The organism is Enterobacter sp. JUb54 (assembly GCF_014298075.1).
Lineage (GTDB): Bacteria > Pseudomonadota > Gammaproteobacteria > Enterobacterales > Enterobacteriaceae > Klebsiella > Klebsiella lignicola.
This window is the reverse complement of the sequence record NZ_CP060418.1, coordinates 576,716-632,203: the sequence shown is the minus strand read 5'-3', so window position 1 is coordinate 632,203 and position 55,488 is coordinate 576,716. Positions and strand designations below refer to the sequence as shown.

Annotated in this window: 59 protein-coding genes, 3 tRNA genes and 1 pseudogene (2 of these 63 only partly in view); 22 read left to right on the top strand and 41 right to left on the bottom strand. The window is 54.4% G+C overall.

The features are described from left to right. Positions 1–164 carry the 5' end (the start) of a zinc ABC transporter substrate-binding protein ZnuA gene (gene znuA / locus HF679_RS02825; protein WP_123755506.1) on the bottom strand. It extends 781 nt beyond the left edge of the window, so only the first 164 of its 945 coding nucleotides appear in the window; the start codon lies at positions 162–164; its stop codon lies off the left edge, out of view. Positions 165–242: 78 nt separating this feature from the next. Here znuA and znuC point away from each other — a divergent pair, with 78 nt between their 5' ends. Both znuC and znuB read left to right on the top strand, forming a co-directional pair. After that, positions 243–995 carry a zinc ABC transporter ATP-binding protein ZnuC gene (gene znuC, locus HF679_RS02820; protein ID WP_123754911.1) on the top strand — a complete coding sequence of 251 codons (753 nt, stop codon included), beginning with the start codon at positions 243–245 and terminating at the stop codon, positions 993–995. Next, positions 995–1,780 carry a zinc ABC transporter permease subunit ZnuB gene (znuB, locus tag HF679_RS02815; RefSeq protein ID WP_123754912.1) on the top strand — a complete coding sequence of 262 codons (786 nt, stop codon included), beginning with the start codon at positions 995–997 and terminating at the stop codon, positions 1,778–1,780. Before znuC ends, znuB begins: the two co-directional genes overlap by 1 nt. A gap of 62 nt (positions 1,781–1,842) precedes the next feature. On the opposite strand, the gene ruvB is transcribed toward znuB, so the two are convergent. The 6 genes from ruvB to aspS form a co-directional block, all read right to left on the bottom strand. After that, positions 1,843–2,853 carry a Holliday junction branch migration DNA helicase RuvB gene (ruvB, locus tag HF679_RS02810; protein WP_123754913.1) on the bottom strand — a complete coding sequence of 337 codons (1,011 nt, stop codon included), beginning with the start codon at positions 2,851–2,853 and terminating at the stop codon, positions 1,843–1,845. Between the two features lie 8 nt (positions 2,854–2,861). Next, on the bottom strand, positions 2,862–3,473 hold the full coding sequence (ruvA, locus tag HF679_RS02805) for a Holliday junction branch migration protein RuvA (RefSeq protein ID WP_123754914.1): 612 nt from the start codon (positions 3,471–3,473) through the stop codon (positions 2,862–2,864). Between the two features lie 79 nt (positions 3,474–3,552). Next, a complete protein-coding gene (gene ruvC, locus HF679_RS02800) occupies positions 3,553–4,074 on the bottom strand; it encodes a crossover junction endodeoxyribonuclease RuvC (RefSeq protein ID WP_004864044.1) in 522 nt (173 codons plus the stop codon). Positions 4,075–4,228: 154 nt separating this feature from the next. Further along, positions 4,229–4,969 (bottom strand): YebC/PmpR family DNA-binding transcriptional regulator, encoded by a 741-nt coding sequence (locus tag HF679_RS02795; RefSeq protein ID WP_123754915.1) that lies wholly within the window; start codon positions 4,967–4,969, stop codon positions 4,229–4,231. A gap of 52 nt (positions 4,970–5,021) precedes the next feature. Then, on the bottom strand, positions 5,022–5,465 hold the full coding sequence (gene nudB / locus HF679_RS02790; protein WP_123754916.1) for a dihydroneopterin triphosphate diphosphatase: 444 nt from the start codon (positions 5,463–5,465) through the stop codon (positions 5,022–5,024). Between the two features lies 1 nt (position 5,466). After that, the gene (gene aspS, locus HF679_RS02785; RefSeq protein WP_123754917.1) at positions 5,467–7,254 is read right to left on the bottom strand and encodes an aspartate--tRNA ligase; all 1,788 of its coding nucleotides are present in this window, start codon (positions 7,252–7,254) and stop codon (positions 5,467–5,469) included. Positions 7,255–7,537: 283 nt separating this feature from the next. Here aspS and HF679_RS02780 point away from each other — a divergent pair, with 283 nt between their 5' ends. The 5 genes from HF679_RS02780 (at position 7,538) to cmoB (ending at position 11,225) form a co-directional block, all read left to right on the top strand. Then, entirely contained in the window at positions 7,538–8,104 is a 567-nt protein-coding gene (locus HF679_RS02780) for a hydrolase (RefSeq protein WP_123754918.1), read from the top strand. Then, the gene (locus tag HF679_RS02775) at positions 8,101–8,919 is read left to right on the top strand and encodes a DUF72 domain-containing protein (protein ID WP_123754919.1); all 819 of its coding nucleotides are present in this window, start codon (positions 8,101–8,103) and stop codon (positions 8,917–8,919) included. Before HF679_RS02780 ends, HF679_RS02775 begins: the two co-directional genes overlap by 4 nt. Positions 8,920–9,036: 117 nt before the next feature. Then, positions 9,037–9,432 (top strand): MAPEG family protein, encoded by a 396-nt coding sequence (locus HF679_RS02770; RefSeq protein WP_123754920.1) that lies wholly within the window; start codon positions 9,037–9,039, stop codon positions 9,430–9,432. Positions 9,433–9,471: 39 nt separating this feature from the next. Beyond that, the gene (gene cmoA, locus HF679_RS02765; protein ID WP_123754921.1) at positions 9,472–10,215 is read left to right on the top strand and encodes a carboxy-S-adenosyl-L-methionine synthase CmoA; all 744 of its coding nucleotides are present in this window, start codon (positions 9,472–9,474) and stop codon (positions 10,213–10,215) included. Then, positions 10,212–11,225, top strand: a complete 1,014-nt coding sequence (gene cmoB, locus HF679_RS02760) for a tRNA 5-methoxyuridine(34)/uridine 5-oxyacetic acid(34) synthase CmoB (RefSeq protein WP_187042587.1) — start codon at positions 10,212–10,214, stop codon at positions 11,223–11,225. The genes cmoA and cmoB overlap by 4 nt, the downstream gene beginning before the upstream one ends. 88 nt (positions 11,226–11,313) lie before the next feature. Here the strand turns inward: cmoB and cutC are convergent, their stop codons facing one another. After that, on the bottom strand, positions 11,314–12,057 hold the full coding sequence (gene cutC / locus HF679_RS02755) for a copper homeostasis protein CutC (protein WP_123754923.1): 744 nt from the start codon (positions 12,055–12,057) through the stop codon (positions 11,314–11,316). 76 nt (positions 12,058–12,133) lie between these two features. Beyond that, on the bottom strand, positions 12,134–12,703 hold the full coding sequence (locus HF679_RS02750) for a VOC family protein (protein WP_123754924.1): 570 nt from the start codon (positions 12,701–12,703) through the stop codon (positions 12,134–12,136). A gap of 231 nt (positions 12,704–12,934) precedes the next feature. On the opposite strand from HF679_RS02750, the gene argS reads away from it, so the two are divergent. Beyond that, a complete protein-coding gene (gene argS, locus HF679_RS02745) occupies positions 12,935–14,668 on the top strand; it encodes an arginine--tRNA ligase (protein WP_123754925.1) in 1,734 nt (577 codons plus the stop codon). Between the two features lie 93 nt (positions 14,669–14,761). Here argS and HF679_RS02740 read toward each other — a convergent pair whose 3' ends face one another. Further along, complete coding sequence (locus HF679_RS02740; protein WP_123754926.1) at positions 14,762–15,901, bottom strand: glycoside hydrolase family 105 protein; 1,140 nt, start codon at positions 15,899–15,901, stop codon at positions 14,762–14,764. A gap of 4 nt (positions 15,902–15,905) precedes the next feature. Next, on the bottom strand, positions 15,906–17,489 hold the full coding sequence (locus tag HF679_RS02735; RefSeq protein ID WP_123754927.1) for an MFS transporter: 1,584 nt from the start codon (positions 17,487–17,489) through the stop codon (positions 15,906–15,908). Between the two features lie 74 nt (positions 17,490–17,563). Here HF679_RS02735 and HF679_RS24800 point away from each other — a divergent pair, with 74 nt between their 5' ends. Together HF679_RS24800 and uspC are read left to right on the top strand one after the other, a co-directional pair. Continuing rightward, entirely contained in the window at positions 17,564–17,692 is a 129-nt protein-coding gene (locus tag HF679_RS24800; protein ID WP_255417658.1) for a hypothetical protein, read from the top strand. 157 nt (positions 17,693–17,849) lie between these two features. Next, the gene (uspC, locus tag HF679_RS02730) at positions 17,850–18,278 is read left to right on the top strand and encodes a universal stress protein UspC (RefSeq protein ID WP_123754928.1); all 429 of its coding nucleotides are present in this window, start codon (positions 17,850–17,852) and stop codon (positions 18,276–18,278) included. A 27-nt stretch (positions 18,279–18,305) separates the two neighbouring features. Here the strand turns inward: uspC and otsA are convergent, their stop codons facing one another. The 5 genes from otsA to HF679_RS02705 all read right to left on the bottom strand — a co-directional run bounded on the left by otsA (position 18,306) and on the right by HF679_RS02705 (position 24,220). Then, positions 18,306–19,730, bottom strand: coding sequence for an alpha,alpha-trehalose-phosphate synthase (gene otsA, locus HF679_RS02725; protein ID WP_123754929.1), 1,425 nt, complete (start codon positions 19,728–19,730; stop codon positions 18,306–18,308). After that, entirely contained in the window at positions 19,705–20,508 is an 804-nt protein-coding gene (gene otsB, locus HF679_RS02720) for a trehalose-phosphatase (RefSeq protein WP_123754930.1), read from the bottom strand. The genes otsA and otsB overlap by 26 nt, the downstream gene beginning before the upstream one ends. A 160-nt stretch (positions 20,509–20,668) precedes the next feature. Next, positions 20,669–21,649: an L-arabinose ABC transporter permease AraH gene (gene araH, locus HF679_RS02715; RefSeq protein WP_123754931.1), complete on the bottom strand. Its 981-nt coding sequence runs from the start codon at positions 21,647–21,649 to the stop codon at positions 20,669–20,671. Between the two features lie 14 nt (positions 21,650–21,663). Further along, positions 21,664–23,178: an L-arabinose ABC transporter ATP-binding protein AraG gene (gene araG, locus HF679_RS02710; protein WP_187042586.1), complete on the bottom strand. Its 1,515-nt coding sequence runs from the start codon at positions 23,176–23,178 to the stop codon at positions 21,664–21,666. A gap of 61 nt (positions 23,179–23,239) precedes the next feature. Next, complete coding sequence (locus HF679_RS02705) at positions 23,240–24,220, bottom strand: arabinose ABC transporter substrate-binding protein (RefSeq protein WP_123754933.1); 981 nt, start codon at positions 24,218–24,220, stop codon at positions 23,240–23,242. 815 nt (positions 24,221–25,035) lie between these two features. Between HF679_RS02705 and HF679_RS02700 the strand changes: the two genes are divergently transcribed. Next, complete coding sequence (locus HF679_RS02700) at positions 25,036–25,539, top strand: non-heme ferritin-like protein (RefSeq protein WP_123755507.1); 504 nt, start codon at positions 25,036–25,038, stop codon at positions 25,537–25,539. Between the two features lie 369 nt (positions 25,540–25,908). After that, a complete protein-coding gene (locus tag HF679_RS02695) occupies positions 25,909–27,420 on the top strand; it encodes an MFS transporter (RefSeq protein ID WP_174508142.1) in 1,512 nt (503 codons plus the stop codon). A 43-nt stretch (positions 27,421–27,463) separates the two neighbouring features. Here HF679_RS02695 and HF679_RS02690 read toward each other — a convergent pair whose 3' ends face one another. Beyond that, complete coding sequence (locus tag HF679_RS02690; protein ID WP_004864113.1) at positions 27,464–27,715, bottom strand: DUF2766 family protein; 252 nt, start codon at positions 27,713–27,715, stop codon at positions 27,464–27,466. Between the two features lie 79 nt (positions 27,716–27,794). Next, complete coding sequence (gene azuC / locus HF679_RS02685; RefSeq protein WP_015583995.1) at positions 27,795–27,878, bottom strand: stress response protein AzuC; 84 nt, start codon at positions 27,876–27,878, stop codon at positions 27,795–27,797. A 203-nt stretch (positions 27,879–28,081) separates the two neighbouring features. On the opposite strand from azuC, the gene HF679_RS02680 reads away from it, so the two are divergent. Further along, a complete protein-coding gene (locus HF679_RS02680) occupies positions 28,082–29,506 on the top strand; it encodes an MFS transporter (RefSeq protein ID WP_123754935.1) in 1,425 nt (474 codons plus the stop codon). A gap of 51 nt (positions 29,507–29,557) precedes the next feature. Here HF679_RS02680 and HF679_RS02675 read toward each other — a convergent pair whose 3' ends face one another. Then, on the bottom strand, positions 29,558–30,196 hold the full coding sequence (locus HF679_RS02675; protein WP_123754936.1) for an RpiB/LacA/LacB family sugar-phosphate isomerase: 639 nt from the start codon (positions 30,194–30,196) through the stop codon (positions 29,558–29,560). A 267-nt stretch (positions 30,197–30,463) separates the two neighbouring features. Here HF679_RS02675 and HF679_RS24795 point away from each other — a divergent pair. Further along, positions 30,464–30,566: pseudogene (locus HF679_RS24795) on the top strand (hypothetical protein); the annotation flags it as partial. 64 nt (positions 30,567–30,630) lie between these two features. Next, a complete protein-coding gene (ftnA, locus tag HF679_RS02665; protein WP_123754937.1) occupies positions 30,631–31,128 on the top strand; it encodes a non-heme ferritin in 498 nt (165 codons plus the stop codon). A gap of 35 nt (positions 31,129–31,163) precedes the next feature. Here the strand turns inward: ftnA and HF679_RS02660 are convergent, their stop codons facing one another. Beyond that, complete coding sequence (locus HF679_RS02660; RefSeq protein WP_123754938.1) at positions 31,164–31,403, bottom strand: YecH family metal-binding protein; 240 nt, start codon at positions 31,401–31,403, stop codon at positions 31,164–31,166. A 194-nt stretch (positions 31,404–31,597) separates the two neighbouring features. On the opposite strand from HF679_RS02660, the gene tyrP reads away from it, so the two are divergent. After that, positions 31,598–32,809, top strand: a complete 1,212-nt coding sequence (gene tyrP, locus HF679_RS02655) for a tyrosine transporter TyrP (protein ID WP_123754939.1) — start codon at positions 31,598–31,600, stop codon at positions 32,807–32,809. A 25-nt stretch (positions 32,810–32,834) separates the two neighbouring features. Here tyrP and HF679_RS02650 read toward each other — a convergent pair whose 3' ends face one another. The 7 genes from HF679_RS02650 to uvrY all read right to left on the bottom strand — a co-directional run bounded on the left by HF679_RS02650 (position 32,835) and on the right by uvrY (position 37,302). Beyond that, positions 32,835–33,503 (bottom strand): YecA family protein, encoded by a 669-nt coding sequence (locus HF679_RS02650; RefSeq protein WP_123755508.1) that lies wholly within the window; start codon positions 33,501–33,503, stop codon positions 32,835–32,837. 268 nt (positions 33,504–33,771) lie between these two features. Beyond that, positions 33,772–33,857 (bottom strand) — tRNA-Leu (locus HF679_RS02645). 13 nt (positions 33,858–33,870) lie between these two features. After that, positions 33,871–33,944 (bottom strand) — tRNA-Cys (locus HF679_RS02640). A gap of 39 nt (positions 33,945–33,983) precedes the next feature. After that, positions 33,984–34,059: transfer RNA gene (locus HF679_RS02635), tRNA-Gly, on the bottom strand. Positions 34,060–34,210: 151 nt separating this feature from the next. Further along, on the bottom strand, positions 34,211–34,759 hold the full coding sequence (gene pgsA / locus HF679_RS02630) for a CDP-diacylglycerol--glycerol-3-phosphate 3-phosphatidyltransferase (RefSeq protein ID WP_123754940.1): 549 nt from the start codon (positions 34,757–34,759) through the stop codon (positions 34,211–34,213). 57 nt (positions 34,760–34,816) lie between these two features. After that, positions 34,817–36,649, bottom strand: a complete 1,833-nt coding sequence (gene uvrC / locus HF679_RS02625) for an excinuclease ABC subunit UvrC (protein WP_174508008.1) — start codon at positions 36,647–36,649, stop codon at positions 34,817–34,819. Further along, the gene (uvrY, locus tag HF679_RS02620; RefSeq protein ID WP_123754942.1) at positions 36,646–37,302 is read right to left on the bottom strand and encodes a UvrY/SirA/GacA family response regulator transcription factor; all 657 of its coding nucleotides are present in this window, start codon (positions 37,300–37,302) and stop codon (positions 36,646–36,648) included. The genes uvrC and uvrY overlap by 4 nt, the downstream gene beginning before the upstream one ends. Positions 37,303–37,766: 464 nt before the next feature. Between uvrY and HF679_RS02615 the strand changes: the two genes are divergently transcribed. Beyond that, positions 37,767–37,991 carry a DUF2594 family protein gene (locus tag HF679_RS02615; RefSeq protein ID WP_004864152.1) on the top strand — a complete coding sequence of 75 codons (225 nt, stop codon included), beginning with the start codon at positions 37,767–37,769 and terminating at the stop codon, positions 37,989–37,991. 69 nt (positions 37,992–38,060) lie between these two features. Here the strand turns inward: HF679_RS02615 and sdiA are convergent, their stop codons facing one another. The 5 genes from sdiA to tcyJ all read right to left on the bottom strand — a co-directional run bounded on the left by sdiA (position 38,061) and on the right by tcyJ (position 42,571). Next, positions 38,061–38,783, bottom strand: a complete 723-nt coding sequence (gene sdiA, locus HF679_RS02610; RefSeq protein WP_187042585.1) for a transcriptional regulator SdiA — start codon at positions 38,781–38,783, stop codon at positions 38,061–38,063. Positions 38,784–39,256: 473 nt separating this feature from the next. Continuing rightward, positions 39,257–40,009, bottom strand: a complete 753-nt coding sequence (gene tcyN / locus HF679_RS02605; RefSeq protein ID WP_123754944.1) for an L-cystine ABC transporter ATP-binding protein TcyN — start codon at positions 40,007–40,009, stop codon at positions 39,257–39,259. Next, complete coding sequence (gene tcyL, locus HF679_RS02600) at positions 40,006–40,674, bottom strand: cystine ABC transporter permease (protein WP_123754945.1); 669 nt, start codon at positions 40,672–40,674, stop codon at positions 40,006–40,008. Before tcyL ends, tcyN begins: the two co-directional genes overlap by 4 nt. 15 nt (positions 40,675–40,689) lie before the next feature. Beyond that, positions 40,690–41,676, bottom strand: a complete 987-nt coding sequence (dcyD, locus tag HF679_RS02595; protein WP_123754946.1) for a D-cysteine desulfhydrase — start codon at positions 41,674–41,676, stop codon at positions 40,690–40,692. A gap of 94 nt (positions 41,677–41,770) precedes the next feature. Further along, positions 41,771–42,571 carry a cystine ABC transporter substrate-binding protein gene (gene tcyJ / locus HF679_RS02590; RefSeq protein WP_123754947.1) on the bottom strand — a complete coding sequence of 267 codons (801 nt, stop codon included), beginning with the start codon at positions 42,569–42,571 and terminating at the stop codon, positions 41,771–41,773. Positions 42,572–42,769: 198 nt separating this feature from the next. Between tcyJ and amyA the strand changes: the two genes are divergently transcribed. Continuing rightward, the gene (amyA, locus tag HF679_RS02585; protein WP_187042584.1) at positions 42,770–44,257 is read left to right on the top strand and encodes an alpha-amylase; all 1,488 of its coding nucleotides are present in this window, start codon (positions 42,770–42,772) and stop codon (positions 44,255–44,257) included. Between the two features lie 46 nt (positions 44,258–44,303). On the opposite strand, the gene yedD is transcribed toward amyA, so the two are convergent. Continuing rightward, the gene (yedD, locus tag HF679_RS02580; protein WP_174508003.1) at positions 44,304–44,744 is read right to left on the bottom strand and encodes a lipoprotein YedD; all 441 of its coding nucleotides are present in this window, start codon (positions 44,742–44,744) and stop codon (positions 44,304–44,306) included. 401 nt (positions 44,745–45,145) lie between these two features. Between yedD and rcsA the strand changes: the two genes are divergently transcribed. After that, complete coding sequence (gene rcsA / locus HF679_RS02575) at positions 45,146–45,781, top strand: transcriptional regulator RcsA (RefSeq protein ID WP_123754950.1); 636 nt, start codon at positions 45,146–45,148, stop codon at positions 45,779–45,781. Positions 45,782–45,847: 66 nt separating this feature from the next. Here rcsA and dsrB read toward each other — a convergent pair whose 3' ends face one another. Next, positions 45,848–46,036 carry a protein DsrB gene (gene dsrB / locus HF679_RS02570; protein ID WP_123754951.1) on the bottom strand — a complete coding sequence of 63 codons (189 nt, stop codon included), beginning with the start codon at positions 46,034–46,036 and terminating at the stop codon, positions 45,848–45,850. Between the two features lie 183 nt (positions 46,037–46,219). Between dsrB and yodD the strand changes: the two genes are divergently transcribed. Next, complete coding sequence (gene yodD, locus HF679_RS02565) at positions 46,220–46,441, top strand: YodD family peroxide/acid resistance protein (protein WP_148060391.1); 222 nt, start codon at positions 46,220–46,222, stop codon at positions 46,439–46,441. A gap of 318 nt (positions 46,442–46,759) precedes the next feature. Here the strand turns inward: yodD and dgcQ are convergent, their stop codons facing one another. The 3 genes from dgcQ to HF679_RS02550 form a co-directional block, all read right to left on the bottom strand. Beyond that, complete coding sequence (gene dgcQ / locus HF679_RS02560) at positions 46,760–48,433, bottom strand: cellulose biosynthesis regulator diguanylate cyclase DgcQ (protein ID WP_187042583.1); 1,674 nt, start codon at positions 48,431–48,433, stop codon at positions 46,760–46,762. A gap of 109 nt (positions 48,434–48,542) precedes the next feature. Continuing rightward, on the bottom strand, positions 48,543–48,722 hold the full coding sequence (locus tag HF679_RS02555) for a YodC family protein (protein WP_123754954.1): 180 nt from the start codon (positions 48,720–48,722) through the stop codon (positions 48,543–48,545). Between the two features lie 110 nt (positions 48,723–48,832). Further along, a complete protein-coding gene (locus HF679_RS02550; RefSeq protein WP_123754955.1) occupies positions 48,833–49,744 on the bottom strand; it encodes a DUF808 domain-containing protein in 912 nt (303 codons plus the stop codon). Between the two features lie 243 nt (positions 49,745–49,987). Between HF679_RS02550 and yedA the strand changes: the two genes are divergently transcribed. After that, positions 49,988–50,899, top strand: a complete 912-nt coding sequence (gene yedA, locus HF679_RS02545) for a drug/metabolite exporter YedA (protein WP_123754956.1) — start codon at positions 49,988–49,990, stop codon at positions 50,897–50,899. Here yedA and HF679_RS02540 read toward each other — a convergent pair. From HF679_RS02540 to drpB, 4 genes are read right to left on the bottom strand one after another with little or no spacing between them, the layout of a single operon-like run. After that, the gene (locus HF679_RS02540) at positions 50,874–51,371 is read right to left on the bottom strand and encodes a very short patch repair endonuclease (RefSeq protein WP_187042582.1); all 498 of its coding nucleotides are present in this window, start codon (positions 51,369–51,371) and stop codon (positions 50,874–50,876) included. The two genes, yedA and HF679_RS02540, sit on opposite strands and share 26 nt — an antisense overlap. Continuing rightward, entirely contained in the window at positions 51,349–52,782 is a 1,434-nt protein-coding gene (locus HF679_RS02535) for a DNA cytosine methyltransferase (protein WP_123755509.1), read from the bottom strand. Before HF679_RS02535 ends, HF679_RS02540 begins: the two co-directional genes overlap by 23 nt. Before the next feature lie 56 nt (positions 52,783–52,838). After that, complete coding sequence (locus tag HF679_RS02530) at positions 52,839–53,534, bottom strand: phosphohydrolase (protein WP_123754958.1); 696 nt, start codon at positions 53,532–53,534, stop codon at positions 52,839–52,841. Between the two features lie 41 nt (positions 53,535–53,575). Continuing rightward, a complete protein-coding gene (gene drpB, locus HF679_RS02525) occupies positions 53,576–53,857 on the bottom strand; it encodes a cell division protein DrpB (RefSeq protein ID WP_123754959.1) in 282 nt (93 codons plus the stop codon). A 594-nt stretch (positions 53,858–54,451) separates the two neighbouring features. On the opposite strand from drpB, the gene HF679_RS02520 reads away from it, so the two are divergent. Further along, positions 54,452–55,488, top strand: partial view of a porin gene (locus HF679_RS02520; RefSeq protein WP_187042581.1) — the 5' portion only. The gene runs 28 nt beyond the window's last position; only the first 1,037 of its 1,065 coding nucleotides appear in the window; the start codon lies at positions 54,452–54,454; its stop codon lies beyond the right edge, outside the window.

Sequence of the window (55,488 nt, the reverse complement as noted above, 5' to 3'; positions counted from 1 at the left end):
TCCGGCAGCAGTACCTGGGTCTCCGTGACCCCATCGGCGATAGCGGAAGCGATAAAGCCCAAAGGTTTCATCGAGGTAACCACAGCCGCATTAGCGACGGAGGCGTGGGTGAACAAAAAAACGGCGCTAAGTCCAGCGCAAAGAAGCGTATTTTTATGTAACATAATGCGTCTAATCATCGTAATGAACAAGAAAGATGTGATATTATAACATTCACTGACTTGTGCAACTCCTAATTTGACATGACTAATCTTGTAACGCTGGAAAACGTCTCGGTCGCCTTCGGCCAACGGCGCGTACTGTCTGACATTTCGCTGACCCTAAAACCCGGCAAAATTTTGACCTTACTCGGCCCCAATGGTGCCGGAAAATCGACCCTTGTGCGGGTGGTTCTTGGACTGGTAGCACCGACCGACGGTGTTATCAAGCGCGAGAGTCATCTGCGCATTGGCTACGTCCCGCAAAAATTACATCTTGATGCCACGATGCCGCTGACCGTCAGCCGGTTTTTGCGTTTGCGCCCTGGTACGCATAAGCAGGATATCCTGCCGGCGCTGAAACGAGTCCAGGCCGGGCATCTGATTGAAGCCCCGATGCAAAAGCTCTCCGGTGGCGAAACCCAACGCGTGCTGTTAGCCCGTGCGCTGCTGAATCAGCCGCAGCTGCTGGTGCTCGATGAGCCAACCCAGGGGGTTGATGTGAACGGTCAGGTCGCCCTGTACGATCTGATTAACCAGTTGCGCCAGGAGCTTGATTGCTCGGTGCTGATGGTCTCTCACGACCTGCATCTGGTGATGGCGAAAACCGATGAGGTGCTGTGCCTGAATCAGCACATTTGCTGCTCCGGTACGCCGGAAGTGGTCTCCATGCATCCGCAGTTTATCTCGATGTTTGGTCAGCGCGGTGCGGAACAGCTGGGTATTTACCGCCATCACCATAATCACCGCCATGACCTGCAGGGGCGGATTGTACTGCGTCGGGGAAATGAGCGCTGATGATTGAATTACTGTTACCCGGCTGGCTGGCCGGGATGATGCTCGCCTGTGCGGCTGGCCCGCTGGGATCGTTTGTGGTCTGGCGCCGCATGTCTTATTTCGGCGATACCCTGGCCCATGCCTCTTTGCTGGGCGTGGCCTTCGGCTTGCTGCTGAACGTTAACCCGTTTTATGCGGTGATCGCTGTCACTCTGATGCTGGCGGCGGGCCTGGTGTGGCTGGAGAAGCGCCCACATCTGGCGCTCGATACGTTGCTGGGGATTATGGCGCACAGCGCGCTGTCGCTGGGCCTGGTGGTGGTCAGTCTGATGTCGAATATCCGCGTCGACCTGATGGCCTACCTGTTTGGTGATTTGCTGGCGGTGACGCCGGATGATTTGATCGCTATCGCTATCGGCGTGGTGATCGTGCTGGCGATCCTGCTGTGGCAATGGCGCAACCTGCTGTCAATGACCATCAGTCCTGACCTGGCGTTTGTCGATGGCGTGAAGCTGCAGCGGGTGAAATTGCTGTTGATGCTGGTTACCGCATTGACCATTGGTGTGGCGATGAAATTCGTCGGCGCATTGATTATTACCTCGCTGCTGATTATTCCGGCAGCAACGGCACGTCGCTTTGCCCGCACGCCGGAGCAAATGGCCGGTGTTGCCGTTGGCGTTGGGATGGTGGCGGTTACCGGAGGGCTGACCTTCTCGGCCTTTTATGACACCCCTGCCGGTCCGTCGGTGGTACTGTGCGCTGCGCTGTTGTTTGTCTTCAGCATGATGAAGAAAAACAGCGCCTGAACCCGCAGCTTTCCCCGGTAGCACTGGTGCTTACCGGGGAATTAATACTGATTTTTCCGGCCTTATGGCATCTCGGGTGGCGTGATGCCGAAGTGGTTCCAGGCGCGTACCGTCGCCATTCGGCCACGCGGTGTACGCTGTAAAAAGCCTTGCTGAATCAGATACGGCTCAAGAACGTCCTCGATAGTTTCCCGCTCTTCACCAATCGCCGCCGCCAGGTTATCCAGGCCGACGGGACCGCCAAAGAACTTATCGATTACCGCCAGCAGCAGCTTACGGTCCATGTAATCGAACCCTTCGGCATCGACATTCAGCATATCCAGCGCCTGAGCGGCAATGTCCATTGAGATGCTGCCATCGTGGCGCACTTCGGAAAAGTCACGAACCCGGCGCAGCAGACGGTTGGCTATACGCGGCGTACCGCGCGCGCGACGTGCCACTTCCAGTGCCCCTTCATCGCTCATTTCCAGCCCCATATGCCGGGCGCTGCGGCTCACGATATGCTGCAGGTCAGCCACCTGATAGAACTCGAGGCGCTGGACGATCCCGAAGCGGTCACGCAGCGGCGACGTCAATGACCCCGCGCGCGTGGTGGCACCAATCAAGGTAAACGGTGGCAGATCGATTTTGATAGAACGCGCCGCCGGCCCTTCACCGATCATGATATCCAGCTGGTAGTCTTCCATCGCCGGATACAATACCTCTTCCACCACCGGGGAAAGACGGTGAATTTCATCAATAAACAGCACGTCATGGGGTTCGAGATTGGTCAGCATAGCGGCCAGGTCACCCGCTTTCTCCAGCACCGGGCCAGAGGTGGTGCGCAGATTAACGCCCATCTCGTTGGCAACGATGTTGGCCAGCGTGGTTTTCCCCAGCCCCGGAGGACCAAAGATCAGCAGGTGATCGAGGGCATCGCCGCGCAGTTTTGCCGCCTGGATGAAGATCTCCATTTGCGAACGCACCTGCGGTTGCCCGACATATTCTGCCAGCAATTTAGGGCGGATTGCGCGATCGGCCGACTCTTCAAACCCGGTGCTGTCTGCCGATACCAGCCTGTCTGCTTCAATCATCCCTTACCTCACAACGCGGCGCGGAGCGCTTCGCGAATTAGCGTTTCACTGTTGGCATCCGGACGGGCGATTTTGCTCACCATCCGGCTGGCCTCTTGAGGTTTATAGCCCAGCGCCACCAGCGCAGCAACCGCTTCCTGCTCGGCGTCATCATCAGACGGACCGGCCGGCGAAGTCAGCACCAGATCGGCGGCTGGCGTAAACAGGTCGCCATGCAGGCCTTTAAAGCGATCTTTCATTTCGACGATCAGGCGCTCTGCGGTTTTCTTACCGATGCCCGGCAGTTTCACCAGCGCCGCCAGCTCTTCGCGTTCGACGGCGTTGACAAACTGCTGCGCCGACATGCCGGAGAGGATCGCCAGCGCCAGTTTTGGCCCGACGCCGTTGGTTTTAATCAGTTCTTTAAACAGGGTGCGCTCCTGTTTGTTATTAAAGCCATACAGAAGCTGCGCATCTTCGCGAACGACAAAGTGGGTAAAGACGATAGCCTCGTTGCCCACTTCCGGCAGTTCATAAAAACAGGTCATCGGCATATGAACTTCATAGCCCACGCCTCCCGTTTCCAGTAAGACCAGCGGGGGTTGTTTTTCGAGAACGATGCCTCTGAGTCTGCCTATCACATGGTGCTCCTGCGTTAAGGGCTAAAGTATCTGCGGTATCATAAAAAAAGGCTGGATAAATATCCAGCCTGATTTGAGGTTATCGTAGGCGTCCACGCGCCAGATTGAGCCGCGTCTCGCTGATTTGAGCCGCATTCTGACTGACGTGGCAGTGGGTAATGGCAATCGCCAGGGCATCCGCCGCATCCGCCTGGGGATTGGCGGGAAGCTTAAGCAACGTGCGCACCATGTGCTGCACCTGACTCTTTTCCGCGCTACCGATACCTACCACGGTTTGCTTCACCTGTCGCGCGGCATACTCAAAGACCGGCAGGTCCTGATTTGTCGCCGCAACAATCGCCACACCGCGTGCCTGCCCCAGCTTCAACGCTGAGTCGGCGTTTTTCGCCATAAACACCTGTTCAATGGCGAAATAATCCGGCTGGAACTGGGTGATGATTTCCGTCACGCCAGCATAAATCAGCTTCAGTCGCGACGGCAGGTCGTCAACTTTGGTGCGGATACAGCCGCTGCCAAGGTAACTTAACTGCCGCCCGACCTGGCGGATAACGCCATAGCCGGTGATGCGCGAGCCCGGGTCAATGCCGAGAATAATAGCCATCACGCCTCTCCGGTAATAACTAACTCCTGAGATCCTGAATATTTCAGTTCACAGCCAGACGACCACCCGGCGAATCCCCTGCAACGTAGATTAACTACGTGACCGGGGACAACGAGGAGAGCCGACACCGCTGTGGGCTGAAAGATTACGGGAATCACAGCGTTGCGGCGACCTCATCAGAGATCTCGCCGTTGTGATACACTTCCTGCACGTCGTCGCAATCTTCCAGCATATCGATCAGACGCAGCAGTTTCGGCGCGGTTTCCGCATCCATATCGGCTTTCGTCGATGGGATCATGGAGACTTCCGCAGCGTCCGCTTTCAGCCCAGCGGCTTCCAGCGCGTCACGTACGCTACCCATCTCTTCCCATGCGGTATAGACGTCGATCGCGCCGTCGTCATAGGTCACCACGTCTTCAGCACCGGCTTCCAGCGCCGCTTCCATGATCACGTCTTCATCGCCAGCTTCAAAAGAGATAACCCCTTTTTTGCTAAACAGATAGGCCACGGAACCATCGGTGCCAAGATTGCCGCCGGTTTTGGTGAACGCGTGACGCACTTCGGCAACGGTACGGTTGCGGTTATCACTCAGACATTCAACCATGACCGCGGTGCCGCCAGGGCCGTAACCTTCATAGATGATGGTTTCCATGTTCGCGTCGTCATCGCCACCGACACCACGCGCGATCGCACGGTTCAGGGTGTCACGCGTCATGTTGTTGGACAGCGCTTTATCGACAGCCGCGCGCAGACGTGGGTTAGAGGCGATGTCGCCGCCGCCCAGACGTGCAGCGGTAACCAGCTCACGAATGATTTTAGTAAAGATCTTACCGCGCTTCGCATCCTGTGCTGCTTTGCGGTGCTTGGTGTTGGCCCATTTACTGTGACCTGCCATAAATAATATCTCCAAAAAAGCCTTTTCCCGACCGCTAAAAGTCCGGGGAAAATTAGTTGGCGTTAATTACAAATTCTTCAATCGCCTGCCGGTTGCTCCACGACTTGGTTAATGCGGCGGCTTCCGTCGCATTAACCCAGCGGTAATCCAGGTGCTCAGTAAAGACAATCTGGCGTTCATGCGGGAGCGCAAGACTGAACCAATATTCAGTATTGCGCTCAACGCCCGGCGCGTAGCGATGACGTAAATGCGAAAATATTTCGAAATCCACCGTGCGCTGACAGTCAATTAAGGTCAGTTGCTCGTGAGCAACGTCAATTGCGACCTCTTCCTTTACTTCACGCACGGCGGCTTGCGCTGCGCTCTCCCCCGCTTCCAGACTGCCGGTAACCGACTGCCAGAAAGCAGGATCGTCGCGTCGCTGCAACATCAGCACCCGCTTTGTATCTTCGGCATAAATGACCACCAGAACAGAAACGGGAAGCTTGAATGACATCTTACTTATTCTCCGGAGACTCTTTTGTCTCTTTCGCCACAACCTGGATACCTAACTCACCCAGAGACGCAGGATTCGCGAAGCTCGGCGCTTCCGTCATCAGACAGGCCGCTGCCGTGGTTTTCGGGAAGGCGATAACGTCACGGATGTTGTCGGTACCGGTCAGCAGCATGGTCAGACGGTCCAGACCGAAGGCCAGGCCGGCGTGCGGCGGAGTGCCGTACTTCAGGGCGTCGAGCAGGAAGCCAAACTTCTCACGCTGTTCTTGTTCATTAATGCCAAGAATGCCGAAGACGGTCTGCTGCATGTCGCCGCTGTGAATACGTACGGAACCGCCGCCCACTTCGTAGCCGTTGATAACCATATCGTAAGCGTTCGCAATCGCGGTTTCCGGTGCCGCTTTCAGTTCGTCCGCGGTCATGTCTTTCGGCGAGGTGAACGGGTGGTGCATCGCGGTCAGGCCGCCTTCACCATCGTCTTCGAACATCGGGAAGTCGATAACCCACAGCGGCGCCCATTTGGCTTCGTCGGTGATGCTCAGGTCTTTACCCAGCTTCAGACGCAGCGCGCCTAGCGCATCGGCAACCACTTTCTTGTTGTCGGCGCCGAAGAAAATCATGTCGCCATCCTGAGCCGCGGTACGCTCAAGGATTGCTTCAACGATCTCAGCGTTGAGGAATTTCGCCACCGGGCTGTTGATGCCTTCGAGGCCTTTCGCGCGCTCGTTGACTTTCATGTAGGCCAGGCCTTTGGCGCCGTAGATCTGCACGAACTTGCCGTATTCATCAATCTGCTTACGGGTCAGTGCAGCCCCACCCGGAACGCGCAGCGCGGCAACGCGGCCTTTGGCGTCGTTCGCCGGGCCGGAGAAGACCGCAAACTCAACCGCTTTCACCAGATCGGCAATATCGACCAGCTCCATCGGGTTACGCAGATCCGGTTTATCAGAACCGTAACGGCGCTCGGCTTCGGCAAAGGTCATGATCGGGAACGCGCCCAGATCGACACCTTTGACGTCCAGCCACAGTTGATGCACCAGCGCTTCCATCACTTCACGCACCTGCGGCGCGGTCATAAAGGAAGTCTCGACGTCGATCTGGGTGAATTCCGGCTGGCGGTCAGCACGCAGGTCTTCGTCACGGAAGCATTTTACGATCTGATAGTAGCGGTCAAAACCGGACATCATCAGCAACTGTTTGAACAGCTGCGGAGACTGCGGCAGCGCGTAGAATTTTCCTTTATGAACGCGGGACGGCACCAGGTAATCACGCGCGCCTTCCGGCGTGGCTTTGGTCAGCATCGGCGTTTCGATGTCGAGGAAGCCGTGATCGTCCATAAAGCGACGCACGAAGCTGGTGATTTTGGCGCGCGTCTTCAGGCGATTAGCCATTTCCGGACGACGCAGGTCGAGATAGCGGTACTTCAGACGCGCTTCTTCGGTGTTAACGTGGTTGGAATCCAGCGGCAGTGATTCTGAACGGTTGATGATAACCAGGTCAGACGCCAGCACTTCGATTTCGCCGGTCGCCATATCGGCGTTGACGTTTTTCGCATCACGCGCACGCACGGTGCCGGTGACTTTAATGCAAAACTCATTACGCAGTTCGGAAGCCAGCTTTAAGGCTTCGGCCGTGTCCGGATCGAAGAACACCTGCACGATGCCTTCGCGGTCACGCATATCGATGAAGATAAGGCTGCCGAGGTCACGGCGGCGGTTGACCCAACCACACAGAGTCACCTGCTGCCCGACGTGGGACTGACGCAGCTGCCCGCAATATTCTGTACGCATGAGATATCCCTTAACTTAGCCGCAGGCGGATTGTTGCCTGCCTCGCAGGCGACGGAGTCGCAGCTTTAGCTGAATGTCACAACTGAATGTGTCACAACTGAATGAAAAAAGGCGGTCATTATAATGGAATTTCCGCCGCACGATAAGCCCGACGCAGTTTGTACGCTGCTTTGCTGTACGCTTATTGTCCGTGCTCACAAAAATTAACAATAATTGTTAGCCAAAAGCGCGTTCGGCAACGGTATTGTAACGGGCAAACGACATAACAAGATACGGGGTTACCATGTTAGAACTCAATGCGAAAAAAACCGCTCTCGTTGCCATCGACCTGCAGGAAGGCATTCTGCCTTTTGCCGGTGGGCCACACCGCGCTGAGGACGTCGTTACGCGTTCAGCCCGCCTGGCGGAAAAATGCCGTGAGCTGGGAGCGCCGGTGATTCTGGTGCGCGTTGGCTGGTCCAATGATTTCGCCGAAGCGCTGAAGCAACCGGTTGACGCCCAGACCGGCGCACACGCGCTGCCGGAGAACTGGTGGAGCTGGCCGGCTGCATTAGGCAAACAGGACAGTGATATTGAGGTCACCAAACGCCAGTGGGGCGCCTTCTATGGCACCGATCTCGAGCTGCAGCTGCGCCGTCGCGGCATCGACACCATTATCCTCTGCGGTATCGCCACCAATATCGGCGTGGAATCCACCGCCCGTAATGCCTGGGAGCTGGGCTTCAACCTGGTTATCGTTGAAGATGCCTGCAGCGCGCCGTCTGCGGAACAACATCAGGGCAGCATGACGAATATCTTCCCGCGTATTGCCCGGGTGCGCAGCACTGAGGATGTCCTCGCCGCCTTATGATCTATATTGGGCTCCCGCAATGGTCGCACCCGAAATGGGTGCGGCTGGGCATCACCAGTCTTGAAGACTACGCTCGCCACTTCAATTGCGTGGAAGGCAATACCACGCTGTACGCCCTGCCCAAAGCCGACATTGTCAGCCGCTGGTACGAACAAACCAGCGATAATTTTCGCTTCTGTTTCAAGTTCCCCGCCACGATTTCACATCAGGCGGCCCTGCGAGATTGCGATGATTTAACCCTCGAGTTTTTTTCACGCCTGGCGCCGCTGGCGTCGCGCATTGGCCAGTTCTGGTTACAGCTGCCCGCCACCTTTGGCCCCACGGATCTGCCTGCGCTGTGGCAGTTCCTCGACAGTTTACCGACAGCGTTCACCTACGGCGTCGAGGTCCGACATCCGCAATTCTTCGCCAAAGGCGAGGCCGAGCAGGCGCTCAATCGCGGACTGCATCAACGCAATGTCAATCGCGCGATCCTCGACAGTCGCCCGGTACATAGCGCCATCGCGCGCAACCCGGCGATGGTCGATGCGCAACGTAAAAAACCCAAATTGCCGGTTCATGCCGTGGTGACCGGCGGCAATCCGCTGGTGCGCTTTATTGCCAGCGACGACATGACGCAAAGTCAGCGCTTGTTTGAATCCTGGCTACCAACGCTGGCCAAATGGCGCCAGACGACAACGCCCTTCTTGTTTCTCCATACGCCGGACATCGCCCAGGCGCCGGAGCTGGTCAATACGCTGTGGGGGGATTTACGCCGGACGTTGCCCGAGGTAGGCGATGCACCGTCAATTCCGCAGCAAACCTCTCTTTTCTGATATCCTGCTATGCTAATCGAAGTCATCGATGCCCTAAATAATTCAAGTTGCGTTGCCGCCGACAAGCAAGCATCTTGAAGGGTCGAAGGTATAAAAGAATAACAGGGAGTTTTTGGTATGGTCAGCGCGCTTTACGCGGTTTTGGGTGCGTTATTGCTCATTAAATTTTCTTTTGATGTGGTTCGCCTGCGCACGCAATATCACGTCGGGTATGGTGACGGGGGATTTAGCGAGCTGCAGGTCGCTATCCGCGTGCACGGCAATGCCGTTGAGTACGTTCCCATTGGCCTCATCATGCTGCTGTTTATGGAGATGAACGGGGCGCAGAACTGGATGGTTCACGTGTGCGGCATTTTGTTGATTGCCGGACGACTGATGCACTCCTATGGTTTTCACCACCGCTTGTACAGCTGGCGCCGTTCGGGAATGAGCGCGACCTGGTGCTCGCTGGTGCTGATGGTGCTGGCGAATTTGTGGTATATGCCCTGGGAGTTGGTTTTCTCCTTACATTAGCGCACAATACGCCGTTTTCGTTTTTTCGGGTTTAACGTTATGTCTCACCGCGATACGCTTTTTTCCGCGCCGATTGCCAGTCTCGGCGACTGGACCTTTGATGAACGGGTTGCTGAAGTCTTCCCGGATATGATCCAGCGCTCGGTTCCCGGCTACTCCAATATTATTTCGATGATCGGCATGCTCGCTGAACGCTTCGTCCAGCCCGATACTCAGGTTTACGACCTCGGCTGTTCGCTCGGCGCGGCGACGCTCTCTATTCGACGTAACATCGCCCATGCCGGCTGCAAAATTGTGGCGGTGGATAACTCCCCGGCCATGGTTGAACGCTGCCGCCGTCATATTGATGCCTATAAAGCGCCAACGCCCGTCGAGGTGGTGGAAGGCGATATTCGCGATATAACGATTGAGAACGCCTCAATGGTGGTGCTGAATTTCACCATTCAGTTTCTTGCGCCCGATGAACGCCAGGCGATTCTGGATAAAGTCTACCGTGGGCTGAACCCCGGCGGTGCGCTGGTGCTGTCAGAAAAATTCAGCTTTGAAGATAGCCATGTCGGCGAGCTGCTGTTCAACATGCACCACGACTTCAAACGCGCCAACGGCTACAGCGAGCTGGAAATCAGCCAGAAGCGCAGCATGCTGGAAAACGTCATGCTGACAGACTCCGTAGAAACGCACAAAGCACGCCTGCGTAACGCCGGTTTTGAACATGCCGAATTGTGGTTCCAGTGCTTTAACTTTGGTTCACTGGTTGCGGTGAAGTCCGGGGAAAAAGCATGATCGATTTCAGTAATTTTTATCAGCAAATCGCGAAAAGCCCGTTATCTCACTGGCTGGAGACCTTGCCTGCGCAAGTTGCCGCCTGGCAACGCGAGGCGCTGCATGGCAAGTTCCGCGAATGGGAGCGGGCCGTCGAGTTTTTGCCTGAGTTTGCCCCCCATCGTCTGGACTTGCTGCACAGCGTTACCGCCGACAGCGAAACGCCGTTAAGCGAAGGCAACCGCCTGCGCATTGAGAATCTGCTCAAGAACCTGATGCCGTGGCGCAAAGGCCCCTACTCGTTGTACGGCGTCAACATTGACACCGAATGGCGCTCCGACTGGAAATGGGAGCGGGTGTTGCCGCACCTCTCCGACCTGACCGGACGCACCATTCTCGACGTCGGCTGCGGCAGCGGCTATCACATGTGGCGGATGATCGGCGCCGGCGCGCATCTGGCGGTTGGCATTGATCCGACGCAGCTGTTTTTATGTCAGTTTGAAGCGGTGCGTAAGCTGCTGGGCAACGATCAGCGCGCTCACCTGCTGCCGCTGGGCATTGAACAGCTGCCGGCGTTGAACGCCTTCGATACCGTTTTCTCCATGGGCGTGCTGTACCACCGCCGTTCACCGCTTGACCATCTGTGGCAGCTCAAAGATCAGCTGGTCGAAGGGGGCGAACTGGTGCTGGAAACGCTGGTGATTGAAGGGGATGAAAATACCGTTCTGGTGCCGGGAGACCGCTACGCGCAGATGCGTAACGTCTATTTTATCCCGTCCGCCGCGGCGTTGAAAATGTGGCTGGAGAAATGCGGTTTTGTCGATGTGCGCATCGTCGATGCCTGCGTCACCACCACCGACGAGCAGCGCCGCACCGAGTGGATGACCACCGAATCGCTGGCCGACTTCCTCGACCCCAACGACAGCAGCAAAACCCTTGAGGGCTACCCGGCTCCGCTGCGCGCGGTGATCGTCGCGACCAAGCCAGAAACCCAGCAATCGCTGGCGAAAAAAGCGTCCGGGCGTAAATAAAGGCCAAAAAAAGACCCCTGTTGAAATTGCAGGGGCCTGGTACGGGCAATCATCATATTGGGCGACATGATGTGCAGCAAAAAACGGTTTAACTGCTCTGTGCAGAAATGATGTGCTTCATTTCTGCCACCGCTACGCCATTAACGGCATAGCGCGAATATTCATCTGCGTCGGCATCGGTCGACATCGACAATCCAGGATTACGAAAGCGCATTGGCGAAGGCACCCACTGCCCGGCCGAACTGTGCACCTCTTTGACTCCCGCCTGGAGGAACTTTTCCAGGTTGGCCGCTCGAACACCTGCACCAGCCATAATGGTTGGAGTATCGCCCTGGGCAATAAGTTCCGTAATTAATGAAAGACCTTTTTCAGCGCTGGATTGTTGTCCCGATGTCAGGATGCGAGCGACACCGAGATCGGCCAGCGCGCGCCAGGCTTCATGCGGGTTCATGCACATATCGAAGGCCCGATGAAAGGTCACGGCCAGCGGTCCCGCCGCCGCCATTATTTTTTTCATCCGCGGGATATCAACCCGCCCGTCAGGATCTAACACGCCGATCACCAGGCCGGGAAAACCGAGTTCCCTGACCGTCGCGACGTCATCAAGCATCGCCGCAAATTCGCCGTCGGTGTAACAGAAATCGCCGCCTCGCGGGCGAATAATCGGATGCACCGGGATCGTCACCGTCTGACGAACCGTTTTCAACACGCCCAGTGAAGGCGTTAAGCCCCCTTCCTGCGGCGCCGCGCACAGCTCAATGCGATCGGCCCCATGGCGCTGCGCCTCTTGCGCGCACTCCATGCTGTAGCAGCAGACTTCCAGTAACGTCATTCCCCTCTCCTTGCACGCTGCAGGCAACACAGCATGTCATGATTTATCGGTTCAAAAACCGCGTCGCTTCACACTGTCACGCATCAGATTGTTCACTGGCAACAATTTGCTCAATCGACCACGGATGAAATTTGATGGTCACCGTACCGTCGGTCACCGCCAGCGTCGGGTTCGGCAGTCGTTCGCGCTCCCCTTTCGGTGAGCTGGTTTTGACAAATATTCCCGGCTGCGCCAGCCCTTCGTCGCTGAGAAGCGCCAGCGCACGGGCATTCAGGGTTTGCGGCTCCCCTGGCAGCACGATCTCAATGTGCTCCCAGCCTTCATGGGGATAGCGCTTTTCGCCCGGCCACGGCAGTTCAACGATGTGGAAACGCCAGTGGGCGACGCTGACCGGCTCATCAAGTTTGAACAGGCAGATCGGGCGGCCGTTGATAATGTTTTCCGACAGCAAGGTGCCGCACTGCTCAAACCCGCGACGCCAGCGTTCTGCGGTGGCGTTTTGATGACAGCGCAACGAAATGTGGTCGGCATCCAGCGGCGTGATATCCAGCCCCAGTCGGCCAGCCAGGGTGCTTAACGCATCGAGAAAGCGCGGCAGATCCGCGGAAATATCGTCGAGTTCATCAATTTGCTGCCAGTTCGCCATTTTTAACCTCAATCCACGCCATAGAGCGGGTAATTTATCGCGTTTCCCGGCGGCGACCAACCGGGAATACGGCCGGGCTGTCGCCGAGTGGTTATGGATTAAGCACGCTGCCCGGTCGCGCGCGCGCGGTGCTGACGCATGGGCGCAAATGCAGTATACTCCTGCCCTAATTTGTCCACATTCCGGCGCCGCCCCGTAAGGGTTACCGCGCCTTAAAAGTAAGGTATTCCGGTGAATATTCAGGCTCTTCTCTCAGAAAAAGTCAGCCAGGCCCTGGTCGCAGCAGGTGCCCCTGCCGATTGCGAACCTCAGGTCCGCCAGTCAGCAAAAATCCAGTTCGGTGACTATCAGGCCAACGGCGTGATGGCGGTCGCGAAAAAACTGGGTATGGCGCCGCGACAACTCGCTGAGCAGGTCCTGACTCATCTCGACCTCAACGGCATTGCGAACAAGGTTGAAATCGCCGGACCTGGCTTTATCAATATTTTCCTCGATCCGGCCTTTTTAGCGGACAACGTCAACAGCGCGCTGGCGTCAGATCGCCTGGGCGTTGCCCAGCCGCAGGCGCAGACTATCGTCGTTGACTACTCGGCGCCAAACGTTGCCAAAGAGATGCACGTCGGCCACCTGCGTTCCACAATCATCGGTGACGCAGCGGTCCGGACCCTCGAATTCCTCGGCCATAAAGTGATCCGTGCGAACCACGTTGGCGACTGGGGGACTCAGTTCGGCATGCTGATCGCCTGGCTGGAAAAACAGCAGCAGGAAAACGCCGGGGAGATGGCGCTGTCCGACCTCGAAGGTTTCTACCGCGACGCGAAAAAGCATTATGACGAAGATGAAGTCTTCGCCGAGCGCGCCCGTAGCTACGTGGTTAAACTGCAAGGCGGCGACGAGTATTTCCGTCAGATGTGGCGCCAGCTGGTCGACATCACCATGTCGCAAAACCAGATTACCTACGATCGCCTGAACGTCACCCTGACCCGCGATGATGTCATGGGTGAAAGCCTGTACAACCCGATGCTGCCAGGTATCGTGGCCGATCTGAAAGCCAAAGGCCTCGCCTGTGAAAGCGAAGGCGCGACCGTGGTGTTCCTTGATGAGTACAAAAACAAGGAAGGCGAACCGATGGGCGTCATCATCCAGAAAAAGGATGGCGGCTACCTCTACACCACCACCGATATCGCCTGTGCGAAATACCGTTACGAAACCCTGCACGCCGACCGCGTGCTCTACTACATCGACTCCCGTCAGCATCAGCACCTGATGCAGGCCTGGACCATCGTGCGCAAAGCCGGTTACGTGCCGGATTCCGTACCGCTGGAACACCACATGTTCGGCATGATGCTGGGTAAAGACGGCAAGCCGTTCAAAACCCGTGCGGGCGGTACCGTCAAGCTTGCCGACCTGCTGGACGAAGCGCTGGAACGCGCCCGTCGCCTGGTGGCAGAAAAGAACCCGGATATGCCGGCCGATGAGCTGGAAAAACTGGCCAACGCGGTGGGTATCGGCGCGGTGAAATACGCTGACCTGTCAAAAAACCGGACCACCGACTACGTGTTCGACTGGGACAACATGCTGGCCTTTGAAGGCAATACCGCGCCTTATATGCAGTATGCCTACACCCGCGTGCTCTCGGTGTTCCGTAAAGCGGAGATTGACGAGCAAGCTCTGGCCGCGGCACCGGTGATCCTGACCGAAGATCGCGAAGCGCAGCTGGCCGCTCGTCTGCTGCAGTTCGAAGAAACCCTGACCGTGGTGGCTCGTGAAGGCACCCCGCACGTGATGTGCGCGTATCTCTACGATCTGGCGGGTCTGTTCTCCGGCTTCTACGAGCACTGCCCGATCCTCGCCGCCGAAAACGAAACCACGCGTAACAGCCGCCTGAAACTGGCGCAGCTGACCGCCAGAACCCTGAAGCAGGGTCTGGATACGCTGGGTATCGAAACCGTCGAGCGGATGTAAACACGGTAAAAAAACAAAAACCCGGCCAACGCCGGGTTTTCTTTTTGTCGGCCCGACAGGCGTTATGCCCCAGGCCGTCCCTTCCGCCATTCATCAGAAATATTTGCGCAGATACTCCGTCAGGCACAGGATCGCCATCGCCTGGCCGTAAGGCATTGAGGTCAGCGGGATCTCGCGGTAAAAATCGAGATTCGACCCCATTCCGGTACCAAACGACGTTTGCAGCAGCTCACCTTCCGGGGAGATATGCTTGACGACTCCGCGAATCGCCCGCTCCGCCACGGCGGCGTACTCCTGACTGACGTAGCGTTTGCGCACCGCTTTGAGAATACCGTAGGCAAACCCGGCGGTGGCTGAAGACTCCAGATAGGAATCCGGGTCGTCCAGCAGGGTATGCCACAAGCCGCTCTCGTGCTGGCAGGTTGCCAGCGCGGCTATTTGCGCGTTCAGGACCTGCACCAGGTAGCGTCTGACGGCGCTGTGCTCAGGTAAATCCACCAGCTCCAGGAAATCCGGGATCACCATCGTCAGCCAGCTGTTGCCCCGCGCCCAGCGCGCCCGGGCAAAGTTATGCTGGCCGTCATAGTTCCAGCCGTGGAACCACAGCCCGGTTTCCCGGTCCATCAGATTTTGCACATGCAGTAAAAACTGGTACACCGCCTCTTCCACGTACTGCGGACGATCGAGCAGCTTGCCAATTTTCGCCAGCGGCAGGACGGTCATCATCAGCGTGTCGTCCCACATCTGCTGATGGTTCTCCTCCGCCAGGGTAATGTGCTGCATCCCGCCGTGTTCGGTGCGCGGCATCTCATGCATCGCCCACTCTGCCCAGCTGTCGAGCCACGGCAGATACTCCGGCTTCCCGGTCTCCTCGTAGCGGTAGGCCAGCGTCAGGAACGGTGCCATGGTGTTGACGTTTTTGGTGGTGGCTCCTTCGGCAAAACGCTCGGCGAACCAGCGGTCGATGATCTCGCACATCGCGCTGTCCCCGGTCTGCTGGTAGTACTGATGGATCCCGTACAGCCCGACCCCGTGCGTCCATTCCCAACCGGCCCACCCTTTGGTATCAATCACCCGGCCGTCATCCAGGCGCAGCAGAAAGGTCCCGGCGTCGTCGCGAATATTGACCAGATTGTGCGTCACTTTCTGGATCAGCGCCTGCAGTTCATTTCGGGCGATAAAATGCTCCGGCTGACGCAGTAACGGGCTATGTTTGACAGGCCAAACCTTCATATCGTTAACCTCTGTTATATGTCGAATTCATTTCTGTACCCTGCTTAAGCGATGGCGCAGCAGGGTTATTGCGATTCAGATAACCAATATTGTTATTTCCCCACAGCGCGTCGTACGGCATCCCGGCGAGCATCTCCACCACCGCCCGGTCTTCCGCCGTCGCCAGCTCCGGCTGGGCGCGTCCTGACTGACGCATTTTGAGCGTTTCCGCCCGCAGCACGCTGTGTGTCGCCAGATTGAGCTTGAAGCGCAGTGAGACAAGGAAACCGCAGGCCAGCACCAGCAACGTCCCCACGCTCAGAATCAATAAGATGGTATGGCTGACTTCTTCAGGCTGAACTTTCTGCCCGGAGACAAAGCCGGAAAGCTGCATGATGATCCCCACCAGCATCACCGCTCCAGCCTGAGAGGCTTTGCGGGTCAGGGTCATAATCCCGGCGAAAATCCCCTCGCGACGCTGCCCGGTGATCACCTCATCGACATCCGCGATGTAGGTATAGGTATTCCACGGTACGTAGTTGATCCCGCCACGACCCAGGCCAGCGACGGCAGACACTAACAACAGCAGAGAGTAGACATCGCTCAGTCCGGCGTAGTAGAGCAGCGCGTAGGACAGCGAGCTCAGGCCGAACAGCACCACCACCATGCGATAGGACGGCGCGGGGCCAAAGCGGATGCACAGCGGGATCATGGCAATCACCGCAATAAACTGGAAGATAGCCATCGTGCCCAGCAGGTTGGATGCCATGGCAGCTTCCTGCATCAGCACAAAGACCACATAGTAGGTAAACACGGCATTGAAGACGTCCTGGGCGATATAGCCGCCGAGGTACATGCCTAAATGCTGACGGAAAATCTTGATCCGCAGCGTCGAGCTCAGCTCGATAAACAGGCGGTTAAGACTCTGAGCCAACGATAAATTGCGCTTCTCGTCTTCCGCTCGCAGCGCCGCTTCTGACCACTCTTCCCGCGGTCGTTCCCAGGTAAAGAACCAGACGAAGGTGAGCATCAGCGCGCAGAGCACCGAGAACACCAGGCTGGCGTAGAAAAAGGAGACCGCATTGTCCTTGCCAAAATGGGTCAGCAGAACGCCGGGCAGGAATGACGCCAGAATGGCGGACATCTGCGCCATGGAAATGCGCGCGCCGGAGAATTTGGTCTTTTGTTTAAAATCATCGGTCATTTCCGGTACCAGCGTTTCGTACGGCACCAGAATCATGGTGTAGACAATATCAAACAGCAGATAGGTGAGCAGGTAATACCAGAAACCCATGTCGCCTACCCACATGATCGAGTAGCTGAACACGCAGGGAATACCAAGCAAAATAAAGAACTTGCGTCGTCCAAAGCGCTTACCGAGCCACGTGGTGCCAAAGTTATCGGTCAAAAAACCCATCAGCGGGCTGATGACCGCATCCAGCACCCTCGCTGTCGCGAAGATCAACGTCGCTTCAATGGGGGAGAGGCCGCAGAAAGTCGTATAAAAATAGAGTAGCCAGGCCGCCGTCAAGGCGGTGGTTCCGGCCCCAAGGAAATCACCCGAGCCATAGGCAAGATAGTTAGCCAAACCGATTTTACGTGTTTTCATCGCCGCAAATCCTGTGTCTTTTTATTAGAGAACTTCGGTCCTCTTTTTGGCGCTGCCAATAAAGGAGTGGATACATGGCTACAGTAAAAGCAGCGACCAAGGGTTACCTTTCCCTTATTGCCAGCCCGCACCCATACATGGCAAAAATACAAAGAGTCAGCGAACACGCATCACCGATTTATAAAACATCATTTCTTTTATAACAAAATCAAAGACCATTAAGAAAAGTTGAAGCGCAGAAACGTGATTTCCCACGACAAGAAATTGTGTGACCCGCTGTGACGAATAGCCCTTGCGGGAGGGTTATAATGGGAGTAAAGAAAGTGTTGATGGTTGTTTCGCGTATCTCAAGGAGGCCTGATGCCGTACTCACACCTGTTAGTTGCCGTCGCCCCCACGCCGGAAAGCCGCGTGTTGATCAACAAAGCGGTGTCGATTGCGCGCCCGCTTGATGCCAAAGTCAGCCTGATTACCCTGGCCACCGACCCGGAACTCTACAATCAGTTCGCTGCCCCGATGCTGGAAAATCTGCGGGATTTAATGCAGGAAGAGACCCGGGACTTCCTCTCTGAACTGGCAAAAGAGGCTGACTACCCGATCGAAAAAATGACGATCGCCAGCGGTGAGCTGAGCCATCACATCAACGATTTTTGCCAGCAGTATCAGGTGGACCTGGTGATTTGCGGCAATCACAACCACAGTCTGTTTTCCCGCGCGACCTGCTCGGCAAAAAGTATCATTGGCAGCAGCGGCGTTGACGTGTTGTTAGTGTCGCTGGAAAAAGGCTAACGCCGGCGGCGTCAGCCCTCAGGGTGACTAGGCAGGTTTAGGTAACGCGGAGACGTTCTGTGCTAAGGGGTTATTCTCGCGTCGCGGTTTGATCTGCTGGAGATCGCTGATAAACCGCGCCTGCCAGTGGTGAATATCGTTATCCTTGATCACCGCCATCATCTGCGAGTGGCGGGCAATACGCTCCTCCAGCGGCATGGTCAGGCCGCGGTCCAGCGCCGCCGCCACTTCATCACGATCGTAAGGATTGACGATTAACGCGCTGGTCAGCTCATTTGCCGCACCGGCAAACTGCGACAGTACCAGCACCCCTGGGTTCTGCGGGTCCTGGGCGGCAACAAACTCCTTCGCGACGAGGTTCATGCCGTCACGCAGCGGCGTCACCAGGCCGACGTCGGAATAGCGGTATATCTTCATCAACAACTTGCGTTCAAAGTGCTGATTCAGGTAGTACAGCGGCGTCCAGCCCAGCTGACCATACTGGCCGTTAATTCGGCCGCTCGCCGTCTCCAGCTGATGACGAATATCCTGATAGGCCTGCACTTCACCGCGCGAGGTCGGCGCAATCTGGGTGTAGCGAATCTTCCCGTGATGCTGAGGATAGTTTTCCAGCAGAGACTCATAGGCAAGAAAGCGCTCCGGCAGCCCTTTGGAGTAGTCCAGCCGCTCGACGGAAAAGATATTTTGCACGCTCTTAAGCTCGCTTTTCAGCTGCGCCAGTTTTGGCGGCAGCGGACCTTTGGCGCTTTGGGCAATCTCGGCAGGATCGATGCCGATCGGGTAGACCTCGGTGCGGAAATGTTTCCCCCAGGCATCGTGGTTCCGGCCGCCTCGCGTCACCAGACGGGTCTGCAACGCGACGCTATCCAGGAACGCCTGCCGATCGCTTTCGGTCTGGAATCCCAGCAGGTCGTAGTCGCACAACTGCTCCAGCAGTTCGGCGTGCGGCGGCAGCGCGTTGAAGATTTCCGGCGTCGGGAAAGGAATGTGCAAGAAGAAGCCCGTGCGGTTGGTCATCCCGCGCCGGCGCAGTTCACTGGCCAGCGGCAGCAGATGATAATCGTGGATCCACACGATATCGTCGGGCTCAATCAGCGGCAGGAGTTTTTCCGCAAGGTTCGCGTTAACCCGCAGATAGCCGTCCCAGGAGGCGCGCTGGTAATCCACTAAATCCAGGCGATAGTGGAACGCCGGCCACAGCACCGCGTTAGAAAACTGATTGTAGTATTCGTCGTGGTCCTGCTCGTTGAGGGTAAACGACACCCAGGTAATATTGCCGCGCGTGACTCTGGTGAGCGGCTTCTGGTCGTCGCCGATTTCCCCGCTCCAGCCAAACCACAATCCTCCCGCGGCCTTCAGCGCCCCGAGGATCCCCACCGCCAGGCCACCGGCGCTGGCTTTTTTATCATCCGGCGGCGCAATACGATTAGATATGACGATTAAGCGTCCCATGGCCATCCCTCCTGTCGTTTCGCGCATCGGGTTGTTGTCTGTTATTGGCGATGCTAAGTAACCAGTGCTGAACGGCAGCCACATCCGGCAGATGCCAGTGTGCCTGAGTGTCGCCACTCCCGACTTTCACCGACATGCCGCCCAGCCGGTTCACCACGTTAAAACCGGCTTCATCCGTCAAATCATCCCCCACAAACACCGGCTCTCGTCCCTGAAACGGTGCTTCCTGCATAAAAGTGGCGATCGCTTCGCCTTTGTTCACGCCGCGCGGTTTAATCTCCACCACGCACTTACCGGGCTGTAGCGCCAGGATCGGATAGTGCTTCACTAACTGCTGCGCCAGCAACAGCGCTTGGTGGTGGTACTCCGGCGCCTGGCGATAATGCAGGGCAAACGCCATGCCTTTACGTTCCAGCTCGCAGCCCGGCATCTTCTCCAGTGCGCTTTGCAGCTGTTCATCCAGCTCTTTCAGCAGTGCATCAGGCAAGGAGACGATATGGGTTTTACCATTGATATCGCGGCGCTCAGCCCCGTGAACACCGGCTAACGGCAGCCGATACGGACGGGTAAGTTCATCAAGCTCAGCCATTGAGCGCCCTGAAATCAATGCCACGGCACCATTGTGCTGCAACACCAGTTGCCGCAGCGCCAGCAGCGCGTTAGCGGGGATAACAACCTGATCGGGATGAGGTTTGATATCGGCAAGGGTACCGTCGAGGTCAAAGAAAAAGGCGTAATTTCCGGTTGGCACAGGCGGTACAGATATCTGGTCAGCCACCCTGTTTTCCTCCTTTCATGGCCAGCGAAATGCTGGTTGTTAACGAATTGTTAGCCATGTAAGTATAGACAGTGTGACCGGGATCGCCATTTTTGATTGTTGACGCCAGCGCAGCGGGCGCTGGCGTTGATCGAGAAGTAAACTTGAAGGTTGGGGCGCGTTAAACTGCGCGTTTCGCTTTTTGTTTGTAGCGATCGAAGATAACCGCCGCCAACAGAATCACGCCGCGCACCACATACTGCGAGAACGGCGAAATGTTCAGCAGGTTCATGGCGTTCTCAACGGTACCAAGGATCAGGATCCCGGCGACCACATAGGAGATCTTGCCGATCCCGCCTTTCAAGGACACGCCGCCCAACACGCAGGCCGAAATCACAATCAGCTCGTAGCCAATTGAGGTCATCGGCTGGCCGCTGGTCATACGCGATGCCAGGATGATCCCCGCCGCGGCGGACACCAGACCGGAAATCACGAAAATGATGATTTTGGTGCGAACCACCGGAACACCAGCCAGACGGGCCGCCTCTTCATTGCCGCCAATCGCCAGGGTATTGCGGCCAAAGGTAGTTTTGTTCAACAGCAGGCCGAAAACAATCAGGCAGGCGACGGTGAGCCAGATCGGTGCCGGCAGACCAAACCAGTTGGCATAGCCTAAGGTAAAGAAGCGCTCGTCTTCGATACCGACCGCTTTACCATCGGAGATGATATAGGCGAGGCCGCGAACAATCTGCATCGTTGCCAGAGTGGTGATCAGGGCGTTGATCTTCAGCCGGGCTATCACGAAGCCGTTAACCAGCCCGCTCAGCGCGCCCAGCAGCAGACCGGCGGCAATACCTATCCACATACTTTCCGTCAGGTTGATCACCACCGCGGTGGTCACCCCTGCGCAGGCGATAACCGAAGCAACCGACAGGTCAAAATCGCCGGACGCCAGGCAAAACAGCATCCCACAGGCCACCATGCCGGACATGGAAATCGCCAGCCCCAGCCCTTTCATGTTGATGAACGAGGCAAAGTTAGGCACAAAAATCACGCAGCCGATAAACAGCACGGCAAAGACCACGAGCATGCCAAACTGATCCCAGATTCGGGCAAAGCTGAATGTGGAACGGCTGGCGTTTGGGGTAGTAACAGAGGACATCTTTGACTCCTTACTCAGGCGACCGCCTGGCTCACTTTTGGCATCGCAAGGCTTAACGCCTGCTGTTCATTGGCATCTTCATGCAGCAGTTCACCCGCCACTTCGCCTTCGCGCATGACTACAATGCGATCGGCCACACCGAGCACTTCCGGTAAGTCGCTGGATGCGAACACCACCGCCACACCAGAGGCCGCCAGGGCATAGATGACGTTATAAATTTCGTGTTTCGCCCCCACGTCAATCCCACGGGTAGGTTCATCCAGCAGGATCACTTTCATCTCTTCCGACAGCCAGCGCCCGAGAATCGCCTTTTGTTGATTGCCGCCGGACAGATTCATAATCAGCTGTTCGGCGCCGGGGGTTTTAATGTTGAGCGCGTTGATATGGTGCTCTGCGTTTTGCGCTTCCCAGCCGTTATTGATAATGCAGCCGGCGTGAATATGCCGACGCCGGGCGCTGATGTTGATATTGTCGCGCACCGAGTGAACCGGAATAATGCCTTCGGCCTTACGATCCTCCGGGCACAGCATCATCCCGGCTTCAATTGCGTGGGCCGGTTTACGAATATCAATCGCCTGCCCGTCGATATAGACCTGGCCGCCGGTAATGCGGGTGCCGCCAAACAGCCCTTTCATTAATTCGCTGCGCCCGGCGCCCACCAGCCCGAACAGGCCGACGATCTCCCCGCTACGCACCGACAAACTCACCGGCTCACGCACGCCAGGGGCTTTCACCTGCTCAAGACGCAGGCACTCCTCGCCATATTCACGTGGCTTCCAGCCGTAAACATCGCCCAGCTCGCGCCCCACCATCGCCTGGACCAGCGCGTCATGGTTAACGGTGGTCATATCATCAAAGGTGCAAACATAGCGGCCATCTTTGAAGACGGTGATCGCGTCGCTCAGGGCGAAAATCTCCTCCATGCGGTGCGACACATAGATAATGACGCGCCCTTCCTGGCGCAGTTCGCGGATGACGCGGAACAGATTGTCGATCTCACGGGCCGAAAGCGAACTGGTCGGTTCATCAAAGGCGATCACTTTGGCGTTGCGGGTGAGCGCTTTGGCAATTTCCACCATCTGCCACTGGCCGATGGAGAGATATTTCAGCGGCGTTTCCGGGTCGATATCTAACCCCAGATGCTCAAGCTGCAGACGGGCTTCGTAGTTCAGCAGCGAACGGTTCACCAGGCCGTATTTATGCGGGATCTGGCCGAGGTAGATATTCTCCGCGACGGTCATTTCCGGGATCAGGTGCAGCTCCTGATAGATGATCGCCACGCCGGCATTAAGCGCTTCGGTGGTGTTGGTAAAGACCCGTGGCTGCCCGCCAATCTGCAGATCGCCCGAGGTCGGAATATAGTTGCCGCTGAGGATCTTCAGCAGCGTGGATTTCCCGGCGCCGTTTTCTCCCATCAATGCGTGTATCTGTCCGCTATAGCAGTCAAAGCTAATATCAGACAGCGCTTTAACGCCGGGAAAAGTCATGGTGATACCGCGAAATGAGAGATAAGGGGTAGACTGTTGCATAACGACTCCGCTCTTCTGGACTCAGCCTCCCGCGCGAGCAGGAGGCGTGGTAAGCCAGGCCTTACAGCCCTTTCTTCGCCAGCTCTTCTTTGAAATTGTCGCGAGTGATCAGCACCACATCGGTAACCGCGGTGAATTTTGGCGGCTCTGCGCCTTTGGTCACCCAGTTGTAGAGCATTTCACTGGTTTTATAACCGTGGATATCCGGGCTTGGCAGCAGAGAGCCGTAGAAGCCGGTCGCCTGGGCTTTCGACAGTTCGTTCACTGCATCGACACCATTAATACCGATGCCAATCACGTCTGGAGCTTTAAAGCCCTGCCCTTCGGTTGCGCGCACGCCGCCAAGGACGGTGTTGTCATTCATGCCCACGATCAGCCAGTGTTTCACCTGCGGATGCTGAACCAGCATTGAGTTACCGGCATCGAAAGCGCCGGGGATATCGTTAGATTTGGTTGGCACGCGGTAGATCTGTTTCTCCGGGAAGCCGGCCGCTTTCAGCGCATCCATCGAACCAGTTGTACGACGGCGGGCGGTATCGAGTTCATCCGCGGTAATGGCCATCACGCCGGTATCCTTGACGTCCCAGCCGCGTTTTTGCATCTCTTTATACAGTTCCTGGCCCTGACGCGCGCCGATTTCACTGGCGGCCATCATCACCAGCGGTACGCTGTCCATCGGCTTGCCTTTGGCATTGACGAACTGGTCATCGACGGTGATGACTTTCATATCGTAGCCGCGGGCTTTCGCCACAATGGCGGCACCCAGTTTCGGGTCTGGCGTACAGATAACAAAGCCTTTGGCACCGCTCGCCGCCAGGCTATCGATGGCGTTAAGGGTTTTCTCACCATCCGGCACCGCAATTTTAATGACTTCAAACCCTAAATCTTTGCCGGCCTTATCGGCAAATTTCCATTCGGTTTGAAACCAGGGTTCTTCCGGTTGTTTAACCAGAAAACCGAGCTTAAGGGATTCAGCCATAGCTGATTGTGACATAACCGCAGCGAGACCGATCGCCGCCAGCGCTTTAGTAAATTTGTGCATGGTAAACTCCAGCTTTATTTCGCTTTTCTGTAGGGAAGTATCGGACTTAATTATTTTATCGGACGTAAAACAAGGCATTAGACGAAACCGCAACCCATACTGCCGTTGTTCATTAAGTAATAACCGGAAATCAATTCTCCATACGAGAGCATTATCACATCGCGGAATTACAGTAATTGCGTGCATAGATACAGCGAAAAAAGACATAAAAAAAACGCCAATTGTCAGACAATTGACGTCATTAATAGCAATTTTGTCCATGCCGACAGCAGAGTTATCCTTGTGACGCTCATGTCCCTGCCAGGTCACTGCTGGCAGGCCTCGCGGGGCCAGAAGCCGCCTTCAGCCGTGAGAAAGTTGCCAGCCAGCTGTCCTGGAGCGCAACAACGCATCCGCGCCATTTATTTTGACATTTTTTTCGCAATATTGATTCGTTATGACCGAATTATTAACGTCAGGTTAATCTCTTATTTAAGATAAATATCGTAGCACTCATCCTTTTTCCTAAAAAATTAAAAAAGGCAATAAAATCAATAAAATGAAAACATAAAAAATGAGATTAAATCATATAACAATACACTTAGCAGGGATGTTGTAACGAAACGTAAATACCGATGCTTGAGAGTTTTCTTAACGCATTCTTGCGCGTATTCTATATTTGTCGGTAGTCGGAAATAAATTATCGACGGCACAGGGAAATACACATTAATTATTTTGCTAATAATGTGGCACGCAATGAGTCTTGCATGCGGATGCTTACGGATGAGGGCTCTCGACGTGCGAATGATACCTCCAGCTTAAATAAGGATATTTTTATGGTTGTTCCTGGAATGGCTCAAAAACTCAATCATCAGATGAATCTTGAGTTCCACGCGTCAAATCTATACCTGCATCTCAGCGAATGGTGTGAACAGCAGCGTCTGAGCGGCACCGCCACCTTTTTGCGCTCCCGGGCGCAGTCCCGGGTGACGCAGATGATGCGGGTATTCGATTTTATGAAAACCGGCGGCAGCTGGCCGATTGTCAAAAGCAAAAACTGCTATCGTCACGACTGCGCTTCTCTCGAAGAGCTTTTTACCGCAACGCTTGCCGATCACCAACAGCGTAGCAGCACGCTCTCCGGGCTGGCCGAAGAGGCCAAAGCCCACAGCGACGACACCACCTGGCGTTTCCTGACCCAGTTAGAGAAAGAACAGCGCCAGGATGGCATCCTGCTGCAAAGCGTGCTGGAAAAGGTGCGTCACGCCGATAAAGCCGGCCTGTGTATGCAACAGACCGACCGACAGCTGCTGAGCCTGGTCACCCCTCGCCCGAACTAAGGCCGTAGCGGCGGGCACCACATTAACCGTTCCCTCAGCGAAAGGGATTCCTGCGGGAACGGTTTCGCTGGTCACGCCACCGCGCTGCGGCCACCTGCCGAGCACTCAACGCTTCCTGTCTCTGTTTCTCTGAAACATCATTTTCGGCGCTTCGGCGCCGTTTTTATTCCTGAAAAGCATTAAAAACTTTTAAGTAGATCTCATTACCGCCCAGCCGAAGATCGCAGACGGGAATTAGTGACGGCGATCACTTTTTAACATTTGCCATAAGAATATAAAAACAGCGTTTCAAAAATTTAAAACACGGAGTTTATATTAATGGCAAGAGATACGGCTTCAACCTCACAAGCGTTGCAGGGAAGACCGATTTTGTTACGCCATCAGCTAGCCTACGGCGGCGGTAACTTACTGGGAAGTGGCGCGCTGGCAATCAGCGGCGCCTGGCTATTGTATTTCTATACGACGTTCTGCGGCCTGACGCTGATCGAGGCGGCATTTATCTTTTCCGTCGCCAGCATTATTGACGCGATTAGTAACCCGCTGATGGGTTATCTTACCGATAATTTCGGTAAAACACGGCTTGGCAAACGCTTCGGACGGCGGCGTTTCTTCTTGTTGATTGGTATTCCACTGATGATGTTCTACCCGCTGCTGTGGGTTGAAGGCCTCAGCTTCTGGTACTACCTGTGTACTTACGTCATCTTCGAAATCATTTATACATCAGTTATGGTGCCTTACGAAACATTAGCCACAGAAATGACTGATGATTTCGCATTGCGCTCAAAACTTACCGGTTATAAGGCGATTTTCGGTAAGCTGGCCAACTTCCTGGCGGCCTTTATTCCGGGCCAGTTTATCCTTCTGTACGGCAAAGATTCAGCCACTCCATTCTTCCTTACCGGGGTGACCTATGGCCTGATTCTGATTATCGCCATCTCCTGCCTGTGGTTCTGCAGCTGGGAACGTCCGCGTGAAGAAGACCATGCGGTTAACAAGAAAAAAAGCCTGCTGGCGACGTTGTCGACGCTGGCGAAAGATATGATCTCGACCTTTTATCTGCGGGTATTCCGTAAACACCTCGGCATGTATCTCTGTGGTTTCGGCGCAGAATGGCTGTTTGCCTCGATCTTTACCTACTTCGTGATCTTTGTGCTGCAGCACGATCCGGCGATGGTTGCCGGGCTGAACAGCCTGAACTCCATCCTGCAACTGGTCTCCACCGCATTGTTTATCGGCCTGTGTGTGAAAAAGGGGTTCAGCAAGCCCTACATCCTGGCGCTGAGCATCGTTATTTTCTCCGTGTTGCTCTACACCTCGCTGTGGTTCTTCCACCTGCCGTCGCACCTGGCAACTATTTTGATGTTCGGGATCACCGTGCTGTTTGGCCTGGGTACCGGCGGCGTGTACTACATTCCGTGGACCGTCTATACCTTCCTCGCCGATGTCGATGAGATCTATACCGGCCGTCGTCGCGAAGGGATTTATGCCGGTGCGATGACCTTCTCCGGTAAAATTTTGCGTTCGATTATCGTCTTCACCATGGGCGCTATTCTCAGTTACTACGGCTTCCAGTCAAAAGCGCATACGCAGCCTGAAAGCGCGGTGACCGCGATTGCAGTGGTCTTCTGTAGCGGCGTGATCCTGCTGGCGCTGGCGGCGATTGTCTTCAGTAAGCAGATGAAGCTGGATCGCAAAGCACACCTGATAGTGCTGCAGGAAGTGGCGCGAATTAAGGCTGGCGGCAAGATTAGCGATATCCCGTCCGATGTGCGCATCGTAGTGGAAGGCTTAGTCGGCCATCGTTATGAAGAGTGCTGGGGTAACAGTAAGCTATTCAGGGATGAGCAAGCGACCCAGATCAGTCCCGTTGCTTCTCATTAATCGGTGTTCACGCCCCGCCAGGATTCTGGCGGGGCGTCTGCTTTTAGTGCGCTTCGCCCTGCGGCGTAAATTTCAGTTCTATCAGGGCAATGGCTTTTTGCACCGCACGCAGCGTTACCGGATCGGCGGAGGCTGGATGGCTGGCGAAATCGATGGCTTTCAGTTGCGTGGTCATCTTCTCGCGCACTTCAACAGGGGCGATAACATCAATGACGTCGAGGATCTGTTTGATAACTAGCTGGCAGGCGACAACGTCAGAGACCAGTTCGTCTTGTTCAGTGAGGTGTTGAGACATTTATTACTCCTATTTCGAGGAGCGTAATAGTAACCTAAATTCCGAGAGATAAAAAAACCTGCCGCAGCAGGTTTTTTTATCAGAACATACCGGCAGGCGGTACATCTTTGAAGGTTTTGCAATATTGTTCGAACATGCTCTTCAGGATTTTGCGCAACTTCATGGAGTGACTCCGTTATTTTGTTATGCAGGTGTTACTATCGATGGGGCTATAATATGACTTGCGTCACATAAATCAATAGAAATTTGCTACAAATCACATTTTTATTACAAGTATAATTTAAAAAATAAACAAAATGAGGAAGGTACGCGTAACGCGTCTGGGGCGTACTTCGCGGCTAACCTCACCTTGCTATGGCAGACACAATGAGTACAGATATCTCTTCCCGGGAAGACCGCGCCTTCTCGGCTCCGGCGTTGCTGGTCGCCGGGGCCTTTTTCATGGAGTTTCTCGACGGTACGGTGATCGCCACCGCGTTACCGGATATGGCGAAGGATTTTGGCGTCGCGGCGGTTGACCTCAATATCGGTATCAGCGCCTACCTGATTACGCTGGCGGTACTGATCCCGGCCAGCGGCTGGATTGCCGATCGCTTTGGCGCCCGAAAAATCTTCACCCTCGCGCTGGCAATATTTACGCTGGCCTCGGTCTTTTGCGGCTTCTCTACCAACGTCGACAGCTTTGTCGCCATGCGCGTTCTTCAGGGCATGGGCGGCGCGCTGATGGTTCCGGTTGGCCGACTGGCGGTGCTGCGCACCACGCCCAAGGATCAGCTGATCAAAGCGATTGCCACCCTGACCTGGCCCGCGCTGGTTGCCCCGATCATCGGCCCGCCGCTGGGCGGCTTTATCACCAGCTATGCCAGCTGGCACTGGATATTCTTTATCAATGTTCCCCTCGGATTGATCGCTATCGCGCTGTCGCTGCGCATTATCCCGAACATCCGGGAAGAGGAACGGCGTCCCTTCGACCTTCCCGGTTTCCTGGCGACCTCGGTAGCGATGGTCAGCCTGGTGAGCGCGATGGAGCTGCTCGGCGATACTCAGCCTCAAGGCTGGGCCACCCTCGCCCTGCTGGGATTGGGGATCGCCTGTATGCTGTTTTCACTGCGCCATTTTCGCCGCGCGGCCTGGCCGATGGTGCGCCTGGACGCGCTGCAGATCCCTACCTTCCGGGTTACGATGTATGGCGGGTCGCTGTTCCGCGCCTCAATCAGCGCCGTCCCCTTCCTGCTGCCGTTGCTGTTTCAGGTTGGTTTTGGCATGGATCCCTTCCACTCCGGGCTACTGGTGCTGGCGGTGTTTGTCGGCAACTTCACGATTAAACCGGCCACTACGCCGCTGATTCGCTGGCTGGGCTTTCGTCGTTTGCTGCTGATCAACGGCGCGTTAAACGTGCTGTCGTTGCTGGCCTGCGCGTTCTTAACTCCAGAAACGCCGGTATGGTTGATTTGCCTGATTCTGTACCTCGGCGGCGTATTTCGTTCGATCCAGTTCACCGGCGTCAGTACTCTGGCCTTCGCCGATGTGCCGTCGCCACAAATGAGCTACGCCAACACCCTGTTCAGTACCGCTTCGCAGCTGGCCGTCGGTCTAGGGATCACCCTTGGCGCCATCGGGATCCGCATCGGGGAAAAAGCCAGCGAGTGGTTGAACCTGACCAGCGTGCCGGGAGTGAGCTTCCGCCTCTCTTTCGTGTTTATTGCGCTGATTTGTCTGGTGGGAATGGTGGATAGCCTGCGCCTGACCAAAGATGCCGGCAGCAGCGTGTCGAAGAAACAGAAGAGATAAAACAGAAAGGGCCAGCAGCAGCTGGCCCTCTTTATACTCGAGTAAACGCGATTAGCCGACGATCTGACGCACGAAGGCTTCGATCTCTTTGTCCTGGCAGTTTTCAAAGAAGCACTGCTGGAAGCGTGGGCCGGAAACCGCCGTTTTGACCAGTTCCGGGTCGATAGCGCGCAGGGTATCCAGATAGTTCTCTTTAACCACGGCCGCTTTAACGGTGTTCAGAATGCCGGCGTTGCGAACCTGCGGCTCTTTACGCTCCGGCGGGTAGCCTTCGCCTTTACGGCCAGTGAAGGCTTTTTCAAAGATAAAGCGTACGTTCAGCTCCGCGCCCCAGCCAAAACCTTTGGCGAAAGGCAGAGACAGCGCGTTACCGTTATTGATCTGAGCAAACAGGAAGGCATCAGCAGGATCAATACAGTAGCCGCAGACAACACCCGGGTGGATGTTCAGAGACATCAGCGCGCCCTGTCCGGTACCACAACCGGTGACAACGAAGTCCACCGCTTTCGAGTTCAACAGAATGCTGGCCATGATGCCCAGGTGGATATAGGTCAGATGATGGTCCTGCTCATCGCTCATCCCGACGTTGTATACCGGGAAACCTTTTTCATCAGCAACGGCGTTTAACTCGTTGAGGATGGTAGCGTTTTTGCTGGCCTGGCTGTTTTCCATCATCAATGCGATTTTCATGCTTTACTCTCCTGAATGCTGCGCGGGTACTCCCGCAGTAGTTCGTTAGCGTTGTGAAAGACTCTACTACTTAACAAACGCACTTTCAAATTTTATGAAAAGTTGTTTTATAAATTACGTAGTGCTTCACATTTTTGCCTTCTTGTTGCCGCTAACGCCCCGCGCTTCTACGAGGGCTCTCGCAGGATACAGAAGCGGATACCCACACACTCTGGAGGTGAATGGCGTATCACTTGCACTTTATTATTGCTAATAGCAGGTAATTAAAATATTAAACCAAAACCATTCTCATTTATTATTAAATTGCCAATGCGTTTTATTCCCATTATCATTTTTAATAAATACATTTTTTAATTTACTTTTTGCAAATAAATTAATAACAAATTATAGTAACCCCACAATAATCTTTAGCCTTTATTTTCGGAGCACACGCTATGCTGAAAACAGAAATGATCGATAAACTGAATGAGCAGATGAACCTCGAGCTTTATTCTTCTCTGCTGTATCAGCAAATGAGCGCATGGTGCAGCTACCACAGCTTTGAAGGTGCGGCCGCCTTCCTGCGTCGTCATGCCCAGGAAGAGATGACCCACATGCAGCGCCTGTTTGATTACCTGACCGACACCGGCAGCCTGCCTTGCATCAACACCATTGCTTCACCGTTTGCCGAGTACGCGTCGCTGGACGATCTGTTCCGTGTCACCTACGAACACGAGCAGCTGATTACGCAGAAAATTAATGAGCTGGCCCACGCGGCGATGACCAATCAGGATTATCCGACCTTTAATTTCCTGCAGTGGTATGTTGCTGAGCAGCACGAAGAAGAGAAATTATTTAAATCCGTTATTGATAAGCTTACCCTCGCCGGTAAAAGCGGCGAAGGTCTGTACTTTATTGATAAAGAACTGGCTACGCTCGACACCCAGAATTAATTATTACGGCGGCGAGGCAGCGCTTCGCCGCCCTGTTAATGACGGCAGATTTTACTTTCCCGGGTATTAAAGCCCGACTCTTCAGCAATAAATTTCCCTTTTTTCTGCAGAAAAGCCACCAGCTCCGCCGCGCTTAAATTTTGTGCCGAACAGGTATGAAAACGGGCATCGGCGCCAAAACGCGCGCTAATTGCCGCTTCAAGACTGTCGGTAGTGTAATGCTCCCCTGAAGCAAGCATCATCTGCAGCACTTCATGACCATGAATCGATGACATAACGCCTCCTGTAAAACGCACAGCATAGCCGGGCCAACCGGTGAACATGTTGCGCCAGCGCAGTCTTCGGGCAACCAGCCGATCATGTAAACCTATGATTACAGGCACTGTAACCCTCATTTGACGAACGTGCCAATTTCACATACTCTGCGCGACATATTTTATTGCTTATTCCTTCATGGATAGAGAAAAACGTGAAGAACCGCACTCTTGGTAGTATTTTAATCGTCGCCGGAACCACCATCGGCGCAGGGATGTTAGCAATGCCGCTGGCTTCAGCGGGCGTGGGTTTTGGGGTCACATTCTGCCTGCTGATCGCGCTGTGGGCGTTGATGTGTTACACCGCGTTGCTGCTGCTGGAAGTCTATCAGCACGTACCGGCAGATATGGGGCTCGGGTCGCTGGCCGCGCGTTATCTCGGTCGTTACGGTCAGTGGGTGACCGGTCTGTGCATGTTGTTCCTGATGTATGCGCTTACCGCTGCCTATATTAGCGGCGCGGGCGAGCTGCTGGCATCCAGCCTCAACCAATGGCTGGGCTGGACGCTTCCTCCGGCGGGTGGCGTACTGCTGTTTACCGCCGTGGGTGGCGCGATTGTCTGCCTTGGCACCTCGTTGGTCGACCTGTTTAACCGCTTTCTGTTCAGCGCCAAGATTATTTTCCTCGCCATTATGCTGGCGCTGCTGTTACCGCATATTCACCAGATCAATCTGCTGACCTTACCGCTCCAGCAGGGCCTTGCGCTGTCAGCGATACCGGTGATTTTCACCTCTTTTGGTTTTCACGGCAGCGTGCCGAGCATCGTCAGCTATCTCAACGGCGATATTCGTAAGCTGCGCCGGGTCTTTATCATCGGTAGTTTTATCCCGCTGGTGGCCTATATTTTCTGGCAGCTGGCGACGCTCGGCAGCATTGATTCCCCTGCCTTTACGGCGCTGCTGGCGAAGAATGCCGGCCTGAACGGGCTGTTAGAAGCGGTGCGTGAAGTGGTTGCTTCGCCGCACGTCGAGCTGGCGGTACATCTGTTTGCTGATCTGGCCCTGGCGACGTCATTCCTCGGCGTGGCGCTCGGTCTGTTTGATTACCTGGCGGATCTGTTCCAGCGTAAAAACACCCCCGCCGGTCGTCTGCAAAGCGGCGCATTGACCTTCCTGCCGCCGTTGGCCTTTGCCTTGTTCTATCCGCGTGGGTTTGTGATGGCGTTAGGCTATGCCGGCGTCGCGCTGGCGGTGCTGGCGCTGATACTGCCGTCGCTGCTGGTGATGAAGAGCCGTCAGCAGCATCCGCAGGCCGCCTGGCGGGTCGCCGGAGGCGGGCTGGCGCTGTGGTTAGTGCTGTTTTGTGGTGTCGCGGTGATCGCGATTCAGTTCAGCATCGTCGCGGGGTTGCTCCCGGCGGTGGGATAAAAAAAGGGGCCAGATGGCCCCTTTTTTATTTAGCTAAGCAGCACTGCTTATATTTTTTACCGCTGCCGCACGGGCACGGGTCATTCCGCCCGATTTTTGCCTCATTTCTGATAGGCTGCGCCACCACTTCTGGCTCGGCATGTTCTGTCCAGTAGTGATACAGAGAGAGCGCTGCCGGGGTAATATTGTCAACGCTGGCAATAAACTCATCGACAGAGAGCCCTTCAACCGCCGTAAACTGCGCTTCTGTGCCGTGCAGGGCAATGCTGTCCAGCGCCGCCTGCTGCTCTTCTGGCAATGCAGACCAGTCACCAAGTCCCACGCCGCGCATATAACCGAAGCACCACTCCTCAACGATGGTCAGCTCCTGCCCTTCCTCTTCACGAGTACCGAACAGCGGTTCGAACTGGTCAGGATACTCTTCAAGGCGCTCGGCAATATCGCTCATATGCTGCAGAGTGAGGTTTACAAAATGGTCACGCTCGCGGTCGTTTGCCCAGCGCGGCACGTTGTCTGCGCCGCCCCAGATAGCCAGCAGCCACTGCGCCGGTTCAATCTCTTTCGGGCCGGAGAGAATGGCCGTCAGCAGGCCGTCAAGCTCTGAGACATCAAGGATGGCGCCATCGGTGGCGTATTTCGACAGGATATCGTCCAGCCATTCAAGTTCGCTTTCGTTCAGGGGTCCGGTTTTCATCAACAGGCTCGTCATGGTAGAAAATGGCGCATACAGTAGCGGAAATGCCGGGAGAAAACTACCCGGCAGCGGGTTCAGTCAGGGTGATTAAATGCCTTTCATGCTGCTGGCGCTATTTTAGCGTCGTTTGCTAACGCTGGGCCGCTGAAAATGGAGCATCACTCGCATGTTTTGTGGGACAGCCGTGAGAAAAGGACAAAAACAAAAAAACCACCCGTAGGTGGTTTCACGACACTGCTTATCATTGATTTTATTCGTTTTATCCCAATGGTACCCGGAACGAGACTTGAACTCGTACAGCCTATGGCCGAGGGATTTTAAATCCCTTGTGTCTACCGATTCCACCATCCGGGCTCGGGATGTAAATTGGAGGCGCGTTCCGGAGTCGAACCGGACTAGACGGATTTGCAATCCGCTACATAACCGCTTTGCTAACGCGCCTTTAAATCTGAACACCCGCAATTGCCGATGTTTTAAACCTGGAGCGGGAAACGAGACTCGAACTCGCGACCCCGACCTTGGCAAGGTCGTGCTCTACCAACTGAGCTATTCCCGCAATATCAAGCTAATTTGCTAATCACTTGATTTTGTTATCGTCTGGCAAGCTGTGCTGCCGTTCGATGCGATGCATTCTACTTACCTGGAGAAATGAGTCAACGATATTTTTTAAATCATTGTGTCGTTTGCTGAAAATTACGCCGAAACGATCACTGATCAAGCAAATCTCCGCGCGCAGCGTTTAAATACTGCAGCATAGACCACAGCGTCAGCACCGCCGCCACCAGAAACAGCCCAATACCGGCCCACTCTACCCACATATTTGGCCGCCACAGCATCCACACCAATGCCGTCATCTGCGCGGTGGTTTTCACTTTGCCGATCCAGGAAACGGCCACGCTGCTGCGTTTGCCCAGTTCCGCCATCCACTCACGCAGTGCAGAAATAATAATTTCCCGCGCGATCATCGTGGCCGCCGGCAAGGTCACCCACCAGGTGTGGTAATGCTCAACCACCAGCACCATCGCAATCGCCACCATCACTTTGTCAGCAACCGGATCGAGGAAAGCGCCGAAACGCGTACTCTGATTCCAACGACGCGCCAGGAAACCGTCAAACCAGTCGGTCACTGCCGCCACGAAAAAGATCAGTGCGCAGGCAAACGGCGCCCAGGCAAAGGGGAGATAAAACGCCAGCACGAAGAACGGAATCAGGACGACGCGAAACAGAGTCAGCAATGTAGGGATATTAAATTGCATAGTAACGGGTAACTATTTGTTAGAAGTAAAAATTAGCCCTATGTTGCTACAGAGCCCCTAATGTTTCAACGAGTAGAAGATCTTTTCTGCCAGACCGTGAGATATACCCGGTACTTTAGCAATTTCCTCAACGCTTGCTTGCTGCAACCCCTGCAGACCCCCCATGTACTTCAGTAGCATCTGGCGGCGTTTTGGTCCCACGCCTTCGATCGTTTCCAGCGAACTGGTGCTTTTCACTTTTGCCCGTTTTTTACGGTGTCCGGCAATGGCGTGGTCGTGCGATTCATCGCGAATATGTTGAATGACGTGCAACGCCGGTGAATCAGGCGGCAGGTTAAAGCCCTCCCCCTCTGGTTCGAAGAATAGCGTTTCCAGCCCGGCTTTACGATCGCTACCTTTTGCTACACCTAATAATAGAGGATGATGCTTGTCCCACGGCACCTCCAGCTCAGCAAACACGCTCTTCGCCTGTCCCAGCTGACCCTTACCGCCATCGATCAGGATAACATCCGGGATCTTGCCCTCTTCTATCGCTTTGCCATAGCGCCGGCGTAGTACCTGGTTCATCGCGGCATAATCATCGCCCGGGGTGATCCCGGTGATATTGTAGCGCCGATACTCCGCACGCAGCGGCCCGTTGCTATCGAACACCACACAAGAGGCCACCGTCTGCTCTCCCATGGTATGGCTGATATCAAAACATTCCATGCGCTTCACTGCCGGAAGCTTGAGCACGCTGGCTAGCGCCTGCAGACGTTGATGAATCGTCGACTGTTGTGACAGTTTGGTGGTCAGCGCCGTGGCGGCGTTCGTGCGTGCCAGCTTCAGATAGCGGGCCCGATCGCCGCGCGGTTTGGTCTGAACGTTGACCCGACGACCTGCCAGCTCGGAGAGAGAATCTGCCAGCAGCGTTTTATCGCCCAGCGCAAAGTCGAGCAGAATCTCCCCTGGCAAGGTCCGCATCTGGCTGCCTTGCAGGTAGAACTGCCCGACAAACGTTTCCACGACTTCGCCAAGCTCGGTCCCGCCGGGCACCTTAGGAAAATAGCTCCGGCTGCCCAGCACTTTGCCCTGGCGAATAAACAGCACGTGGACGCAGGCCATGCCGGCTTCAAAGGCGACGCCGATAACGTCGAGGTCGTCACCGGTATTAGAGACAAACTGTTTCTCGGTGACCCGTCGCACGGCCTGAATCTGATCGCGAATGCGCGCGGCTTCTTCAAAAGCCAGCGACTGGCTGGCTTTTTCCATCCGGGCAATCAGTTGCGTGAGTACCTGATCGTCTTTCCCCGCAAGGAACAGCCGCACATAGTCAACCTGCTGGGCGTACTCCTCTTCACTGACCAGTCCTGCGACGCAGGGGCCGAGGCAGCGGCCAATCTGATACTGCAGACAGGGACGCGACCGGTTGCGGTACACGCTGTTCTCACACTGGCGGACAGGGAAAATTTTTTGCAGCAGCGCAAGGGTTTCACGCACCGCGTAGCCATTCGGGAAAGGACCGAAATATTCACCCCGGGCGTGTTTCGCGCCACGGTGCATCGCCAGACGAGGATGGGTATCGCCACTGAGGAATATAAAAGGATAGGATTTATCATCGCGCAGCAGCACGTTATAGCGCGGCTGATAGAGCTTAATGTAGTTGTGCTCTAGCAGCAGGGCTTCCGTTTCCGTATGGGTTACGGTGACGTCGATTTGCGCGATCAGCGCGACCAATGCCTCGGTTTTACGCGAAGCCAGGTTGCTCCGAAAATAGCTGCTCAGCCGTTTTTTCAGATCTTTTGCTTTGCCAACATAAATGACGGTGCCGCCAGCATCATACATGCGGTAGACACCCGGCTGGCTGGTGACCGTCTTCAGGAAAGCTTTTGCGTCAAAAACATCACTCACTGACTTGCTAACGACTCCGCATTGCACAGGCCATGGCGAATTGCCAGGTGGGTCAGCTCGACGTCGCCATGGATGTTTAATTTACTGAACATCCGATAACGATAGCTGTTGACGGTTTTAGGACTCAGATTTAGCTGCTCTGAAATCTCATTCACCTTCTGACCTTTAGTGATCATCAGCATAATCTGCAATTCACGTTCAGACAAACTGGCAAACGGTGATTCCGTTTTTTCCGGCTCAATCTGACTAAGTGCCATTTGCTGTGCGATATCAGATGCGATATAGCGCTGACCGGAGGCGACACAACGAATGGCATTCACCACTTCCTGTGGCGCAGCACCTTTGCTGAGGTAGCCTGCAGCACCAGCCTGCATCACTTTCGCTGGCAGCGGATTTTCAGTATGCACGGTGAGCATAATGACTTTGGTATCCACGATGGAACGCGCAATTTTACGCGTGGCTTCGAGACCACCAATCCCCGGCATGTTCATGTCCATCAGGACAACATCCACGGAGTTGGCGCGGCACCATTTTACGGCATCCTCGCCGCAACTCGCTTCACCGACAACCTTAATCCCTTTTATATCTTCCAGAATGCGTCGTATCCCTGCGCGCACTAGCTCGTGGTCATCAACAAGAAGGACGTTGATCAAAGGAATAATCTCCAGAATTAGGGACAACGCGACAGAAAACTTATCGCATACATATTACCGGGTTTTATCGCCACTTTAAAAGCCAAAAGAATGCCCGACAGAAAGTTTCTTAACCTGGTCTGTCAATTTGTTTGCACAGCGACTGGAAACTTATACATAACAGTAAGTTGTATTACGCTTCAATTTTAACATTTGCCCTACAAAAACGACGGTCAGGTCACGTCTGAGGCATCTGAAAAATAGGATGTAAAATATGTAACAATAATTAACGGTGAAAAAGCCTTACGTAGTAATTAAGGCTTTTTTTGCGAAAGAATACGTATTATTCAGTCAATTAAATGCGCTAACAGCTCTGATGAGAGAACAGATATTACCCACTCCTTTTTTTTCCGCCGCTTGTGGTATACTGCGCCGCCTTAACAGTAAGTATTGCGCAAATGCGCCGATAGCAAACGAGGATATCGATGAGCACTCCAGATTTTTCCACTGCAGAAAATAATCAAGAACTGGCACAGGAAGTGACCTGCCTGAAAACGCTGCTGACGCTGATGCTCCAGGCAATGGGCCAGGCCGATGCTGGTCGTGTGATTATTAAAATGGAAAAACAGATCACGCAGATGGAAGACGAGGCTCAGGCTGCCGTATTCTCCAGCACCGTTAAGCAAATTAAACAAGCTTACCGCCAGTAAAAACAAACCGGCTGTGAGTCTCACTGACAGCCGGTCCCCCACGTCTGACACGCAGAACATCCTACGGGCTCAAATTAAACCAGTCGCCACTGCATAGCAGGCGATTTGTGTTTTATTTGGTGCGTTGAATTTGCGCTGCATATTCTTTTGATGAAAATTAACGGTGTTTTCCGAGATCGAGAGAATAATCGCCACTTCTGCGGATGTTTTCCCTTCCGCGGTCCATTTCAATATTTCCAGTTCACGCCGACTAAACTTCATTTCCGGCGGCATCACCATCGCATCTTCCAGACGTAATAGCGTCAGCAGACTGAGTTCGATCAGTATCCTCAGGCGCATCTCTTGTTCATCGTCAGGATACGGTCCTGCACCACGCTGCTGGCCTGAAACAGACAGGAATCCCTGGGCGTGATTCGGCAAAGTCAGACACTGCGTAACCCCTTTCAACAAACCGTGATCGCGCGCGCCGTTCCACAACTCCGGCGTTTCCCGAAAGAGGCTGTCGTTCCACGGCAGGTGACCACGCAGGAAATTCTCAGCGCGTAGAACCGGGTCAATCGCGAAGAAATTCTCAGCCTGGTAGTGCGACATCCACGCCTGTGGGTAGGTTGATTGCAGCGTAATTCTTGGCCGTGTAAAAGGCACGGGATGACGTACGCATAGCGCAAAATAGTCATATTCCAGGCCTTCAGTTTGTTGCTGCAGGAGATTATAAACCTCTTCTCCACACGAGAATGACTGGAATTGTTGCAGCATTTCCCGCCGCCAGCTGAAAAAATCATTGTCCCTCATAACCGAGCAAATAACCCCTAAGTAATAATCATTATTAGAAATACAGAAAACTAACACATAAATCTTATTTCTATGTATAAAATATCGTATACATCGCACTTATTAGATCGTTAGCGAGATAATCCAGCAGTTACAGGAGATGAGTATGTCGCCTCCGCCTTCACAATCGACGATATATTCCCGATGCCGGCACGCCTTTAGTCGCCGCCCCGTCCCTGAAACCTCCGGCGCGTCGCCCTCCTGCTTTACCGTCACCGATGTTGCCGCAGCCTCGCGGGCCAGGTTCGGTGCGGACGTCTTGCGGATCGGTTCGCCAGTGCGGAGGTAAAATCGCCAATTGGTAAGCGGTGCTTAATTGATTTGCTGGATGCCCTGAGGATTAGCCAGGCAGGTGCGGGCAACAGAGAGTCGGATACAGAGATGGCCAGCGGCATTGCCGCCGCCGGTCAAGGCTGATTCCAGGCTGGTGATGATTACTGCATCAGGAATTTTTCAAGGAACTGACGGGTACGCGGCTGCTGAGGATTGGCAAACAGCGCTTTTGCCGGGCCCTGCTCGATGATGCGCCCCTGGTCCATAAAGATGGCGCGGTCGGCCACATCACGGGCGAAGCTCATTTCATGGGTCACGATGACCATCGTGCGCTTCTCCTGTGCCAGCTGGCGGATAGTGTTCAACACCTCACCCACCAGCTCCGGATCCAGCGCGGAGGTCGGTTCATCGAAGAGGATCACGTCCGGGCGCATCGCCAGCGCACGGGCAATCGCTACGCGCTGCTGCTGTCCGCCGGAGAGACGACGCGGGTAGCTGTTTTCTTTACCCGTCAGCCCGACTTTGGCCAGCAGGTCCCGGGCACGTTCAATCGATTCGTTTTTATCCTCACCTTTGACGATAACCGGCCCTTCGATGATGTTCTCCAGCACCGTGCGGTGTGGAAACAGATTGAAGTTCTGGAACACAAAACCGACATGCTGACGTAAGCGGCGAATCAGCCCTTTCTGCTGGCTGAGGCTGCGCGCGGTATCAATTGTGACATCCCCCACGCGAATGGTTCCGCTTTCCGGCTGTTCCAGCAGGTTAATGCTGCGCAGCAACGTCGTTTTACCGGAACCGCTGGGGCCAATAATGGCCACCACTTCCCCTTCCTGCACATTGAGGTCAATACCGTGCAGCACCGTCTGGCCATGGAATTTTTTCACCAGGTTTTTGACGTCAATGGCACTCATTTTGGATCACGCTCCTGGCGGTTGAGCTGGTTTTCAAAGTAGTTTTGCAGCGAAGACAATACCGTCGCCATCACCCAGTAAATCAGCGATGCGGCAAGATACATGGTGAACACTTCCAGCGTACGCGAGGTAATCAGCTGCGCCTGACGGAACAGCTCAGGTACCTGAATGGTCGCCGCCAGCGAAGTATCCTTCACCAGGCTGATAAAACTGTTGGAGAGCGGCGGCAGGGCCACCCGCGCGGCCTGCGGCAAAATGGCCCGACGCAGCGTTTGCCACGGAGTCATGCCGATACTGGCCGCGGCTTCCCACTGCCCTTTGTCGATAGAGGCGATCGCCGCACGCAGCGTTTCTGCCGCGTAGGCCGCGGTATTCAGCGACAGGCCAATCATCGCGGCCGGGATCGGATCCAGCTCAATACCAAACTGCGGCAGACCGTAGTAGATCATAAACAGCTGCGCGATCAGCGGGGTGCCGCGAAAAATAGAGATATACATCCTCGCCAGCCATTTCACCGGCCACAGCGTCGACATGCGCATTAACGCGAGGATAAAGCCGAGTATCAGGCCAAAAATCATGCCGCCGATACTGAGCTGTAGAGTAAATACCGCGCCCTTTAACAGAAACGGCGCGGAATCGATAACCAGTTGGATACTCTCTTGCATTCTGTATGTTCTGCTTTAGATATGGGGATGATAGGCGAACAACGCCGGCGCTCCGCCAGTGTGAATAAATAAGATGGGTCCTTCATCCTTAAAGCGTTTCTGATTAATCCCATCAATCAGGCCTGCCATCGCTTTGCCGGTATAAACAGGATCCAACAGAATACCTTCCAGCTGCGCCAGCAGCCGCACGGCTTCCATACCTTCATCATTCGGCGTGCCGTAACCAGGGGCGAAATAGTCGTCCCAGAGCTGAATGCCCGCTTTGGCCTGTAGCTCAAGGCTGTTGGCCACCGCCTGCTGCAGCGCGACCACTTTCGGCAACTGGTCCGCGACCTTGCGGGACACCGTTACCCCAATCAGCTCGGCGTCGGGCATCAGTTGTTCGAGGCCTACCGCAAGACCGGCATGAGTCCCCGCGCTGCCGGAGGCAACGACCACGGATGAGATCTCGACGGCCCCTTCGCACTGCTGAGCAATTTCCAGCGCGCTTTCCACATACCCCAACGCCCCAAGCGCATTAGAGCCCCCCACCGGGATCACATACGGGCGATAGCCCTGTGCTTCGATGCGGGTCGCTAACTCTTCCAGTTGCGCATTCGGATCGGTTAGCGCATCGCACATCTCGACCTGGGTGTTAAACAGATCCAGCAGCAGACGGTTGCCGTTGGTCAGATAGTTCTCCGCGCGGGTGCCGATTGGGTTTTCCAGCAACGCCACACAGTGCAGGCCCAGCTTCGCTGCCACCGCGGCGGTTTGACGAACGTGGTTCGACTGAATCGCACCAGCGGTGATTAGCGTATCGGCGCCTTCACGCAGCGCATCTGCCGCCAGAAACTCCAGCTTACGCAGTTTGTTACCCCCCATGGCGAGCGGGGTTACGTCGTCACGTTTGATAAAAATTTCGCGCCCCAGATGGTCTGACAAGCGCGGCAGATATTCCAGCGGCGTCGGTGCGCCGATCAGTTCCAGGCGCGGGAAGCGCGTTAAATTTTGCAGTGACATGGTACCTCCAGACTCAGTTATCTTTATTATGCACGTACTGGCGGACGAAATAAAAAAAGGCGCTATCAGAAGCGCCTTTTTTCACCACTGACCGTTATTGTGTCACGTCAGCGCCAAACCATTTTTCCGACAGCGCTTTCAGGCTGCCATCTTTCTGCATCTCTGCAATCGCGCCATCAACCGCTTTCAGCAGGTCTTCATTGCCTTTACGCAGCGCCACGCCAGATTCCTGACGGGAGAACGCCTCGCCGGTGACCGCGAGGGTGTTGCCGGTTTTCTTCACCAGATCCAGCGCCGCCAGGCGGTCAACCAGAATCGCATCGATACGTCCTACGCGCAGATCCTGGTATTTCGTCGGGTCATCATCATAAGTACGAATATCTACGCCCTGCACGTTCTGGCGCAGCCACTCTTCATAGTTAGTGCCCAGACCAACGCCGACTTTTTTACCTTTCAGGTCAGCCGCGGTTTTGATAATGCCTTCGTTGCCCTTTTTCACCAGCGCCTGAATACCGGAGACGGTATACGGGGTAGAGAAGTCATACTTTTTCTTACGCTGGTCGGAAATCGTCACCTGGTTAATGACCACATCGATACGTTTAGAATCGAGGGAAGCCAGCATACCGTCCCATTTGGTCGGTTTCAGGTCAGCCTTCACGCCGAGATGTTTTGCCAGCTCATTGGCAAATTCAACTTCGAACCCGGTCAGTTTACCGTCGTCGCCCTGATAGCTGAATGGCGGATAGGTCCCTTCCAGGCCAACACGCAGCGTACCGCGATCTTTTATCTGCCCCAGCAGATTTTCTGCCGCGAAAGTTTTGCTGCTGACGCCTGCCATCAAGACTACGGCCATGGCGCCCATCAGCGCCTGACGACCCAGAAGTGCTAATTTCATAGATACCCCTAACAGTGATATTTTCCTGTAGTGTAAGGCGTTTAGCAGCACGCACCAACACCTATACGCTACATCTTATTCCGAATTATTATAACCGTTGCCATTTAGGACATAGCGAAAACTCGCGAAAATTCATCGGATTTGCTGGAGATATCTCATACTGCAAAGGTCAGCTTGATGACGTCTGGAGCACGGAAGATGAAAAACCCCACGTTGTTGCAGTGCTTTCACTGGTATTACCCCACCGGCGGTGAGCTGTGGCGCGAGGTCGAAGCCCTGGCACCGAACCTCAACGAGATTGGTATTAACATGATTTGGCTGCCGCCGGCCTATAAAGGCGCCTCTGGCGGCTACTCCGTCGGCTATGACAGTTACGATCTGTTCGATCTGGGTGAGTTCGACCAAAAAGGATCCGTGGCGACCAAATATGGCGATAAAGCCCAGCTGCTGGCCGCCATCGCGGCGCTGCGACAGCATGATATCGCCGTACTGCTTGATGTGGTGCTCAACCACAAAATGGGGGCGGATGAGAAACAGCAGATCCGGGTACAGCGCGTGGACGAACAGGATCGTACCCAGATTGCTGATGACGTTGTCGAATGTGAGGCCTGGACGCGCTACACCTTCCCTGTCCGGGGCGGGAAATATTCGCAGTTCATCTGGGATTACACCTGTTTTAGCGGTGTCGATCACATTGAAAATCCCGATGAGGACGGCGTTTTTAAAATCGTCAACGACTATACCGCCGAAGGCTGGAGCGACCAGGTCGATGACGAAATGGGTAATTTTGATTACCTGATGGGCGAGAATATCGACTTTCGTAACCATGCGGTCGCCGAAGAGCTGAAATACTGGGCCCGCTGGGTGATGGCAGAAACCGGCTGCGATGGTTTTCGTCTCGATGCGGTGAAGCACATTCCCGCGTGGTTTTACAAAGCGTGGATCGAACACATCCAGGAGGTGGCCACCACCCCGCTGTTTATCGTCGCCGAATACTGGTCGCACGAAGTCGATAAGCTCCAGCAGTACATCGCGATGGTGGACGGCAAAACAATGCTGTTTGACGCCCCGCTACAGATGAAGTTTCACGAAGCTTCCCGCCAGGGGCGCGACTACGATATGAGCCAGATTTTCAGCGGCACGCTGGTCGAAGCCGACCCGTTTCATGCCATCACTCTGGTGACCAATCATGATACCCAGCCGCTGCAGGCGCTTGAGGCACCGGTAGAGCCGTGGTTTAAGCCGCTGGCCTATGCATTGATCCTGCTGCGTGAGAACGGCGTGCCCTCGGTGTTTTACGCCGACCTGTTCGGCGCCATCTATGAAGATACCGGCGGAGACGGGCAAACGTATCGCATCGAGATGCCGGTTATCGAACAGCTGCACGAGCTGATTGATGCCCGTCAACGCTTTGCCCACGGAGTCCAGACCCTGTGGTTCGATCATCCGAACTGCATTGCATTTAGCCGCAGCGGTACTGAAGACGATCCGGGTTGCGTGGTAGTGCTATCGAACGGCGATGACGGTGTAAAGTTGCTGGAGCTGGGCGAAAATTATGGCAACAAACGCTGGAAAGATTTCCTCGGTAACCGCCAGGAGGTGATTGAAACCGACGAAAACGGCTGCGGCACGTTTATCTGCAACGGCGGTAGCGTCAGCGTCTGGGTGATGGAAGAGGTGTTATAGACGTGAATAACGTGCGGGCTGAAGACCGTACCAGCCCGCCGGTTTTTTAGTGCCCGCTCGGGGTCGCTGTTTGCGCCGCAGTGCGTGCCGCCGTGGCTTTTTTCCACGCCTGTTCACACTCAGTCGTTAAGCGATCGACGCGCACCAGGGTCATGCGGTCGTATTGCAGCGTATTCCCCGAACGTTCGATCGGGTAGATATCCAGCCCGGAGGTGACGTTATAGGTCTGGGCATCACGCTGCATCAATTTACCCGGCGTCGCAATTACTCGCTGCCATTGACGGCAATCGAGGGTATCGCCATTTTTGGTCACAATCAGGCTGGCGATGGCATCCGGGCTCATCATTTCACTCTGCGGGCCTTTTGATTGCCAGTAACCTTCCAGCCCGGCAGGCGCTGGCGCTTTGACCACGTCGTTGTAATTATCAACCTGGACACATCCCGCCAGAGTCAACAGCGCACCAGCAATCACTAACTTTTTCATCATTCATCCCAAAAACCGATAAAAAAGTATTGTGGCATTAAAGCGTTAAGCCCGCCACCCCTGTAGCGGGCCGACATTGACCAGGTAGAGAGCATCACCTGGCCGGAATAGCGGCAATATAACGATCATTATTTGCGCAATTAACATAAGGAAATTCTCAAAATACAACATTCGGCGTATGACAGATATACCTGGAATTGAGAGTATTGCCGTTAATTCCCTCACATAACCGCGGGCTGACTTTACTTTGAGAATATTCCAGGCAAATTATGAGAGATATTGAGAAATAGTTTAGACTATCTGATGGTTCCAACGCTGAACCGGATTTATTACCAGGTAAATGGATTTCATCGCGCTTGTCGGCGAGGGATAAATTATCGTTACGTGTTGAATGAGGATGGGTCATGTCAACGATTATCATGGATTTGTGTAGCTTTACCCGGCTGGGATTATTCGGGTATCTGACAAGCAGGGGGATAAAACGACGCGACATCGCTGAAGAACATAGCGTAACTGGACTGGCAAAACTCTGTGATCAAACCTCTCCAGCGGTGGCATTCCTCAATGAGGATTGCTTTATTCATAAAGCGGAGAGCAACCAGCTTATCCGTCAGGTCATTACCGAGCACCCCGGGACGCTATTTGTTATCTTCATGTCACTGGCAAATATTCACTTTGATCGCTATCTGCTGGTGCGCAAAAATTTACTGGTGTGCTCCAAATCAATCACCCCAAAAGACCTTGATGAAATTCTGGGTAATCGTTTGAAATACGATAATTACAACGCCGCGCGGATAAATATACCCACACTATCGTTAAGTCCTACTGAATCGAATATGCTGCAAATGTGGATGGCCGGTTATGGCACAGAGCAAATATCGACACAGATGAACATTAAGGCCAAGACGGTCTCCTCACATAAGGGAAATATTAAGAGGAAAATCCAGACGCATAATAAACAGGTGATTTATCACATCGTCCGGTTGGCAGAAAACATTACCACGGGACTGTATACCCCCTCTCGTGGAGACCGACATTAAGGCCAGGATAGTGAAATAACTGTGAAATAGCTGGCGGCAGTCACCGCCAGTTTTTGGTTTCCCGGGCTAGTCATCCATCTCAACAAAGATGCCGTCGGCATGCCCTATCTCGTTGAAAAACCAAATCCCTAACGGATAGTCTTCCAGCGATACCAGATACATGGTCCCTTCATTAAACGACTCTATTGCCAGAACAACGCCCGATCGACGTGGGCCACCGTCGGTCTTCACCGTGACACGATCGTTCACCTGCATAGCATATCTCCTCTATTTTTGAGCCAGTGTAGAACAAAATGGCCCACTACGCAGCGCCTCACACGGTGACTGGCGTTTTTATCTGCACCTCCGTAGTCACAGGCTTTCGCGCCTCTCCCTGCACAGCAGGATTTTATGCCTATACTTAAAGAGGCAAGATCACAGCCATGCGAGGTAACCATGATGAAAACCGCCAAAGATGATGAGTATGCAGGGAGTAGTGGGGTAAATGTTGATGCCCTGCTGGCGGCGATTAATGAGATCAGCGAGAGTGAAGTACAGCGCACGCGGGACGACCCCTATCATGTCAGCATTAATGGTCGCAGCGATCACACCTGGCGTGAGTTAGCGGAAGCATTTGAGCTCGATATTCATGACTTTAGCGCCACTGAGGTCAACCGCTAAGCACAGGTGAAAAAAATCCCGACTCGCAGGAGTCGGGATGAAACTTGCTAATGCAAGAAGCACTTGAAATTCGTTACACCGGGATATCCGTTGCGTGGGAAACATTATCCTCAATTATTTTGCATGACAAGCCCTATTCATGAGGAAAATTATTGAGCACTGACATCACCTTGTCATCTTTTTACGCAAGGGCTGATGGCATAAGGCTTCGGCGGCATCGTCTTTTCTTACCCACCTTTTCCCTGCGAAATCTTTTTAAGAAAATCCTTATTTCAATTCAGCTACGCCACCAAACCCGGCACGACGCAATGCGCATTTTCAGAGCGTTTCGGCAAAACAGACCTGATTTCGGCCGTTTTGCTTTGCCAGATACAACCGGTTGTCAGCCACTGACTGCAGGGTTTCAAAATTGTACACTCCCGTTTCGTCGCTGCTACTGACGCCCAGTGAGGCGCTGATCCTCAGGCTGGTATCGTTGCACAGAAGAATTTCACGGCTGTATATGCGCAGACGAATGCGTTCAGCGACGGCCCTTGCGACCTGTGACGTGGTCCCCGGCATCACGATACAAAACTCTTCGCCACCGACGCGCCCGGCCAGGTCACCTTCACGGATGTTGCTCGCAATGGTACTGGCCACCAGCGACAGGACGCGGTCACCGGCCTGATGCCCGTGGAGATCGTTCACCTTCTTGAAGAAATCGAGATCGAGCTGGATGACCGAGATCGCCAGTTTCGACTGCTCGCACGTTTTTGCCGCGGCGATGGCCCGGTCGAACAAGGCGCCACGGTTTAACAGCCGGGTTAACGCGTCATGCCAGGCCTGCCACTCCAGTGACTTCTGCAGTACGCTCATATTGCGTACCATCCGCAGGATCACCAGCCAGGAGATGATCAGCATCAACGTGAAAAGCAGCCACATCAGGGTCAGCGCGATGGTAATGGTACCGAAATCGCCGCGTACCCCTTCCTGCAGGGTATGAATACGCAGCAGCACGCCATCAAAGTTGTTGAGTTTTTGCCAACTGATATAGCGCGTTAATAACCGGATACCGCCCCGGTTATCATGCAAAAAAGCGTAGCTCAGCATCGCCTGCTCACGCGGTGAGAGCTGCGCCAGCACATTTCCTTCGTCCGAGGAGACAATCAGGTTCATCTTGCCGTCATACAACTGATACTCCCCTTCCTGCCCGCCTTTGATTGCTCTGACGAGGAACGCTTTCATTTCGCGTACTGAAAAATCCATCGACAGCACGCCGAGCCAGTCGTGCTCGAAATCAAGGGGAATCGAGGCGGTCACCACCGGATTGTCGGTTTGCGTATCCTCATCCAGCACGGTTTGCCAGACGACACCGCGGCCTGGGTTATTGCGCAGCGATTGCCGGGTGAACCACGGGGCGACGATGGCCTTGCTGTACCACTCTTGCGCCAGCGCCAGGCTTTTAGGCGTTTCAGTGGTGGTGAAAAAGCCGCTGCGTGAGATGTAGAGCATACGATCTTTAAAGCCGCGGTTGGTGTTGGCCAGCCGCAGGAGATACCCCAGCTCCAGCGCGGCCATCATCTCATTGCCGGTCTGAGTATCGTTGCGGGATAAGGTACTTTCACTTTCGACAAAGGCGTCGGAAACACCATAGATGGGCAACGTACGGCGGTTATGCAACGCCACAGACCAGATAGGCAGATGCCGTTTGGCCATATACTCTTGCTCAGCATTGCGCAAAATTTCGAAATCTAACGGCGTTTCCAGTGCTGATTGCATGCCGTTGCGAAAGAAAACGATCCGATCGATATTGAACTGCAGCAGGCTGTCCATTTCGTGGCTGACGTTTTCGAGGTTGTTGCGCTGATTAGTGACGTAGGCCCCTTCCAGAACCATCACTTCGCGCCAGATCAACAGCGTAGAGAAGAACAACACGATGACAAAACAATAGTTGACCACATGTCCCGGGTTCGAAACGCGGAGAAGTTTGCTTACCCACAGCGGTTTATCCATCGTTCTCTCGCAGTACAATCACGGACAGCAACGTCATCAACGCTCCTTGTCGGTCGCTTCAGGAATAAAACAGTAAAACGCCCGACGTATGCCGGGCGCTATGTGCGGTTCAGGTCACGTGATGCTGCCTGCCTTCCCCGCGCACTAACTCATCTTCACGGAATGCCTCGCGCTTCACGCCATAGCCGTCATACCAACGACACTCGACCATTCCATTGGCGAAGCCCGTCACCACCATCCGTGGCCCTCCGTTCTTTCGCCGCACTTCATCACTGACCAATAATACCATTTTTTAGTCCGTCATCTGGGAGAAACAGTTTCACCATAGACGATGCCGGGCATTTTTGCATAATCGCCAGACGATATTACTGCGATCTGTTTTGTAACGCTGTTTTACGCTTACTGCGACGCGGTACGCAGCCCGGAAATCATCTTCACGCCCGCCAGCACCACTCCACCGACGATAAAGCCAAGTACCAGGTTGACCCCCGTAGGCAGCAGCGACGCGATAATCCCGGACTGGCCATGCGCCAGTTGCTCAATCGCATGATGTAACGGCGCAATACCATGCACAATAATCCCGCCGCCGACCAAAAACATCGCCAGTGTACCGACGACAGAGAGCAGCTTCATCAGTCGCGGAGCAACCGCCAGCAGGCCTTTGCCGACCCACTGCGCCGCCGCGCTGCTTTTTTCCACCAGCCAGTAGCCCATATCGTCCAGCTTCACGATAACGCCCACCAGGCCATATACACCCACGGTCACCAGAATGGCAATCCCTGACAGAATCAAAATCTGGTTTAACAGCGGCGCGTCAGCCACAATCCCAAGCGTAATCGCTACAATTTCCGCGGACAGGATAAAGTCGGTGCGTATTGCCCCTTTTACTTTATCGCGTTCAAACGCCAGCGGATCCTGTTCGGCCAATGCTTCCAGACGCTGCTGGCGGGCCTGCGGGTCTTCTTTGTGTTTACGTGACTGCAGGCTGTGCAGCACTTTCTCGACCCCTTCGTAGCACAGGAATGCGCCGCCCAACATCAGTAACGGCGTGATCGCCCACGGAATAAAGGCGCTGATCAATAATGCCAGCGGCACCAGGATGATTTTGTTCAGGAACGAACCTTTTGCCACTCCCCAGACAACGGGTAATTCGCGGTTGGCTCGCACACCGCTCACCTGCTGAGCATTGAGGGAGAGATCGTCGCCCAGCACCCCGGCGGTTTTCTTCGCCGCGAGTTTTCCCATCACCGAGATATCGTCAAGCAAGGTGGCAATATCATCCAACAGCGTTAAAAGACTACTTCCTGCCAAAATTACATTCCTTCATTTATTGATAGTGAACAACGTCATCCCTTTGGCTGTCATTCAATCTGCAGCCGCCACGATGAGATGCCTTGTCAGCATAGAGTATGAGTGAAAAGTGCTTTTTCGCCCAGAGGGTAAAATAGTCAATATAAATTTAACAACTTACCTACAATTAAACTTCTCGCCAGCACGATAGTTTTCACGTTTACTATATGCCTCCTTTCTTTCTCAGTACCGCCGTGAGGACGTATGTCTACCCGCCAGCTTTTGCCGCTCATCGGGGCGCTGTTTGCGCTTTATATTATTTGGGGATCTACCTACTTTGCCATTGCCATTGGCGTCGCCAGTTGGCCTCCGCTGATGATGGCCAGCATCCGCTTCCTCTCTGCCGGTGCGGTGCTGCTCGCCTACCTGCTGGCAACGGGCCACAAGCTTCCCCCGCTCAAACCGCTACTCAATGCCGCCGCGATCGGCATTCTGTTGCTGGCAGTGGGCAATGGTTTTGTGACCCTGGCCGAACACCAGCATGTACCTTCAGGTATCGCGGCGGTGATGGTCGCGACCGTGCCGCTTTTCACCCTCTGCTTTAGCCATTTCTTTGGTATCGCCACCCGCAAGATTGAGTGGCTGGGGATCGCGATCGGTCTGGCGGGCATCATTCTGCTTAATAGCGGCGGCAATCTGAGCGGCAACCCATGGGGCGCCCTGCTGATCCTGATTGGCTCGATGAGCTGGGCGTTCGGCTCCGTTTACGGATCACGCATTGAGCTGCCGACGGGCATGATGGCTGGCGCCATTGAAATGCTTGCCGCCGGGCTGGTGCTGGCAATCGCCTCATGGCTGTCAGGTGAAACCCTGACTCAAATGCCGTCGTGGTCCGGTATTTTAGCCGTGGCCTATCTGGCGATTTTTGGCTCGCTTATCGCCATCAATGCCTATATGTACTTAATTCGCAACGTCACCCCTGCCGTGGCGACCAGTTACGCCTACGTTAACCCGGTGGTGGCGGTCTTGCTGGGAACCGGTTTTGCCGGGGAAAATCTGTCACCGGTGGAGTGGCTGGCGCTGGGGATCATTATTTTTGCCGTGGTGCTGGTCACGCTGGGGAAATACCTGTTACCCGCCAAACGTGAAGTCACGCCTTGTGAGGCGCCAAAGTAGGCCCCTGGCCGGTAATGCCGTGAGTATCGATCTGCGCGTGGCACCCGCCACCGCAGATCCACTCCTCGAGACGTTCAATCAACGCCTCACCGCTCAACTTACGCCGCCCGCGCAATGCGCACTCCCAGACGATCAGCACCCGCCATCCTTGCGCCTGCAACAGCGCCATATCACGGTGATCCCGCGCGACGTTCTTGCCAATTTTATCCAGCCAGAATTCCGTACGCGTTGCCGGTACTTTAAACAGATAGCAGTCATGGTGATGCCAGAAACAGCCGTGGGTAAATATCACGCAGCGATACGCTTCGACTACAAAATCCGGGCGACCGGGCAACGCGGCATCCTGCACGGTAAAGGTAAACCCGGCCTGCGCGAGTAGCGCCGCAAGACGCTTTTCAATCGCCGTATCGCGCTGGCCGATGGCGCGCATATTTTTGCTACGCGTGGCTTTATCGTGAACGTCCAGCGTCATCTTCCTCAGCGTTGCGCAGTGCCACGGCGCGGGCAATGCGCGGCGCCAGCAGTTTCGCCACCGCGGCAAACACCGGCACCACTACCGAGTTACCAAACTGGCGATAGGCCTGGGTATCGGAAACAGGAATGCGGAAGCGATACCCCTGAGGCATTTCAAACCCCATCAAGCGTGCACACTCCCGCGGGGTTAAGCGACGGGGGCGACGCTGCTGGTTTTGCGGATCGTCGAAATGCTTTTCACCCAACGCGCGGTCCCAGCCACGATCGACCAGAATCTCGGCGCCATCTTTGTAGTAACGGGCAGACAGCGTCCGCGCCACGCTGTGCGGGTTTTGCGGGTCGACTAAGCCGTAGCCAAACCCGTTGCCCAGCGCCTGATGCTTACGCGCATAGTTATAGAGATACTTCCAGAGCACCGGCGTCAGGATAAATTTGGCATCGACCGTGGGCTCCAGCAGCTCGCCAAAGGTCGGGCGCGCCGAAGGATACTGAGTGGCGATATCGCGAAGGGTGAATCCATCGTGCAGCTGCAGATCACGGCGAAAACCAACCAGCACAATTCGTTCGCGATGCTGAGGCAAGAAATGGCGACCATCGATCACTTTCGGATCGTCCGGGCCGCTGTGCCCGGCATCGGAGACGGCATAGCCCAGCTCATCCAGCGTCTGCATGATGATACGGAAGGTCCGCCCTTGATCGTGGCTTTTCAGGTTTTTGACGTTCTCGAGGACAAAAATCGGCGGCTTGCGGGCGGCAATGATTCTGACGACATCAAAAAATAGCGTCCCCTGGGTTTCACAGGCAAATCCGTGGGCCCGACCGAGGGCATTTTTTTTCGAGACGCCGGCCAGTGAGAAGGGCTGGCAGGGAAACCCCGCCAGCAAGACGTCGTGTTGCGGAATAACGTCGCGAATATGCTGCGCGGCGTCATCGTCACTGACGTCCAGCCGATGGCTCTGCGTGATATCGCGAATATCGTCATTGAAACGATGCTGCTGCGGATCGCAATACCAGTTGGCTTTGTAGGTCCGTACCGCATGTTTGTTCCACTCGCTGGTGAAAACACACTGCCCGCGGATGGACTCAAAGCCGCTACGGATGCCGCCAATCCCGGCAAAGAGATCGACGAAACGAAAGGCATAGTCAGGATGGTGGGCCGGCGGCGACGGCAGCATCGTCGACAGATGTGCGTACTCTTTCGCGGTTATCCGACCGGCCGCTCGCTCAACCGTCGCTACGCGTTTTAAGATTGCCGGGCTCCAGTGCCTGTCGCCGACGGCCAGCAGATGCGCCACCAGCGTTTTGACATCATAGACAGCCATCAGTCGGCGTAACAGCGCCTGCGCGGCCTCCCCGGAATGTTCGAGAGGCACGGCGAGGCTCTCTTCCTTAGATAAATTTTGCGGCATAACCTCAACCAACCCGGACATTTTTGCAGAGATTACCACAAATAGCGCGGCCAGTTTCAGGCCTGTGGGTCAAAGCGTCTTAAAACCGCGTCATCCACCGACAGCGGGTCCCCCTGAAGCTCGGCGCTGAGTTTAGCCATAAACTGCACGAGAAAACGCGCGTTGTGCCGCGCCATCTCTTTGCCCTTCTCTGTTTGCATGGTTTCAGGCAGACGCAGCAGCTTGCACTGAAAATGGTCCAGCGCATATTTTTTGTCATTCAGCTCACGTCTGTCCGCGAAGGGATCGTCGGCATCAAACAAGATGTTATTTAATGCGCCGGAAACGGCGAAGACGCGGGCCAGCCCAATGGCGCCTAAGGCCTCCAGCCGGTCGGCATCCTGGACAATTTTGGCCTCTTCACTACGTGTAGGAATTGCGGCACTGAAACTGTGCGCTTCAATGGCATGGTACACGGCAGCGTAGCGTTCCTTCGGAAAGTCAGGAAACGACGTCTGGAGGATCTCCAGCGTTTTCTCTGCCGCCATCACCGAAGAACGGCTACGTTCGGGGTGGTTTTTCGCCAGACTGATAATGTCATGGAAATAACAGGCGGTCAGAATAACAAGAGGGTCAACCTGGCGTGCTTCGGCCAGTCGTTGCGCGGTTCCCCAGACACGTCGGAAGTGCGAAATATCGTGGGCGGAGTCGCCCTGCGAATGGTGCCCGGTTAGCCAGTTTTCAAATCGTTGCTGCCAGTCAAGCAATGCCATGCGGAATCCTCAGAAAAAGGTCTGCGCTGAGCATAGCAACTTTATTCACGATATTCATAGGTCCTGGCGCCAGGTCGGGTATACCAGGCGATAGCTCCCAGGACGGCCCCTACGAGGCTGAGCACGAGGAATCCCAGCAAAGCACCGATCCACTTACCGGTGGTTGATCCCAGGTCACCATCGATCGCCGTGCCGGGTGAACTTTGAATCCTGCCGACAACCCACCAGTAACGCAGCATTGCCCAGATAAAGTAACCGCAAAAGGCATAAAAAACCCACAGTGCAAGCTTCCCACCTGGGCCCCGTTTCGCTTTCCCTTCCATTACCCGTTCTCCTTTTACTGAATGTGAAGACGAAACATCAGCGCACGCCAAAAAGGTGACACGCGTCACATTATACTGTGAAAAAGGTGATGCAACAGCATCTTCTGCGACCAGAAAGCGCCTTTTCTCAAGGGATGAGCGGCAATACGTCACCTCTTTCTGAAGGGATGCAAACAGCATCGCAATATCAGGGGCTGTAAAAAACAGGCTGCAGGAAGTGAACATATTATTTCCGCGCCGCGTTTAACGCTGACGCAGGAAATATTTCACATATGAATTCACATCCTTCGCATCAAATAAACAACAGTAATACCTCACCTTAAAACAATAAATAAAGCGCATTTAATCACCACAACGCACATCCGAGCAATGCAATCATAAGCCATTGCTATAAAACCAATAAATATCAAAAATAATCAAACCAAGACTCATACACACAAAATATAAACATTCAAAATGAAACATTTTGTAGTATTTGAAATAAATTACTTACATTTTAGACTTAAATAAAATTGAACCTTATCGATAGTATTAAATTGTTTTCTGCATGACATTGTTTTATTCACGTTAATGATAATACAAAGGGAATTTATAATGAAAAGAAAAGCTCTGGCAATTCTGGTACCCGCTTTATTAATCGCTGGCACCGTTAATGCAGCGGAAATTTATAATAAAGACGGAAACAAACTGGATTTTTACGGAAAAATGGTAGGTGAACACATTATCACCAATACCGATGATGATGATAGTAATCATAACTCTGAGGACACCTCTTACGCGCGTTTTGGCGTAAAAGGTGAAACGCAGATCAACAACGAACTGACCGGCTATGGTCAGTTTGAATACAACCTCAAAGCCAATAAACAAGAAGGCGAACAGGGAACCGCAACCCGTCTGGCCTTCGCGGGTCTGAAATACGCCGACTTTGGTTCATTTGATTATGGTCGCAACTATGGCCTGATTTACGATGCCTTAGGCTATACCGACATGTTCGTTGAATGGGGTGGCGATGGTCTGGTTCATACCGACAACTTTATGACCAGCCGTACTGTCGGTGTCGCGACCTACCGTAACAGCGACTTTTTCGGCCAGGTTGATGGCCTGAATTTCGGCCTGCAGTATCAAGGCAAAAATAACAGCACCCCAAAGTCTAACGGTGACGGCTATAGCCTGTCTGTTGACTACAGCATCGACGGGTTTGGTTTTGCTGCCGCTTACGGCAACTCAGACCGTACCCACGAGCAAGTAAGGGATCGTAAAGGCGAATCGGCAGAAATCTGGAGCGTTGCGGCGAAATATGACGCCAACAGCCTCTATACCGCGGTAATGTATGCTGAATCCCATAATATGACCCCGATGGCAAATGGCATCGTCGCCAATGAAGCGCAGGGCATTGAAGCCGTTGTTCAGTATCAGTTCGATTTCGGTCTGCGCCCTTCCCTTGGCTATGTTTACACCAGAGGTAAGGACCTCGGGAACAACAATGGCAGGAATGCCGATATGAAGAACTATGTTGAACTGGGTACCTGGTACTACTTCAACAAAAACTTCAACGTCTATACCGCTTACAAATTTAACCTGCTTGACGAAAGAGACCACGACTACACTGGCGCCGCCACTGACGATCAGTT

What these genes read in the sequence shown, in the direction of transcription:
- znuC (WP_123754911.1), top strand. Translation starts at nt 243, where the DNA reads ATGACTAATCTTGTAACGCTGGAAAACGTCTCGGTCGCCTTCGGCCAA.
- znuB (WP_123754912.1), top strand. Translation starts at nt 995, where the DNA reads ATGATTGAATTACTGTTACCCGGCTGGCTGGCCGGGATGATGCTCGCC.
- ruvB (WP_123754913.1), bottom strand. Translation starts at nt 2,853, where the DNA reads ATGATTGAAGCAGACAGGCTGGTATCGGCAGACAGCACCGGGTTTGAA.
- ruvC (WP_004864044.1), bottom strand. Translation starts at nt 4,074, where the DNA reads ATGGCTATTATTCTCGGCATTGACCCGGGCTCGCGCATCACCGGCTAT.
- HF679_RS02795 (WP_123754915.1), bottom strand. Translation starts at nt 4,969, where the DNA reads ATGGCAGGTCACAGTAAATGGGCCAACACCAAGCACCGCAAAGCAGCA.
- nudB (WP_123754916.1), bottom strand. Translation starts at nt 5,465, where the DNA reads ATGTCATTCAAGCTTCCCGTTTCTGTTCTGGTGGTCATTTATGCCGAA.
- aspS (WP_123754917.1), bottom strand. Translation starts at nt 7,254, where the DNA reads ATGCGTACAGAATATTGCGGGCAGCTGCGTCAGTCCCACGTCGGGCAG.
- HF679_RS02780 (WP_123754918.1), top strand. Translation starts at nt 7,538, where the DNA reads ATGTTAGAACTCAATGCGAAAAAAACCGCTCTCGTTGCCATCGACCTG.
- HF679_RS02775 (WP_123754919.1), top strand. Translation starts at nt 8,101, where the DNA reads ATGATCTATATTGGGCTCCCGCAATGGTCGCACCCGAAATGGGTGCGG.
- HF679_RS02770 (WP_123754920.1), top strand. Translation starts at nt 9,037, where the DNA reads ATGGTCAGCGCGCTTTACGCGGTTTTGGGTGCGTTATTGCTCATTAAA.
- cmoA (WP_123754921.1), top strand. Translation starts at nt 9,472, where the DNA reads ATGTCTCACCGCGATACGCTTTTTTCCGCGCCGATTGCCAGTCTCGGC.
- cmoB (WP_187042587.1), top strand. Translation starts at nt 10,212, where the DNA reads ATGATCGATTTCAGTAATTTTTATCAGCAAATCGCGAAAAGCCCGTTA.
- cutC (WP_123754923.1), bottom strand. Translation starts at nt 12,057, where the DNA reads ATGACGTTACTGGAAGTCTGCTGCTACAGCATGGAGTGCGCGCAAGAG.
- HF679_RS02750 (WP_123754924.1), bottom strand. Translation starts at nt 12,703, where the DNA reads ATGGCGAACTGGCAGCAAATTGATGAACTCGACGATATTTCCGCGGAT.
- HF679_RS02740 (WP_123754926.1), bottom strand. Translation starts at nt 15,901, where the DNA reads ATGAAGGTTTGGCCTGTCAAACATAGCCCGTTACTGCGTCAGCCGGAG.
- HF679_RS02735 (WP_123754927.1), bottom strand. Translation starts at nt 17,489, where the DNA reads ATGAAAACACGTAAAATCGGTTTGGCTAACTATCTTGCCTATGGCTCG.
- HF679_RS24800 (WP_255417658.1), top strand. Translation starts at nt 17,564, where the DNA reads ATGGCTACAGTAAAAGCAGCGACCAAGGGTTACCTTTCCCTTATTGCC.
- uspC (WP_123754928.1), top strand. Translation starts at nt 17,850, where the DNA reads ATGCCGTACTCACACCTGTTAGTTGCCGTCGCCCCCACGCCGGAAAGC.
- otsA (WP_123754929.1), bottom strand. Translation starts at nt 19,730, where the DNA reads ATGGGACGCTTAATCGTCATATCTAATCGTATTGCGCCGCCGGATGAT.
- araH (WP_123754931.1), bottom strand. Translation starts at nt 21,649, where the DNA reads ATGTCCTCTGTTACTACCCCAAACGCCAGCCGTTCCACATTCAGCTTT.
- araG (WP_187042586.1), bottom strand. Translation starts at nt 23,178, where the DNA reads ATGCAACAGTCTACCCCTTATCTCTCATTTCGCGGTATCACCATGACT.
- HF679_RS02705 (WP_123754933.1), bottom strand. Translation starts at nt 24,220, where the DNA reads ATGCACAAATTTACTAAAGCGCTGGCGGCGATCGGTCTCGCTGCGGTT.
- HF679_RS02700 (WP_123755507.1), top strand. Translation starts at nt 25,036, where the DNA reads ATGGTTGTTCCTGGAATGGCTCAAAAACTCAATCATCAGATGAATCTT.
- HF679_RS02690 (WP_004864113.1), bottom strand. Translation starts at nt 27,715, where the DNA reads ATGTCTCAACACCTCACTGAACAAGACGAACTGGTCTCTGACGTTGTC.
- azuC (WP_015583995.1), bottom strand. Translation starts at nt 27,878, where the DNA reads ATGAAGTTGCGCAAAATCCTGAAGAGCATGTTCGAACAATATTGCAAA.
- HF679_RS02680 (WP_123754935.1), top strand. Translation starts at nt 28,082, where the DNA reads ATGAGTACAGATATCTCTTCCCGGGAAGACCGCGCCTTCTCGGCTCCG.
- HF679_RS02675 (WP_123754936.1), bottom strand. Translation starts at nt 30,196, where the DNA reads ATGAAAATCGCATTGATGATGGAAAACAGCCAGGCCAGCAAAAACGCT.
- ftnA (WP_123754937.1), top strand. Translation starts at nt 30,631, where the DNA reads ATGCTGAAAACAGAAATGATCGATAAACTGAATGAGCAGATGAACCTC.
- HF679_RS02660 (WP_123754938.1), bottom strand. Translation starts at nt 31,403, where the DNA reads ATGTCATCGATTCATGGTCATGAAGTGCTGCAGATGATGCTTGCTTCA.
- HF679_RS02650 (WP_123755508.1), bottom strand. Translation starts at nt 33,503, where the DNA reads ATGAAAACCGGACCCCTGAACGAAAGCGAACTTGAATGGCTGGACGAT.
- pgsA (WP_123754940.1), bottom strand. Translation starts at nt 34,759, where the DNA reads ATGCAATTTAATATCCCTACATTGCTGACTCTGTTTCGCGTCGTCCTG.
- HF679_RS02615 (WP_004864152.1), top strand. Translation starts at nt 37,767, where the DNA reads ATGAGCACTCCAGATTTTTCCACTGCAGAAAATAATCAAGAACTGGCA.
- sdiA (WP_187042585.1), bottom strand. Translation starts at nt 38,783, where the DNA reads ATGAGGGACAATGATTTTTTCAGCTGGCGGCGGGAAATGCTGCAACAA.
- tcyN (WP_123754944.1), bottom strand. Translation starts at nt 40,009, where the DNA reads ATGAGTGCCATTGACGTCAAAAACCTGGTGAAAAAATTCCATGGCCAG.
- tcyL (WP_123754945.1), bottom strand. Translation starts at nt 40,674, where the DNA reads ATGCAAGAGAGTATCCAACTGGTTATCGATTCCGCGCCGTTTCTGTTA.
- dcyD (WP_123754946.1), bottom strand. Translation starts at nt 41,676, where the DNA reads ATGTCACTGCAAAATTTAACGCGCTTCCCGCGCCTGGAACTGATCGGC.
- tcyJ (WP_123754947.1), bottom strand. Translation starts at nt 42,571, where the DNA reads ATGAAATTAGCACTTCTGGGTCGTCAGGCGCTGATGGGCGCCATGGCC.
- amyA (WP_187042584.1), top strand. Translation starts at nt 42,770, where the DNA reads ATGAAAAACCCCACGTTGTTGCAGTGCTTTCACTGGTATTACCCCACC.
- yedD (WP_174508003.1), bottom strand. Translation starts at nt 44,744, where the DNA reads ATGATGAAAAAGTTAGTGATTGCTGGTGCGCTGTTGACTCTGGCGGGA.
- rcsA (WP_123754950.1), top strand. Translation starts at nt 45,146, where the DNA reads ATGTCAACGATTATCATGGATTTGTGTAGCTTTACCCGGCTGGGATTA.
- dsrB (WP_123754951.1), bottom strand. Translation starts at nt 46,036, where the DNA reads ATGCAGGTGAACGATCGTGTCACGGTGAAGACCGACGGTGGCCCACGT.
- yodD (WP_148060391.1), top strand. Translation starts at nt 46,220, where the DNA reads ATGAAAACCGCCAAAGATGATGAGTATGCAGGGAGTAGTGGGGTAAAT.
- dgcQ (WP_187042583.1), bottom strand. Translation starts at nt 48,433, where the DNA reads ATGGATAAACCGCTGTGGGTAAGCAAACTTCTCCGCGTTTCGAACCCG.
- HF679_RS02555 (WP_123754954.1), bottom strand. Translation starts at nt 48,722, where the DNA reads ATGGTATTATTGGTCAGTGATGAAGTGCGGCGAAAGAACGGAGGGCCA.
- yedA (WP_123754956.1), top strand. Translation starts at nt 49,988, where the DNA reads ATGTCTACCCGCCAGCTTTTGCCGCTCATCGGGGCGCTGTTTGCGCTT.
- HF679_RS02540 (WP_187042582.1), bottom strand. Translation starts at nt 51,371, where the DNA reads ATGACGCTGGACGTTCACGATAAAGCCACGCGTAGCAAAAATATGCGC.
- HF679_RS02535 (WP_123755509.1), bottom strand. Translation starts at nt 52,782, where the DNA reads ATGCCGCAAAATTTATCTAAGGAAGAGAGCCTCGCCGTGCCTCTCGAA.
- HF679_RS02530 (WP_123754958.1), bottom strand. Translation starts at nt 53,534, where the DNA reads ATGGCATTGCTTGACTGGCAGCAACGATTTGAAAACTGGCTAACCGGG.
- drpB (WP_123754959.1), bottom strand. Translation starts at nt 53,857, where the DNA reads ATGGAAGGGAAAGCGAAACGGGGCCCAGGTGGGAAGCTTGCACTGTGG.